General features: G+C 60.7%; 46 protein-coding genes and 1 tRNA gene (2 of these 47 cut by a window edge). 16 read left to right on the plus strand and 31 right to left on the minus strand.

Going from position 1 to position 57,671, the window contains the following annotated elements:
- Positions 1-860: the 3' portion of an aminotransferase class I/II-fold pyridoxal phosphate-dependent enzyme gene (locus AAAX32_RS04380; protein ID WP_349100096.1), read on the plus strand. 322 nt of this gene lie to the left of the window's left edge; 860 of the gene's 1,182 nt are visible here — the last part of the coding sequence; the start codon falls outside the window, past its left edge; the stop codon is at positions 858-860.
- 141 nt (positions 861-1,001) lie between these two features.
- On the plus strand, positions 1,002-1,892 hold the full coding sequence (locus AAAX32_RS04385; RefSeq protein ID WP_271731010.1) for an ROK family protein: 891 nt from the start codon (positions 1,002-1,004) through the stop codon (positions 1,890-1,892).
- 113 nt (positions 1,893-2,005) lie between these two features.
- Here the strand turns inward: AAAX32_RS04385 and AAAX32_RS04390 are convergent, their stop codons facing one another.
- From AAAX32_RS04390 to argS, 4 genes are all read right to left on the minus strand, one after another.
- On the minus strand, positions 2,006-2,455 hold the full coding sequence (locus AAAX32_RS04390) for a VanZ family protein (protein WP_346978810.1): 450 nt from the start codon (positions 2,453-2,455) through the stop codon (positions 2,006-2,008).
- A 7-nt stretch (positions 2,456-2,462) separates the two neighbouring features.
- Positions 2,463-3,863 carry a hypothetical protein gene (locus AAAX32_RS04395; RefSeq protein ID WP_148332256.1) on the minus strand — a complete coding sequence of 467 codons (1,401 nt, stop codon included), beginning with the start codon at positions 3,861-3,863 and terminating at the stop codon, positions 2,463-2,465.
- Positions 3,864-4,173: 310 nt separating this feature from the next.
- Positions 4,174-6,756 (minus strand): transcription termination factor Rho, encoded by a 2,583-nt coding sequence (rho, locus tag AAAX32_RS04400; protein WP_349100097.1) that lies wholly within the window; start codon positions 6,754-6,756, stop codon positions 4,174-4,176.
- Positions 6,757-7,288: 532 nt separating this feature from the next.
- A complete protein-coding gene (argS, locus tag AAAX32_RS04405; protein ID WP_055286535.1) occupies positions 7,289-9,142 on the minus strand; it encodes an arginine--tRNA ligase in 1,854 nt (617 codons plus the stop codon).
- A 342-nt stretch (positions 9,143-9,484) separates the two neighbouring features.
- On the opposite strand from argS, the gene AAAX32_RS04410 reads away from it, so the two are divergent.
- Both AAAX32_RS04410 and AAAX32_RS04415 read left to right on the plus strand, forming a co-directional pair.
- Complete coding sequence (locus AAAX32_RS04410) at positions 9,485-9,970, plus strand: CarD family transcriptional regulator (protein WP_138112805.1); 486 nt, start codon at positions 9,485-9,487, stop codon at positions 9,968-9,970.
- Positions 9,971-10,077: 107 nt separating this feature from the next.
- Complete coding sequence (locus AAAX32_RS04415) at positions 10,078-10,599, plus strand: HD domain-containing protein (protein WP_349100098.1); 522 nt, start codon at positions 10,078-10,080, stop codon at positions 10,597-10,599.
- 148 nt (positions 10,600-10,747) lie between these two features.
- Here AAAX32_RS04415 and AAAX32_RS04420 read toward each other — a convergent pair whose 3' ends face one another.
- Positions 10,748-12,034 (minus strand): glutamate-5-semialdehyde dehydrogenase, encoded by a 1,287-nt coding sequence (locus tag AAAX32_RS04420; protein WP_349100099.1) that lies wholly within the window; start codon positions 12,032-12,034, stop codon positions 10,748-10,750.
- Between the two features lie 112 nt (positions 12,035-12,146).
- On the opposite strand from AAAX32_RS04420, the gene AAAX32_RS04425 reads away from it, so the two are divergent.
- Positions 12,147-13,565, plus strand: a complete 1,419-nt coding sequence (locus tag AAAX32_RS04425) for an alpha/beta fold hydrolase (RefSeq protein ID WP_349100100.1) — start codon at positions 12,147-12,149, stop codon at positions 13,563-13,565.
- A 99-nt stretch (positions 13,566-13,664) separates the two neighbouring features.
- Here AAAX32_RS04425 and proB read toward each other — a convergent pair whose 3' ends face one another.
- From proB to AAAX32_RS04450, 5 genes are all read right to left on the minus strand, one after another.
- Positions 13,665-14,792 carry a glutamate 5-kinase gene (proB, locus tag AAAX32_RS04430; protein ID WP_349100101.1) on the minus strand — a complete coding sequence of 376 codons (1,128 nt, stop codon included), beginning with the start codon at positions 14,790-14,792 and terminating at the stop codon, positions 13,665-13,667.
- A gap of 79 nt (positions 14,793-14,871) precedes the next feature.
- Positions 14,872-16,377, minus strand: coding sequence for a nicotinate phosphoribosyltransferase (locus tag AAAX32_RS04435; protein WP_117583751.1), 1,506 nt, complete (start codon positions 16,375-16,377; stop codon positions 14,872-14,874).
- 84 nt (positions 16,378-16,461) lie between these two features.
- The gene (locus AAAX32_RS04440) at positions 16,462-16,920 is read right to left on the minus strand and encodes a hypothetical protein (RefSeq protein ID WP_349100102.1); all 459 of its coding nucleotides are present in this window, start codon (positions 16,918-16,920) and stop codon (positions 16,462-16,464) included.
- Between the two features lie 64 nt (positions 16,921-16,984).
- Positions 16,985-17,057 (minus strand) — tRNA-Ala (locus AAAX32_RS04445).
- Positions 17,058-17,207: 150 nt separating this feature from the next.
- Positions 17,208-18,146 carry a radical SAM protein gene (locus tag AAAX32_RS04450; RefSeq protein ID WP_006235472.1) on the minus strand — a complete coding sequence of 313 codons (939 nt, stop codon included), beginning with the start codon at positions 18,144-18,146 and terminating at the stop codon, positions 17,208-17,210.
- A gap of 525 nt (positions 18,147-18,671) precedes the next feature.
- Here AAAX32_RS04450 and AAAX32_RS04455 point away from each other — a divergent pair.
- Both AAAX32_RS04455 and trpS read left to right on the plus strand, forming a co-directional pair.
- Positions 18,672-19,871 carry an MraY family glycosyltransferase gene (locus tag AAAX32_RS04455; RefSeq protein WP_022094798.1) on the plus strand — a complete coding sequence of 400 codons (1,200 nt, stop codon included), beginning with the start codon at positions 18,672-18,674 and terminating at the stop codon, positions 19,869-19,871.
- 159 nt (positions 19,872-20,030) lie between these two features.
- Positions 20,031-21,080, plus strand: a complete 1,050-nt coding sequence (gene trpS, locus AAAX32_RS04460) for a tryptophan--tRNA ligase (protein WP_148332236.1) — start codon at positions 20,031-20,033, stop codon at positions 21,078-21,080.
- A 393-nt stretch (positions 21,081-21,473) separates the two neighbouring features.
- On the opposite strand, the gene AAAX32_RS04465 is transcribed toward trpS, so the two are convergent.
- From AAAX32_RS04465 to pckA, 5 genes are all read right to left on the minus strand, one after another.
- On the minus strand, positions 21,474-21,794 hold the full coding sequence (locus tag AAAX32_RS04465; RefSeq protein ID WP_118065061.1) for an MGMT family protein: 321 nt from the start codon (positions 21,792-21,794) through the stop codon (positions 21,474-21,476).
- An 80-nt stretch (positions 21,795-21,874) separates the two neighbouring features.
- Positions 21,875-22,729, minus strand: a complete 855-nt coding sequence (locus AAAX32_RS04470) for a DegV family protein (protein WP_349100103.1) — start codon at positions 22,727-22,729, stop codon at positions 21,875-21,877.
- Between the two features lie 120 nt (positions 22,730-22,849).
- Positions 22,850-23,299 (minus strand): MarR family transcriptional regulator, encoded by a 450-nt coding sequence (locus AAAX32_RS04475; protein WP_117820503.1) that lies wholly within the window; start codon positions 23,297-23,299, stop codon positions 22,850-22,852.
- Positions 23,300-23,469: 170 nt separating this feature from the next.
- Entirely contained in the window at positions 23,470-24,189 is a 720-nt protein-coding gene (locus tag AAAX32_RS04480; protein WP_138374922.1) for a phenylalanine--tRNA ligase beta subunit-related protein, read from the minus strand.
- Positions 24,190-24,416: 227 nt separating this feature from the next.
- Entirely contained in the window at positions 24,417-26,087 is a 1,671-nt protein-coding gene (pckA, locus tag AAAX32_RS04485) for a phosphoenolpyruvate carboxykinase (ATP) (RefSeq protein ID WP_343000601.1), read from the minus strand.
- A 379-nt stretch (positions 26,088-26,466) separates the two neighbouring features.
- On the opposite strand from pckA, the gene AAAX32_RS04490 reads away from it, so the two are divergent.
- The gene (locus AAAX32_RS04490) at positions 26,467-28,047 is read left to right on the plus strand and encodes a lipopolysaccharide biosynthesis protein (RefSeq protein WP_349100104.1); all 1,581 of its coding nucleotides are present in this window, start codon (positions 26,467-26,469) and stop codon (positions 28,045-28,047) included.
- Positions 28,048-28,363: 316 nt separating this feature from the next.
- On the opposite strand, the gene AAAX32_RS04495 is transcribed toward AAAX32_RS04490, so the two are convergent.
- The gene (locus AAAX32_RS04495; protein ID WP_349100105.1) at positions 28,364-29,203 is read right to left on the minus strand and encodes a metallophosphoesterase; all 840 of its coding nucleotides are present in this window, start codon (positions 29,201-29,203) and stop codon (positions 28,364-28,366) included.
- 321 nt (positions 29,204-29,524) lie between these two features.
- Here AAAX32_RS04495 and AAAX32_RS04500 point away from each other — a divergent pair, with 321 nt between their 5' ends.
- A complete protein-coding gene (locus tag AAAX32_RS04500) occupies positions 29,525-31,126 on the plus strand; it encodes a potassium/proton antiporter (RefSeq protein ID WP_349100106.1) in 1,602 nt (533 codons plus the stop codon).
- A gap of 328 nt (positions 31,127-31,454) precedes the next feature.
- On the opposite strand, the gene AAAX32_RS04505 is transcribed toward AAAX32_RS04500, so the two are convergent.
- From AAAX32_RS04505 to AAAX32_RS04555, 11 genes are all read right to left on the minus strand, one after another.
- Positions 31,455-31,646, minus strand: coding sequence for a hypothetical protein (locus AAAX32_RS04505; RefSeq protein ID WP_349100107.1), 192 nt, complete (start codon positions 31,644-31,646; stop codon positions 31,455-31,457).
- A gap of 27 nt (positions 31,647-31,673) precedes the next feature.
- On the minus strand, positions 31,674-33,038 hold the full coding sequence (locus tag AAAX32_RS04510) for a hypothetical protein (RefSeq protein ID WP_349100108.1): 1,365 nt from the start codon (positions 33,036-33,038) through the stop codon (positions 31,674-31,676).
- Between the two features lie 77 nt (positions 33,039-33,115).
- Positions 33,116-35,464 carry a protease Lon-related BREX system protein BrxL gene (gene brxL, locus AAAX32_RS04515; RefSeq protein ID WP_349100109.1) on the minus strand — a complete coding sequence of 783 codons (2,349 nt, stop codon included), beginning with the start codon at positions 35,462-35,464 and terminating at the stop codon, positions 33,116-33,118.
- Between the two features lie 11 nt (positions 35,465-35,475).
- Positions 35,476-38,184, minus strand: a complete 2,709-nt coding sequence (pglZ, locus tag AAAX32_RS04520) for a BREX-1 system phosphatase PglZ type A (RefSeq protein WP_349100110.1) — start codon at positions 38,182-38,184, stop codon at positions 35,476-35,478.
- 23 nt (positions 38,185-38,207) lie between these two features.
- Positions 38,208-39,176: a hypothetical protein gene (locus AAAX32_RS04525; RefSeq protein ID WP_349100111.1), complete on the minus strand. Its 969-nt coding sequence runs from the start codon at positions 39,174-39,176 to the stop codon at positions 38,208-38,210.
- Positions 39,177-39,329: 153 nt separating this feature from the next.
- Positions 39,330-39,788 (minus strand): hypothetical protein, encoded by a 459-nt coding sequence (locus tag AAAX32_RS04530; RefSeq protein WP_349100112.1) that lies wholly within the window; start codon positions 39,786-39,788, stop codon positions 39,330-39,332.
- A gap of 42 nt (positions 39,789-39,830) precedes the next feature.
- Positions 39,831-40,328 (minus strand): hypothetical protein, encoded by a 498-nt coding sequence (locus AAAX32_RS04535; protein ID WP_349100113.1) that lies wholly within the window; start codon positions 40,326-40,328, stop codon positions 39,831-39,833.
- A gap of 9 nt (positions 40,329-40,337) precedes the next feature.
- Positions 40,338-42,824: a BREX-1 system adenine-specific DNA-methyltransferase PglX gene (gene pglX, locus AAAX32_RS04540; RefSeq protein ID WP_349100114.1), complete on the minus strand. Its 2,487-nt coding sequence runs from the start codon at positions 42,822-42,824 to the stop codon at positions 40,338-40,340.
- 66 nt (positions 42,825-42,890) lie between these two features.
- Positions 42,891-46,553 (minus strand): BREX system P-loop protein BrxC, encoded by a 3,663-nt coding sequence (brxC, locus tag AAAX32_RS04545; protein WP_349100115.1) that lies wholly within the window; start codon positions 46,551-46,553, stop codon positions 42,891-42,893.
- Positions 46,554-46,631: 78 nt separating this feature from the next.
- Positions 46,632-47,234, minus strand: a complete 603-nt coding sequence (locus AAAX32_RS04550) for a DUF1788 domain-containing protein (protein ID WP_349100116.1) — start codon at positions 47,232-47,234, stop codon at positions 46,632-46,634.
- Between the two features lie 91 nt (positions 47,235-47,325).
- Positions 47,326-47,976 carry a DUF1819 family protein gene (locus tag AAAX32_RS04555; protein ID WP_349071419.1) on the minus strand — a complete coding sequence of 217 codons (651 nt, stop codon included), beginning with the start codon at positions 47,974-47,976 and terminating at the stop codon, positions 47,326-47,328.
- A gap of 340 nt (positions 47,977-48,316) precedes the next feature.
- Here AAAX32_RS04555 and AAAX32_RS04560 point away from each other — a divergent pair, with 340 nt between their 5' ends.
- The 3 genes from AAAX32_RS04560 (at position 48,317) to AAAX32_RS04570 (ending at position 50,981) form a co-directional block, all read left to right on the plus strand.
- The gene (locus AAAX32_RS04560) at positions 48,317-48,490 is read left to right on the plus strand and encodes a hypothetical protein (RefSeq protein ID WP_349100117.1); all 174 of its coding nucleotides are present in this window, start codon (positions 48,317-48,319) and stop codon (positions 48,488-48,490) included.
- Positions 48,491-48,620: 130 nt separating this feature from the next.
- The gene (gene serC / locus AAAX32_RS04565; protein WP_349100118.1) at positions 48,621-49,745 is read left to right on the plus strand and encodes a 3-phosphoserine/phosphohydroxythreonine transaminase; all 1,125 of its coding nucleotides are present in this window, start codon (positions 48,621-48,623) and stop codon (positions 49,743-49,745) included.
- A gap of 72 nt (positions 49,746-49,817) precedes the next feature.
- Positions 49,818-50,981, plus strand: coding sequence for a phosphoglycerate dehydrogenase (locus tag AAAX32_RS04570; RefSeq protein ID WP_349100119.1), 1,164 nt, complete (start codon positions 49,818-49,820; stop codon positions 50,979-50,981).
- A 347-nt stretch (positions 50,982-51,328) separates the two neighbouring features.
- On the opposite strand, the gene AAAX32_RS04575 is transcribed toward AAAX32_RS04570, so the two are convergent.
- The gene (locus tag AAAX32_RS04575; protein WP_349100121.1) at positions 51,329-52,309 is read right to left on the minus strand and encodes a hypothetical protein; all 981 of its coding nucleotides are present in this window, start codon (positions 52,307-52,309) and stop codon (positions 51,329-51,331) included.
- Positions 52,310-52,532: 223 nt separating this feature from the next.
- Between AAAX32_RS04575 and AAAX32_RS04580 the strand changes: the two genes are divergently transcribed.
- Together AAAX32_RS04580 and AAAX32_RS04585 are read left to right on the plus strand one after the other, a co-directional pair.
- Positions 52,533-53,753, plus strand: coding sequence for a M20 family metallopeptidase (locus tag AAAX32_RS04580; protein WP_349100122.1), 1,221 nt, complete (start codon positions 52,533-52,535; stop codon positions 53,751-53,753).
- A 39-nt stretch (positions 53,754-53,792) separates the two neighbouring features.
- Positions 53,793-54,476: a DUF1015 family protein gene (locus AAAX32_RS04585; protein ID WP_349100123.1), complete on the plus strand. Its 684-nt coding sequence runs from the start codon at positions 53,793-53,795 to the stop codon at positions 54,474-54,476.
- A 129-nt stretch (positions 54,477-54,605) separates the two neighbouring features.
- Here the strand turns inward: AAAX32_RS04585 and AAAX32_RS04590 are convergent, their stop codons facing one another.
- From AAAX32_RS04590 to AAAX32_RS04600, 3 genes are all read right to left on the minus strand, one after another.
- Entirely contained in the window at positions 54,606-55,241 is a 636-nt protein-coding gene (locus AAAX32_RS04590) for a histidine phosphatase family protein (RefSeq protein WP_349100124.1), read from the minus strand.
- Between the two features lie 17 nt (positions 55,242-55,258).
- A complete protein-coding gene (locus AAAX32_RS04595; protein ID WP_349100125.1) occupies positions 55,259-55,801 on the minus strand; it encodes a histidine phosphatase family protein in 543 nt (180 codons plus the stop codon).
- An 83-nt stretch (positions 55,802-55,884) separates the two neighbouring features.
- Complete coding sequence (locus tag AAAX32_RS04600; protein ID WP_349100126.1) at positions 55,885-56,556, minus strand: nitroreductase family protein; 672 nt, start codon at positions 56,554-56,556, stop codon at positions 55,885-55,887.
- Between the two features lie 264 nt (positions 56,557-56,820).
- Between AAAX32_RS04600 and AAAX32_RS04605 the strand changes: the two genes are divergently transcribed.
- Entirely contained in the window at positions 56,821-57,423 is a 603-nt protein-coding gene (locus tag AAAX32_RS04605; protein WP_349100127.1) for a DUF308 domain-containing protein, read from the plus strand.
- Positions 57,424-57,671: the 5' portion of a DUF188 domain-containing protein gene (locus AAAX32_RS04610; RefSeq protein WP_349100128.1), read on the plus strand. Its footprint extends 235 nt past the window's final position; only the first 248 of its 483 coding nucleotides appear in the window; the start codon lies at positions 57,424-57,426; the stop codon falls past the right edge of the window. It begins immediately after the preceding gene.

Here is a 57,671-nt window from a genome sequence, read left to right on the forward strand (position 1 = left end):
TGACGGTTACGAACCCCGGAGACAAGGTCGTCATCTTCTCGCCGTTCTACGAGAACTACGGCGCTGACACCATTCTCTCGGGTGCCGAGCCCATCTATGCGCCGCTCAACCCGCCCACATTCGACTTTGACCGCGAGACGCTCGAGGCAGCCTTCCGCGACAACGACCCCAAGGCCATCGTCCTGTGCAACCCTTCCAACCCCTGCGGCAAGGTCTTTACGCGCGAGGAACTCACCTTTATCGCCGACCTCTGCAAAAAGTACGACGCCTACTGCATCACCGACGAAGTATACGAGCACATCGTCTACGCACCCCATGAGCACGTCTACATGGCCACGCTGCCTGGCATGTTCGAGCGCACCATCAGCTGCAGCTCGCTGTCTAAGACCTACTCCATTACTGGCTGGCGCCTGGGCTACACCATTGCCCCGGCCCAGATCACCGAGCGCATCAAGAAGGTCCACGACTTTCTCACCGTAGGTGCCGCCGCTCCCCTGCAGGAAGCCGTTGTCACCGCCCTCAACTTCGACGACAGCTATTACGATGAGGTCCTCGACCTCTACACCGCCAAACGCGACCTGTTCTGCCAGGGGCTCGATAGCATCGGTCTTGAGCATAACGTGCCGCAGGGCGCCTACTACGTCATGATGGACATCTCTGAGTTTGGCTATGACAGCGACCTCGAATTCTGCGAGGACCTCGCATCCAAGGTGGGCGTGGGCGCCGTGCCCGGCTCGAGCTTCTTCCGCGAGCCCGTCAACCATCTGATTCGTTTCCACTTTGCCAAGCGGGACGAGACGCTTAACGCGGCACTGGAGAACCTCAAGTCGCTACGTGATAAAATCAAGCCGCGCGGGTAAGAACGGCCCGGCAACTAAAGTAACTAAAGAAGCCCCGCACCGCCCGCCACGTTGCGAGGCTTCTTTTTATAGCGCTTTCTTAAATGTTTTAGAGCCCTATACTTTAGTCACGGAGCAACTCGTCCCAGAGAGAGGAATACTATGGCAGAACAGCAGCTTATCGGAGCGCTCGAGGCCGGCGGCACCAAGATGGTCTGCGCCACGGGCTATGCAGACGGTACGGTCCTGGAGCGTGAGCAGATCGCGACCACGACCCCGCAGGAGACCGTTGAGGCCGTCAATGCATGGTTTGCCGACAAGGGCATCGCCGCGCTGGGCATCGGCGCCTTTGGCCCCACCGCAGTCAACCCTGCCTCGCCCCAATACGGCAAGATCCTGGAGACGCCCAAAACGGCATGGCGCTACTTTGACCTGCTGGGCACTATCCAAAACGAGCTCAATATCCCCTGCGGCTACGACACCGACGTCAACGTCGCCTGCCTGGGCGAGGTCACCTTTGGTTGCGCCCAGGGCCTCACTGACGTTGTGTATCTGACCATCGGCACCGGCGTGGGCGCCGGCGTGCTCTCGGGCGGTAAGCTCGTACACGGCATGATGCATCCCGAGGCCGGCCACATCCTGGTCACGCGCGACCCGCGCGACACCATTGGCGAGCACAGCGCCTGCCCCTTCCACGACAACTGCCTAGAGGGCCTCATCGCCGGCCCCGGCGTTAAAAAGCGCTGGGATGGCAAGAGCGCTGGAGACATGGCCGATGACCCGGAGGCCATGGACCTGCTCGCCGGCTATCTGGCACAGGCGCTCATGACCTACACGCTGTGCTACGCGCCGCAAAAGATCATCATCGGCGGCGGCGTGGCCGACCACACCCCCATCGTGCCGCTCGCGCGCAAGAAGTGCGCCGAAATGCTCAACGGCTATATCGTCACGCCCGAGGTCAACGACATCGATAACTACATCGTCAACAACAGCCTCGAGGGCAAGCAGGGCATTATGGGTTGCCTGGCCCTGGGCGCACAGGCGCTTCAGTAGCAGACGCACCCACAGGGCGTGGCGCGCCCGGCAAATCCGACCTACGGAACGACGCCACCACGCCCCATATAAGCCCTCTAATAAAAAAGGCCGCCTAGGACCAAACATACGTCCTAGGCGGCCTTTTTGGCACATATGAGCGATCGTAGTAGATATCGGAGCACAACGCCCGTTGCCGCTCCACAGCAGTCGATCATCACATCGGTGATCATGCCAGCGCGTCCCGGCACAAAGAGCTGAATCGTCTCGTCGATCGAGGGAATCAGCAGCAGGAACACCGCCGTGGGCAGCAGCACGTCAAAGGTGCGCCGGCCCTCAAAATCAAAGGCGTGCGTTGCCAGGATGCCGAGCACCATATACTCGGTAAAATGCGCGCACTTGCGAACAACAAAGTTGGTCACCCATTCATATGGAAGTCCCACGCCGTGCAGGAAACCGCGGATAGCTTCCATGACCGTTAGGCTCAGCGAGCCCGACCCCGAGCCGGGAACCAGCGAATTGCCCCAGATCAAGAGCGCCATCAGGCAGGTCACGACCGCCCATTTTCGATTGATCTTAACCATGCAGAAGTTATGCCTCCGCGCGGAGCGGCGCGAAGCTGGCGGTACCGCCCTCGATAACGCTCAGGTAGGCACGGCCCGTACGCTTGGCGGTAGAGGACTGCAGGCGCTCGATCTCCTCCTCGAGGATCTGATTGACGCGCTCGTGACGACGGTTTTCCATAATGCCGGCGGCAATAGCCTCGGCCCGCTCGATGCTCTCGCGCGAGATACGGGCAGTATCCTCGGGGAACACAGCGCTGTGACGGCCGACATAGGCGGGGGCAGCAGGCTGAGGGGCAGCGACGGGAGCGGGGGCTGCAACAGGAGCAGGCTCGTCAATCTCATCCAGAATCGCGGTGGCGGCGGCCCACATGTCCTCGTGGCCCGAGTAATCAGCCATGGGGACATCAACCTCGAGTGAGGCATCCGGAAGGTCGCCGGTGTCGATGCGATCTTGGGCATCAATCGATGCGGTGATGGCTGCAGGCTCATCGAGGTCATCGAAATCGATATCCGCGGCACCGGAGATGATAGGCATGCTGGCGAGGTTTACATTGTACGGCGCAGCCTCAGCCGCCTGCTGCTGGGCAGGAGCGCCCCACAGCGAGCTTTCGGCGGCACGGCGGGCGGCAACGGCCTCCTCGTCCGCGGCCATGGCTTCATCAACGTACGAATTGTCGGCAGAAGCGTTCGCGTCCGCCGAGGTAGCGCTGTAGGCGTTATTGGCTGCCGCGTTGGCGACGAGTGCCACGAAAGCCGCCGTGCTGCCCGCAGGGGCGGCCTGGGAGCCAGACACGGCGCGTGCCGCGGCGGCGATGTCGTCGCGATTGAAGGAGCCGGTCTGCCCGCCGTTGGTGAGCTCGTCGATGGCGACTTGATAGACGTCGCGCGAGTGTGCAGGGTCGCAGCTCACCGGCGAATCGTCGTCAAGCATACTGTCGATCATGGACCAAGCCTCGTCCTCGTCCATAGCATCTGCGGCTCGAGCGATGGTAGGGACACCATCATCGGCATGACGGCGCTGGAACGCACCAGTCAGGCCGGAAAGGAATGCCGAGGTAGACTGCTCCGCCTGAGCCTGAGAATCAGAAGCCGCAGCGTAAGGAGTCGCATCCTGCTGCTGAGCTGGAATCGAGGCGGTCTTGAACTCGCTTTGATGCTGATTGAGATTGGCGGCACCGCCCATGGCATCGGGCTGGAACAGACGCTCTTCACGCTGCGCACGATACTCGGAGATACCCAGCGAGGCGGCATAGATGCCCACGCCCGCCACCGCGCCCACGGCGAAGGGAACCGCACCCGCCACGACCGTCTCGTTCACAGACGAAAACGGCAGCGTCGCGGCATACATAACCACGGGAGCGGCAAGGCCGATCCCGCACGAAAGTCCGGCAAGGACTGCTCGTTGTGTTGCATCAGAAGAAGCCATGAGCTCTCCCCATCTTCCAGCACCCAAATCGCATCATTCAGTTGGCTGCGCGAGAGAAGATGAAGCGGGGCTATGCCCCAAAGCAACGGTATATGGTTCGTTTCATCTGCGTTTTCCGTCGCGAAGCTTAAAAGCTATTATGCGAAACCGCCCTGTCGATTGCAAGCGACGATGTCGGATTGAAACGGGAAACCTGCTGCTTGCCAGTCTTATGGTCGATAACTGGCGCCGAGTGGCGATATAAAAAGGGCCGAGGCGCAAGCCCCGACCCTTCATCGCGCCGGCAATAACGCCGCGTGCGGTTGACGACTTAGAACGTCTGCTCGTAGTCGCTGTGCTTTTTGGCCGAACGCACCAGGAACTCCTGGTTGGTGTTGGTGCCCTTAAGACCCTTGATAAACGACGCAGCTGCGCGCTCGGTGTTGTTCATGCCGGCAAGAATGCGACGCAGGCCAAAGACAAACGGACGCATCTGCTCGTCAACCAACAGGTCCTCGTTACGCGTACCGGAGGCAACGGGGTCGATAGCCGGGAAGATGCGGCGGTCGGCCAGGTCGCGGTCGAGCTTGAGCTCCATGTTGCCGGTGCCCTTGAACTCCTCAAAGATGACCTCGTCCATCTTGGAGCCGGTGTCGATGAGGGCAGAGGCCAGGATGGTGAGCGAGCCACCGTTCTCGATATTGCGGGCTGCGCCCAGGAAGCGCTTGGGCGGATACAGTGCCGCCGAATCGACGCCGCCCGAAAGGATGCGGCCTGAGGCGGGCGCCGCCAAGTTGTAGGCGCGGGCAAGACGCGTGATGGAGTCGAGCACCACCACGACATCGCCGCCCAGCTCCACGATGCGCTTGGCGCGCTCGATGACGAGCTCTGCCACACGAGTGTGGTTGTCGGCGGGCATATCGAAGGTCGACGCCACAACCTCGCCCTTGATGGAACGCTGCATATCGGTAACCTCTTCGGGGCGCTCGTCGACGAGCAGGCAGATGAGGTGCACCTCGGGGTTGTTAATCGAGATAGACTGGCAGATCTTCTTGAGGATTGTGGTCTTGCCGGCCTTGGGCGGGGACACGATCAAGCCACGCTGACCCTTGCCGATCGGCGACACGATGTCGATGGCGCGACCGGTAATGGAATCCTTGCCATGCTCCATGCGCAGCGGCTCGTTGGGATAGACCGGGGTGAGGTCACCGAACTTGGGGCGGTTGCGAATCTGCTCGGGGTCTAGACCGTTGACGGTCGTGATTTTGGCGAGGCCGGCGCGCTTGTCGCCGCCGCGCGAAGGACGAAGCGAGCCCTCGATGACGTCGCCCGTGCGCAGACGCGCGGAGCGGATGAGGTAGGCGGGCACGAAGGCGTCGTCGTTGGACTTCATGTAGCCATGGGCATGGATGATACCGGAGCTGTCCGGACGAATCTGCAGGATGCCCTTGATGTCGCGGAAGCCCTCGGCCTTCGCGGCGGTGACGTAGATCTCCTCGACGAGCTCGGCTTTCTTCTTGCCGGTCGTCTCAATCTCGAACTCCTTGGCCTTCTCGCGCAGCTCGGCGACCTTCATGGCCGCGAGCTCCTCGCGCGAAAGCGTGGGCTCGGTGGGAGCGGCATTGCGCTCCTTATTGCGCTGCTTGCGGTCGCGCTGACGGTTGCGGCGATCGTTGTTACGCTCGTCCTTGCGCTCGTTGCGGTCATTACGCTCGTCGTTGCGCTTGTGCTGACGGCGGTTGGGGCGAGCGCTCTCTTCGGTCTCGACGGGGGCGGTGCCATCGGTTGCGGAGGCGTCTTCGTTAGCCGAAGCATCATCGCTGGCCTCGGCATTGGAATCGCCCTGCGGCTCGGCCTCGGCATGCTGCTCGACGGCCTTGGCCTTAGCGGACTTCTTGCGACCGCGCTTGGGCTTCTCGGACGCAGACTGTTCGACGTCTTGGGGCTCGGCGGCATCAGTCGATGCATCGGCGGTCGTCTCGGCGGAAACCTCGGACGCACCCTTCTTGGCAGCCTTGGCCTTGGACGTGCGCTTAGCAGCAGTACGATGGCTGCGACCAGGACGGACGTCGGCGGGCTCGACATCGGCAGAAACGGCCTCGGAAGTCGTAGCATCCTGGACGGGCGCGTCGGCAGCGGTTGCAGGCTCGGCGGTCGCCGCAGCATCCCGAGCGGCGGCGGCTGCGGCTGCGGCCTTCTCGGCCTCGACGAAAGCCTTGGGCTTGCGACCGCGACGGTGCGGGCGCAAAGCCGGATCGACAACGGGAACTTCGCTGGCCTCGACAGGCGCAGCGGGCTCAACAGGCGATGTGCCCTCCCCTGCCGCGGAACGGACCGAAGCCTCAGCGAGCTCGGGGGTTACCTGATCGGCAACCTGCTCGGCCTTAGCAGCCGTGCGACGGCGTGTGCGCGGTACCGGCTTCTCGGTTGGCTGGTCGGCGACAGGGGTCTCGGTGGCGGCAGGCGTCTCGGGCACAAACGGAGCTGCAAGCTCGGTCAGAGCCGCGGCCTCACGCTCGGCAGCACGACGGCGGGCGCGCACCACCTGAGCCTCGCTAATCTGCGCCAACGCACGTGCCTGCGCGACCTCATCGGAAATCGGCGCCGAGGAGTCAGCTGCAACGGTACGCTTGGCGCGCGTCGTGCGCGTGCTACGGCGCTTGGGCTTGGTGACCTCCTCGCCGTCATCGGCAGGCTTGGCCGCGCGGCGCGTACGCTTGGGCTTTGCCGGAGCAGCCTCCTCACCAGTTGCAGACACGGCCTTCTCAGCCGCTACAGGCGTAGGCGTCGAAGCAGCCTTAGGCGTCTCAGGAGCCGAGGCTTGCGCGGGCGCCGCGACCTGGTCCGACGCAACCGGTGCAGCGGGAGCGGCTTGCGTCGTCGTTATTTCGTTTTCTTGCTGTTGATCAGACACAGTGTTTGCTCAACTTTCTTTTCAAGCCCTGTGATCACATGCTCCCTGCATAAACCTTCAGGGCGGCTAAACAGTCTAGCTCCGTCAAATACCGACGGACATCATTGATCTGTATCGAGATATTTGCGTCATATACGCAGCGTTAGTGTAACACAACCGCAACCACCTGCAACTTAGTCATTGAGGACGTTCTTAAACGACTAGTCAAAAGGGACAATCTTTGGTTTACCGCCCACAAACCTGAATGCCTCCGCCAAAACTATGACGGTTTACTACGACGAATCGCTCAACCGCGACCACTCCGAAATTTGTTGAACTAAAACCGCAGGTAGATGCCTTGCACTTTTTTGCGAAAAGCCGGCGTGGTTGGAATTTCTCAATTCATCGTAGTAAACCGGCATAGTTTCGTATTTCCAGCAGTCCCAAATTCGTCAATACGACGGCGTTTGTGCAAAAAGCCCGACCTCCATATGGGAGATCGGGCTTTCAAGGCTCAGTTAAACCAAACTTGCGCGGTCAAATGACCCGTAGCTTACATCTGCTCGGGAGCGGAGACACCAACAAGGGTGAGCACCAGGGCGAGCGTCACGCGGACGGCGTCGCAAGCGGCCAGACGGGCACGCGAAAGCTCGGGGTCGACGGGACGGCCCTCGCTCGGCAGAACCTGGCAGGCAGCGTAGAAGCTGTGGAAGTCGCCGGCGAGTTCCTCAGCAAAGTGCGTCAGACGGAACGGGGCGCGGTCGCGAGCGCAGCTGGCGATGAGGTCGGTGAGCTCGTTGAGCTTACGCGAAAGGGCGAGCTCGGTCGGGTCGGTCAGCAGCGAGTAATCAACGTTCTCACCGATGGCCTTGGCGGCGACGGCCTTCATGCCCATCTCGTCAGCCTGCTCGGGCGTAACGTCGGCGGCACGGCGCAGGATGGAGCACACGCGGGCGTGAGCATACTGCACGTAATAGACCGGGTTGGAGTTGTCGCGCTTCTTAACGGCCTCAATATCGAAGTCGACCATCTGGTTGGAGCTCTTGGAGATGAGCGTGTAGCGGGCGGCGTCGGAACCGACCTCGTCGACGAGCTCCTGCAGGGTCACCATGGTGCCCTTGCGCTTGGACATACGGACGGGCTTGCCGTTGCGCAGCAGGTTGACGAGCTGGCCCAGCAGAACCTCAAACTTGCCGGGATAGCCAAGAGCGTCGCAGACGCAGCGGACGCGCTCGATGTAGCCGTGGTGGTCGGCACCCCAGATGTCGATGACGTGGTCGACGCGCTGGAACTTATCCCAGTGATAGGCAACGTCGGAGGCGAAGTAGGTGTACTCGCCGTCGGACTTGATCAGGACGCGGTCCTTGTCATCGCCCAGGTCGGTGGAGCGGAACCACAGGGCGCCGTCCTTGGTGTAGAGGTAGCCCATCTTGTCGAGCTTCTCAAAAGCGCGGTCGACGGCGGAGGTGCCGGCGGTCTCGCCCTCGGTGTCCTTCACATACAGTGAGCGCTCGGAGAACCAACGATCGAAGTCGCAGTTAACGGCATGGCAAAGGTCGCGCATGTTGTCGACCATCTTTACATAGCCGCGCTCGCGGAAGCTCTCCATACGCTCCTGAGGATCGGCGTTGACCCACTTATCGCCGTCAGTGCGCCAGAACTCGGCGGCCTCGTCGATGATGTAGTCGCCGCCATAGGAGTCCTTGCCAAGGGTCTCGGCAAAGTTATCCTGGTACGGATGAGTCTCGGGATGCTCGTCATTCTCGTCGGCAACGAAGGCGTCGCGGTCGGCAATCAGCAGCTTGTGAGCCTCGTCGATATCCACGCCCTGCTTGGCGATGATGTCGGCAAGCTGCATATAGCGCGTGCTGATGGAGTTGCCGAAGGTGTTCATCTGAGAGCCGTGGTCGTTGATGTAGAACTCACGCTGGATGTCGTAACCGGCGTGGTCCATAACACGGCAGAGTGAGTCGCCCAGCGCGGCCCAGCGGCCGTGGCCGATGTGCATGGGGCCGACGGGGTTAGCGGAAACGAACTCGACCTGGGTCTTCAGGCCACCACCGACGTTGGACTTAGCGAAGTCCATGCCCTTCTCGCGAGCCTCGCCAAAGATGGCATTCTTGACGGCAACGGAGAGGTAGAAGTTGATGAAGCCGGGGCCTGCGATCTCGACCTTCTCGATCGCGGGGTCCTCGGGCATATGGGCAACGATGGCCTCGGCGATCTTGCGCGGGGCGCAGTGGGCCAGCTTGGCGGACTTCAGGGCCATGGTAGAGGTCCACTCGCCATGAGAAGTGTCAGCCGGTCGCTCGATAGCGCAATCGTCAAGTTCAAATGCGGAAAGGTCGCCGGCCTCCTGGGCCGCAGCAAGCGCAGCGCGTACCAGCTCTTCAATCTTCTCGGGCATAGATCCTCCTTGTGTTAAAGCCCCCGAGCTCTTGGTCACTCGTAGGGCAAAAGCCAGAGTTTGTAGCACTCTATCACAAGCGACGGGCACTGTCGCAGGGTAAAGCTAATAGATATTGCATATGCACAAAAATGACTACAGCTTGTATGGAGTCACTCAAAGATGCCAGTCTGCCTGCAGATTATGCAGGCGTTGAAAATGCATAAAGGTGTGAATGAGCTGCGTCTGTTATCGAATACTCTTACCTATCAGAGTTGTGTGCTTTTCCTGCATAAAGTAAGGGTTTGCGCACGTCAGCGTGTTATTCTAGACATACGTAAATTCGTATAAGTTGGAGGTAGCATGTTCTCAATCGGTCAACACGTCATTCATCCGGGCCAGGGAGTCTGCACCGTCGTCGGTTTTAGGGACGACACACCGCAGCCCATGCTGCTGCTCGAGACCAAGCAGGGACATGCGCAGACGATCCTCATGTACCCCGTGGCGCAGGCCGACCGTTTGCACGCCGCCATCTCGCAGCAAGATGCCGAGCACCTGCTGAGCCACTATGACGAGCTGGAGTGCGACACCTTTACCGAGCGCAACAGCTCGCTTGAGGAGACGCACTTTAAGCAGCAGCTCAAGCTGGGCGCGCCCGAGACGGTCCGCGTGGCAAAGACCATGATGTACCGCATTCGCCAGGCCGAGGAAGCTGATAAAAAGCCCAGCTCCTACTACATGCGCGTACTCAAGGAAGCCAAGCGCCGCTCCATCGAGGAGTTCGCCGTGGCCTTGGGCGTCACCGAGGAGGCCGCCGAAGCCCGCCTAGCCCAAGCCGCCCTCAACTAACCCAACCGCGCCAAAACCACCACAAAGGGGACAGGCACCTTTGTGGTGGTTTTCTTGTTCTAGTAGTATTCATTCTTATCGATACCCACGAGCACAAGGAGTCTCCTATGGCAGAGCCGCTTACCGCCGGAATCACCCGCGACCGCGCGTTCGAACTGCTCAACGAGCACAACAAGGACCCGTTCCATATCACCCATGGCGAGACGGTCGAGGGCACTATGCGCTACTTTGCGCGCGAGTTCGACCCCGAGAACGAGGAGTTTTGGGGCATCGTCGGTCTGCTGCACGACCTGGATTGGGAGGAGCATGAGGACGACCCCATGAACCACACCATCTATGCTGCCGAGATTCTTAAGGGCGAAGGTGCGTCTCCAGAGCTCATTCGCGCCATCCAGACGCACACGTCCGACTTCAACACCTCGCTGCCCAAGCCCGAGCTGCAGATGGAAAAGATCCTGTTTGCCTGCGATGAGCTCACCGGCCTGATCGGCGCTGCAGTCATCATGCGCCCGAGCAAGAGCGTTATGGACTTTACGACCAAGTCGCTCAAGAAGAAGTTCAAGGACAAGCGCTTTGCCGCCGGCTGCTCGCGCGACGTGATTTCGCAGGGCGCCGAGATGTTGGGCTGAGAGCTCCCCGAGCTCTTTGACCGCACCATCGCGGCCATGCAGTCCTTCGCCCCCGACCGCGATACCTTCCAGGCCTAACCGCCCACGCCACCTAAAACCACCACGAAGGGGACAGGCACCTTTGTGGTGGTTTTCGTTTACGAGGGGTTTAGGGGCGGACCTGGCCGGTGCCGCGGAGCTTGTATTTGTAGGTGGTGAGGGCCTCGGCGGCGAAGGGGCCACGGGCGTGGAGTTTTTGGGTCGAGATGCCGATCTCGGCGCCCAGGCCAAACTCGCCGCCGTCAGTGAAGCGCGTGCTGGCGTTGGCGTACACGGCCGAGGCATCGACCGCATCCAGGAAGCGCTCGCAAGCATCCGTGTCCTCGGCAACGATGGCCTCGGAGTGCATCGTGCCGTAGCGGTTGATGTGTGCGATGGCCTCGTCCTCGCTCGCCACGACCTTCACGCTCATCTCGAGAGCCAGGTACTCGCGACCCCAGTCCTCCTCAGTCGCGGCGACGTAGTTGTCGCCCTCGGCAAGCCCAGCGTCGGCGCATGCGGCGCACGTGGCCTCGTCGCCGTGAATCAGTACGCCGTGGTCGCGCAGCACGGCAACGACCGCCGGCAAAAACGAATCTGCCACAGCACGGTCGACCAGCAGCGACTCGGCGGCATTGCACACGCCTACGCGCTGGGTCTTGGCATTGACGATAATGTTGAGCGCCTTATCAAAGTCGGCGGATTCATGCACGTAGATGTGGCAGTTGCCCGTGCCCGTCTCGATCACCGGCACAAGCGACTCGCGCACGCAGCGCTGGATCAAGCCTGCACCGCCGCGCGGAATGAGTACGTCGACGATACCGCGGAGCTTCATGAGCTCGCCGGTGGCCTCGCGGTCGGTGGACTCGATCATCGACACGGCCTCGCGCGGGAAGCCCTTGGCCTCGAGCGCATCGGCCAGCAGCTCGGCGATCATGGCACACGAGTGATAGGCCAGCGAGCCGCCGCGCAGAATGCAGGCGTTGCCGGTGCGGATGCAGATGCCCGCGGCGTCGGCCGTCACATTGGGGCGCGCCTCGTAGACCATGGCAACCAGACCCAACGGCACGCTCACGCGGGTCAGGTCCACACCGCTCGCAAGCACGCGGTGGTCGAGCACGCGGCCGACGGGATCGGGCAGCTCGGCGAGCTTTTCCAGGCCGGCGGCCATGCCCTCGACGCGCTCGGGCGTCAGCAGCAGACGGTCGAGCAGACCGGCCGAAGTGCCCGCATCGCGTGCGGCGGACATATCGAGCTCGTTAGCGGCGACGATGGAGTCGACACCGTTGCGCAGTGCTGCGGCCATGGCGCGCACGGCCTCCTGACGCTGCTCATCGCTCGCCGTGGCAAGCGAGGCCGACGCTGCCTTGGCGGCAACGGCAAGATCGTGGACATACGTGGCTATATCGACCGACATGGGCGGCCCTTTCTCCTAGAAGTTTGCAACCATGGTAGCCGATTTGCGCATGGCCTCGCCCGCGGCGGTAGAATTGGTCAACCCGAAACACCGCAACGAACGGAAGACTCACATGGCCCTCATCACTTCGTACCACGTCCCCGGCCTTTACGTCGAGGACCACAGCATCGACGTACCCCTTGACTGGCGCGGCCTGGAGCCGATGCTCCTGGCCGTCGGCAGCACCATGCGCCGCGGCGCTATGCCGGCACCAATCGCCGGCGCGCCCGAGAGCATCAAGCTCTTCTACCGCGTGGTTTGCGCGCCCGACCGCATCAACGACGATCTGCCGCTGCTCCTGTTTTTGCAGGGCGGCCCCGGCGGCGAGAGCCCGCGTCCGCTGTCGCCCACAAGCGACGGCTGGATCGAGGAGGCCGTCAAGCACTTCCGCGTGGTCCTTCCCGACCAGCGCGGCACCGGACGCAGTAGCTGCGTGGACGGGCGCACGATCGCGGCTCTGGGCGAGCGCGCGACGGTGGCCGGCTCCGATGCCGCGCGCTCGCAGGCGGACTTCCTCAAGCGCCACCTCGCCAGCTCCATCGTGCGCGATTTTGAGTACCTGCGCCTGGTGGGCTTTGGCGGCAAGCCGTGGGTCACGCTCGGCCAGAGCTACGGCGGCTTTTTGACGCTGAGCTATCTGTCGCTCTTCCCCGAGGGCGTGGCGGCGAGCTTTACCTGCGGCGGCATCCCCCACGTGCCGGCGAGCGCCAGCGAGGTCTACGCGCACACCTTCCCTCGCATGGCCGCCAAGACGCAGCAGTATTACGACCGCTACCCCGCCGACGTCGAGCGCGTGGCAGCCCTGGCCGATGCGCTCGAGGCACAGAAGCCCGTGCTGCCCGACGGCTCGCCGATGACGGTCGAGCGCCTGCAGCTCATGGGCAGCGACTTTGGCATGAAGCCGAGCTTTGAGCGCATGCATTGGATTATCGATCACGCTTTTGTTGACGGCGACGGCACGCTGACCTGCGGCGCCTCGGTATCTGACAGCTTTTTGATGCGCGCCTTCGAGCGCACCAACACGCGTACAAACCCGCTGTACTGGACACTGCAGGAGTTCATCTACGCCGACGGCGACACCATGCCCATTCGCTGGGCCGCAGCAGAGGAGAAGGCCCATCGTGCCGAGTTCGACACCCTCGCGCGCCCGCTCATGTTTACCGGCGAGGCCATGTTCCCGTGGATGTTTGAGCAGATGCCCGAGCTCAAGCCCTTCAAACCCGCCATGGACCTGCTGATGGAAGACACCAGCTGGGACAAAATCTACGACCCGCAGCGCCTGGCCTGCAACGAAGTGCCGCTCCAGGCCGCGGTGTATTTCGACGACATGTACGTGGACTCGGGTATGCAGCTCGATACGCTCAGCCGCGTAGGCAACTCGCACGCCTGGGTGACCAACGAGTTTGAGCACGATGGCCTGCACGGCAGCGTGGTGTTCAAGCACCTCTTCGACGAAGCCCTCAACCGCGGAGACCTACGCCAGATCTTCTAGCATAGGAGTGTCCCCACCTGCCAGCACAAAAAGAACGTCCCCAGGTGCCGGCACGAGAAAGACAGCGCTGCGGGAAACGATCCGCAGCGCTGTCTTTCTTTATGCAAATACAATCAAGTTGTCTCGATGGATCGCAGGCTTCTCGGCCAGGTTAGCGAGCAGGCGGTTGCTGGCGATCTGGTCCTGGCGGCGGCCGGCGGCAAGTTCCAGCACGTCCGAATCGGCCTCGGCGATACCGCGGGCGACGACCATACCGCTCGAATCGCACACGTCGAGCACATCGCCCTCGGCAAACGCGCCATCGACCTCGCGAATACCCACCGCAAGCAAGGAAGAACCACGGCTGACCAGCGCCTTCGCGGCGCCGTCATCGACCGTCACCGAGCCATGCGCCTTGTCGCCCAGTGCAATCCACAGCTTGCGGGGCGCAATGTCCAAGCGCTCCGCCGGCGGATCGAACAGCGTGCCCACGCTCTCGCCGCGGGCGAGGCGCACGAGCGCATCGGGCTCCTCGCCCGAGCAAATCACGCTCTGAATGCCCGCCGTCATCAGAATGCGGCTCGCGCGAATCTTGGTGATCATGCCGCCCGTGCCCACCGATGTGGAAGAATCGCCCGCCGAGGCGATAATCATGGCATCGATCTTATGCACGACAGGAACAAACTCGGCCGTGGGGTCCTCATGCGGATTGGCAGTATAGAGACCATCGATGTCCGAGAGCGTCACGCACAGATCGGCAGAAACCAGGCAGCTCACAAGCGCCGCCAGTGTGTCGTTGTCGCCAAACTTGATCTCGTCGACGGTGACGGTATCGTTCTCGTTGACGACCGGCACCACGCCAAGCTCCACGAGGCGCAGCAGGGCGTCGCGCGCGTGTAGGTAGGACGTGCGGCGGGCCGTATCGTGGCGCGTGAGCAGCACGAGCGAGGTGAGCAGGTCGCGCGCATGGAACTCCTCGTCGTAGGCCGACGAGATGATGCACTGACCGGCCGAGGCGCAGGCCTGCAGGCTCGGTAGGTCGCCGACCGGCTTGCGGTCGAAGCCCAACACGGGATAGCCACAGGCGATAGCGCCCGAGCTCACCACGACCAGACGCCAGCCGAGCTTGCGCAGCGCTGCGGCCTGATCGGCAAGTCCGCCGATAAAGGCGCGGTTGACCTTGCCATCGGCACCCACCACCGTGGACGAACCGATCTTTACCACCATCGTTTTATAAGAAGTCGTCATACGTCAAACCAATCAACTGTTCAGCGAACGGCCGAGCTGGCGCCCAAGGGAGCGTGACTCGCCCCTACCGCCCAAGGAATTAATGAGCCCAGGGAAAGGCAGAGGCCGCGGCCATGTTCTTGCGCACGAGCTCGTCGCGCACCTGAGCCAGGCCCTGCTCCATGCCCACCACATAGGTCTGCGGGTACAGGAAGCGCTTGAAAGCTGCGTCCAGATGATCGAGCGCCCAAGCACAGCGCTCGCGCGCGTCCTGGATGCTCTCACGCGGAGCCACCGCACTGCCGTCGCGCACGATCGGCACCAGCAGCTCACGATACTCAAGTTCGGACACGTCAGTCACCAGGGCGGCATCATTCACGGCCACGAGGGTATTGCCGCGCGCGGCGCCCTCCCCCGCCAGATGGTCCTCGTCGTAGATCATGTCGCAGACCGGGCCGCCAAAGCCGTCGTAATAACGGCGCACGCGTTGCACACCCGGGATCGTGCGCTTGTAGGGCTGCTCGGAGAGCTTGACCACCGGCGTCCATGGATCTGCCTCGCTCGCACGGCGGGCGGAAAGCTTGTACACGCCGCCCAGCGCCGGCTGATCGTAGCAGGTCGCGAGCTTGGTGCCCACGCCAAAGCTGTCGATGGGCGCGCCCTGGTCGAGCAGCGACTGAATCGTGTACTCATCCAGATCGTTGGAAACCGAGATCCCCACATAGGGCAGGCCCTCGGCATCAAAACGGCCGCGAACATACTTGGAGAGCTTGGCGAGGTCGCCGGAGTCGATGCGAATAGCCGACAGACGCTCGCCCACCGCCTCCATCTCCTTGGCAACCGTAATGGCATGCTCGCAGCCCTCGCGCACGTCATAGGTGTCGATGAGCAGCGTACAGTTCTTGGGGCTCGACTTGGCAAAGGCGCGGAAGGCCTCGAGCTCGGAATCGAAGCTCATCACCCAGCTGTGCGCATGCGTGCCAAAGACGGGAATACCGTAGCGGCGGCCGGCGAGCACATTGGACGTAGAGGAGCAGCCGGCAACGTAGCTCGCGCGCGCAACGGCCAGGCCGCCATCGGGACCCTGGGCTCGGCGCAGGCCAAACTCCGCCACAGGGCGACCGTCGGCGGCGAGCACCACGCGCGCCGTCTTGGTGGCGACAAGCGTCTGGAACCCGACGATGTTGAGCAGCGCCGTCTCGAGCAGTTGGCACTCCAGCGCGGGGCCGGTGACACGCACCATGGGCTCGCGCGGAAAGACGAGCTCGCCCTCGGGCACGGCGTCGATGTTTACATGCGCACGAAAATCGCGCAGGTAGTCGAGGAATCCAGGCTTGAACATCGCGCCGCCGGCAGGGGCCTGGAGCGAGGCGAGGTAGTCGATGTCCTCGGGCGTAAAGCGCAGATTCTCGACCAGCTCGGGCAGTTCGGCGGTGCCGCACATGACGGCATAGGCGCTACCAAAGGGATGGTCGCGGTAAAACGCGGTAAAACAACCCTGCTCATTGGCCTTGCCGCTCTCCCACAGGCCCTGGGCCATAGTGAGCTCGTACAGATCGGTGAGCATTGCAATGTCGGTGGGATGCGAGATGTCGGTCAAAGCCATGGGGCGACCTTTCGGATGTGTGGTGCAGAATTTGAGGGTTGGACAAGAGCAGAGCATGCGGACATGACGCCCGATGCAAATCGGTTAGAGCAGGCCCATGCTGGTCAGGATCGTGTAGCCCATAAAGATGACGAACGCGATGAGGGCAAGGACAATAATGATTTTTTGAGCCGGCGCCATGCCAGGGATCTCGTTCTCGCCCGTAGGTTCCTTGGAAGTAACCATGCGCTGGGCAAAGGTCATCTCGTCACGGCTCGGCTTGGGCTCGACGGACTTGGGACGAGCGGCCTTTTTAGGCTGAGGTTTGGGCGCGGCAGGTGCAGGCTTCGCAGCAGCGGGCTTGGGTGCGGGCGCGGGCGCCGATGCGGATGCGGCGTTCACGGCGGCCTCCTCGGCCTTCGTGCGCTCGGCACGAAGGGCAGCCAGCTCCTCACGCTCGCGACGGGCCTCTTCCCGAGCCTCGCGGCGGGCCTTCTCGGCGCGGAGCTCTTCCAACTCAGCGCGCTCCTCGTCGGACAATGGTTGGGACTCAAGCTCGGCCATGGTATAGCCCTTTCTTTTAAAAAAAGCCGCCGACACAATGTCAGCGGCTTATCAAATCCAAGGGTGGAGACGAAGGGAGTCGAACCCTCGGCCTCTGCCATGCGACGGCAGCGCTCTCCCAACTGAGCTACGTCCCCAGGACAAGTCGATATTTTACCTACGGCTCGCCAACTGTCAACGCCCAATAACCAGTCTTTTTGGGGCGCGGCTATTTTGGCAACTTTTCGAACAGGCGATCCTCTCGATGATTTTTTATCCCCGTCCCAGAAAAATCATCGACGAACGCGCTACTTTGCGCTGGTAAGAACACCGGTGGTGTCGAAGGCCGGGGTGAAGCTCTCGTCTACCGCGCCGCCCTCTTGCCAGAACATCGTCGTAAAACCCAGGTCGTCGGCATGGTCGAGCACCTGCTCGTACTCTTCACGCGTCACGGCGCGTGCCAGGTCGCCGCCCTGCTCGCGCATGAGCGCATTGGGCGTGTACTGGTTCATAACCGAGATCGGCACGTCGCCCACCGTCTGCCACACCAGGTCCAGCACGCGACACGAATCGTCTGCATGCCCCGGAAGCACCAGGTGACGCACGATCATGCCACGCTTCATAAGCCCGTCCTCGTCCACCAACTCTCCCCCGCGGCGCTCGATCTCGCGCGCCATCTGGGCCAGACCCGACACGGCCACACGCGGGTAATCCTTTATATGGGAGAGCGACTGCGCAAGCCCGGCATCGGCATATTTAAAGTCGGTGAGCCACACATCGACCAGGTCGCCCAGCGCCGCCACGGCACTCGCGCGCTCGTAACCACTCGTGTTGTAGACGATTGGGATAACCAGTCCGCGCGCCCGTGCCGCGGCAATCGCGGCAGGCAACAGGTGCGCATAGTGCGTCGCCGTCACCAAATTGATGTTGTTGGCACCCTGGTCCTGCAGTTCCAGCATAATCTCGACCAGGCGCTCAGGCGAAATCTCAAGGCCAAAATTGCCGGTCGAGATCTCGTGGTTCTGGCAGTAGATACATTTGAGCGAGCAGCCGCTAAAGAAGATCGTGCCCGAACCGGCCTCGCCCGAGATAGGCGGCTCCTCCCACATATGAAGCGCGGCGCGGGCCACCTTGAGCGTGTCGTTAGCACCGCAGACGCCGTGCGCGCCCTCATCGCGCGCCGCACCGCAACGGCGCGGACACAAATGGCAGGCGGGCGAAAAAAGTTCGGTCAACGACGTCGGCATAAAACCATGCTCCAAAACAACGATTCAGCAGCTCAAACGTAAAGGGATCAACCCCACAGACGGCTCGAGCCCAAGGCGCCGTAATCGTCCGACACGATTTTTGTAATGTCAAGACTGGAATCAATAAAGTGCCGCTTTATGATGTAGGTATTCCGCCCCCCGCGGAGCAACTGGGTGAACCGTCGCGTTTATTTAGGGAGCCCACACAGTCGTACCTAGTACAGGTATCCTTCGTTGTTAAGGACGCTGGAACAGTCGATGAGGGCACCCACCTGTTTTAGGTGGGTTCATTTTCGTAACGTGGGGGGTGGTTTTCTTTTGCCGAAAATCACCATTACAGTCCATATGGATCCCCGCCGGCATCCCGACAAGCCATCGACAACATCCCAATATCTGGTAAGCGCGTGATTATCGCTGCGTGCAATTCCATGCACCCCCCTTGGTCGAGTATTATGGTTCGGCTATGCCCTTTGCGCATGGCGTTCTTCTGACCTTTTCCTTCGACGCTTGGCGGTTTTTAGATTCATGGCTTCATCCCCGAGCTACATACCGTACCTATGCGTGGCAGCGGCGGCCTTTATCACGACCTTCCTCACGGTACCCCTGGTCAAGCGCCTGGCAATCAAGCTCGACGCCGTCGACTATCCTTCTAAGCGCCGCATCAACACCAAGCCCATCCCGCGTTTGGGCGGAACGGCGGTGTTTTTGGGCCTGGTCGTCGCCTGCACTGTGCAAATCCTAGGCACCTGGTACCTGGGTTGGCCGCCCGTTTTGGTGCCCCACCCCCGTCTGCACATCAGCTACCCCATACTTGCGCTTTCTTTTACCGTTATCTTTGCGACCGGCGCTATCGACGACGTCTTCCAGCTCACGCCCAAGCAAAAGCTGGCCGGACAGGTCCTCGCCGCGCTTATCGCCTGCATGGGCGGCCTGCGGATCGGCGTCATCGTCAACCCGTTTGCTCCCGGCGAGATCATGCTCGGATGGCTCGCCTACCCCATTACCGTGATCTATCTGGTGGCATTCACCAACATCATTAACCTCATCGACGGCCTCGACGGCTTGGCCACGGGCATCTGCGGCATCGCGTCGTTCACCATGTTTTCGATGGCCGTTCTCTCGGGCCGCATCGACGCCGCCGCGCTCTCCATTGCGCTCTTTGGCGCCTGTCTGGCCTTTTTGCGCTACAACTTCAACCCCGCAAGCATCTTCTTGGGCGACTCGGGGTCGCTGCTTCTGGGCTTTGCGCTGGGCTCCATCTCGCTGCTCAACGTGAGCCGCACCGCCGCACTCACCTCGCTTATCATCCCGCTCATCGTTGCCGGCGTGCCTATCATCGACACGTTTAGCGCCATCGTGCGCCGCAAGCGCGCCCACATTAGCATCGGGCAGGCCGACAAGGGCCACATCCACCACCGCCTGATCCAAGAAGGCTACAACCAAAAACAGGCTGTGCTGCTCATCTATGCCTGGTGCATCATGCTTTCGGCCGGCGCCGCCGCGATTAACCAGGTCGAGGTGCCCATGCGCGTGCTCATCTTTACCGTGCTCGCCATTGGCTCGGCGGCCTTCGCCAAGCACCTGCACCTGTTTGAGCCCGTGCTGCGCCACCATTACAACAAGCGCACGCACGAGGACGAGCTCGTCACCCCCGACGACCCCGCCTTTAAGCAGGAGGAGCAGGCAGCCGAGGAGCGCAAAGAAGAGCGCCACCACAAGCTCTAGGGCAAGCTGCCGAGGATGTGCCAAGGCGTTGGCAGCCGTTCGCGCGAACGCCGCGGCGGACTTGAAAGCCGGCCCCTGGCAGTCCCTCACCCACTCACGCCCACCCCTCTCAATAAACACGCTATCATCAAAACCTGCGAACGAACGTTAGGAGCAATCATGCCAAACGAGAACAGCTACGAAGTCGCGCTGCAAAAGAGCAACGCCATTCGCGAGGGCCTGGCCAATACGCCCGAGAAGTTCACCATGCTTACCGGCGACCGCCCCACCGGCCGTCTGCACCTGGGTCACTACTTTGGCACCCTCAAGGGCCGCGTGGAGCTGCAGAACATGGGCGCCAGGACCAACGTACTCATCGCCGACTACCAGGTCATCACCGACCGCGACACCACCGAGCACATCCAGGACAACGTGTACAACATGGTCATGGACTACCTTGCCTGCGGTATCGACCCCGACAAGACCATGATCTACGCTCACTCCGCCGTGCCCGCCGCCAACCAGCTCATGCTGCCGTTCCTGTCGCTGGTCTCCGAGGCCGAGCTGGCGCGCAATCCCACGGTCAAGGCCGAGATGGAGGCCTCGGGCCACGAGCTTACCGGCCTTCTGCTCACCTACCCGGTGCACCAGGCCTGCGACATTCTGTTCTGCAAGGGCAACGTCGTGCCGGTCGGTCGCGACCAGCTGCCGCACATCGAGCTCACCCGCACCATCGCCCGCCGCTTTAACAACCGCTACGGCAAGGTGTTCCCCGAGGTCGAGGCGCTGCTGTCCGAGACCCCGCTACTGCCCGGACTTGACGGTCGCAAGATGAGCAAGAGCTACGGCAACGCCATCAACATCTCGATGACCGCTGAGGAGACGGCCAAGCGCATCAAGAAGAGCCAGACCGACTCTGAGCGCATGATCACGTTCGATCCCGAGAACCGCCCCGGCGTGTCCGGTTTGCTTTCGACGGCCGCCATCTGCACCGGTCGCTCCGAGGTCGAAATTGCCGAGGAGATTGGCATGGGCGGCTCCGGCCAGCTCAAGAAGTACGTGACCGAGGCCGTCAACGAGTACTTCGCACCTATCCGCGAGCGTCGCCAGCGCTACGAGAACGATCTGGATTACGTGAAGGACGTGCTGCACGAGGGCAACCGTCGCGCCAACGAGATCGCCGATCAGACCCTGGCAGAGGTTCAGGACGCCATGGGCATGGTGTACTAGACCGATCTGCTGGCTTGAGCTTTCGATTGCTTTAGGGCGGGCGCTACGGCGTCCGCCTTTTTTGGAGCCGGACCGCTTCGGCTCCGTCCATCGCACCCCCTCGACAAACAGGAACAGGCCCGCCGGCAGCTAGTTGCCAGCGGGCCTGTTCCCGAAGTACACCGTTGAATCGCACAGAGGGGAGGAATGCGAATCAAACTCAACAGGGCAGGCTTTTTCATCGCCTATTGCCTGCTCCGTTGCTGAAACCAATATAGTTCACCGTGGTTTACTTTCTGACGGCAAAGTACGCCAACACACCTTCTCCATAAGTTAGCTCTGGTAAACCTACAGCGTAAAACCACCACAAAGGGGACAGGCGCCTTTGTGGTGGTTTTCGCCACGGCAGAACCGCTAGAGCCCGGCAGGCCAGCGACAGGCGGCCAAGTCGACGTGCATGTCGTCCTTAAACGCCACACCCTCCCCTAGCAAAAGCTCACGTTGAGCATCGGGACCGCCAAAAGCGAAGCCCTCGCAAATGCGACCGTCGGCAAACACCACACGATGGCAGGGAATCTGGCCGGGGCGCGGATTACTATGCAGGGCATACCCCACGTACCGCGCACTTCGTGGACGACCGGCAAGCAGCGCCACCTGGCCATACGTGGCGACCATCCCCTCGGGGATCTGCTCGACCACCTCGTACACCCGTTCAAAAAAGCCCTCAGACGCCATTGCTCGCTCCCTTCCACCCGGAAAAGCATAAACCACCACAAAGGTGCCTGTCCCCTTTGTGGTGGTTTATGGCAGGTCGGTTAGTTGGCGGGCTGGAAGAAGGCTACGGCGACGGCGCCGGGGCCTACGTGGGTGCCGATGGTGGCGCCGATGGTGTGAACGGGCAACTCGCCCTCGGTGTGGCCAGCCCACAGTGCCGCGCTGTCCTCGACATACTTCTTGAGCACCGCATCCGAAAGGCCCGTATAGCCCAGCGCCAGCGGCATGGAAAAGTCGATGCCGCCTGACTTTTCGACCTTTTGGTTCAGCAGGTTGCGGCCGTTCTTGGAACCGCGCGCCTTGCCCAGCTGCACGATAAGGCCGTCCTCGACAGCCACCACGGGCTTCACGTTGAGCAGCGTGCCCACGGCGCCGGCCGCAGCAGATAGACGACCGCCGCGAACCAGGTACTCCAGCGTCTCGAGCAGGCCGATGACGGCCACGCGGTCACGCACGGCCTCGACGGCCGCCGCGATCTGGGCCGCACTACGGCCCTCGTCCACCAAGCGCAGCGCGTACTCGACCAGGACGCGCTCGCCGAGGGTGACATTGTTGCTGTCTACCACGAACACGTCGCCACCTGGTGCCTCGGCAAGTGCGGTACGGGCACTCTGGTTGGTGCCTGATAGCTTAGCGCCCACGGTAATAATCACAGCCTCATCGCCGGCCTCACGCGCCTCGGCAATAGCCTGCGAAAACGCGTACGGGTTGACCTGGCCGGTCTTGGGCAGCTCATCGCGCTCCGCGAGCATCTCGTAAAAGCGCTGGTGATCGATGTCGACGCCATCCATGTACACATCGGTGCCAAAGGTGACGGACAGCGGCAAAACAGCCAGCGCCGGGTGTTCCGCCGGAGACAAATCGCTTGCGGAATCGGTAATAATGCGGACGGACATAACGAATCCTTTCTTGCGCAGGTCCCGCGCAGGGAATTTTGACAACAATGCCCCGGCACGGTATACGCGCTTAAAACGGGACGATGCAGTTGTTAATGGGTAGCAAATGCCTTGGCGGCCTTAGATCTCGCGCAGGGTGTTGAGAATCGTGCGCAGCGACGCATACATCTGCTCGCGCTGCTCCACACCCATAGCCTTACCGGTGGTATCGAGCACCTCGCGAATGATGCGGTCCGCCTCGCTCATGCTCTCGCCGCCCAGAGCGGTCAGGCGCACCGGAGCACGATACTTAACGGCGGCATCGCCCGAATCATCGACCTCGACGTAGCCACCCTCCTCCAGATGCGCGAGCGTACGCGAGACGGCGGCGCGGGTCACGCCTGCCATGCGAGCCAGGTCGGCGCCAGTCAGGCCATCCTTGCTGCGCTCAAGATAGTACAGGCACATAACGTCGGAGCCCTTGAGACCCAGCCTAGCGCCCTCAGACGTCTTAATGCGCTGGATCTCCTTGTAGAGTCCGCTGATCAGTCCGACAAAGTCCTCGAAACGTGTCTCGTCGCTCTGCTGCATGGGAGACGACCGCCTTTCGCTTGCATAATGCTAACGGGTAAACATCTTAGTCGCATAAGGCGACACCCGTACCCAAATACCCCATTTGTTAACCCATCAACATAAAAACCACCACAAAGGGGACAGGCACCTTTGTGGTGGTTTGGGGCATCAATAGGTTCTAGGCGCCGCTACAGTTCCACGCAAGGATTGTCGCGGGTCACAAGCGTCTTAATGACAACCGTCGCTCCCAGATAGCGCTCAAGCAGCTCGGCTAAGCGATCGATCGCAGCCTGGCAATCCCCCATCCGCTCGGGCTCCACGCACTCAATCGCCAGGAACGCATCGGCCGAATCATCGGACAGCGCCGTGCGAACGCCGTCGCGCCAGTTCCAGCAGCGGCACACAGCGCCCGCATCGTCGATGTAGGCGAGCTCGCCGGGCAGCGTCGGATCGTCCGCCTCCTCGCCAAGCGGCAAGAACGCATCGCCACCGTCGGTCACCTTCAGGCGAAGGTCCCCCTCGATCGCATGCAGATCCTCGCCTCCCACGGGCAGCGCGTAGGTCAGCGACACCGTGTTGTAAATATCCACCGCGGGCGTAATGTGGCCCACCGGCTTGCCTTTGAGCACGCGTTTGAGCAAGTTCTCGATCGAGCAGCGCGCGCCTTTCTTGGTCTTGAACAGACGATAGGCCTCGCGCCATGCCTTGACCGGTGCGTTCTCGCTGATAGTGTCGCTGGTCAGATGACGCTCCGCATCGATATTGGCGCGGTCGAGCAACGCCGCAATCGCATCCACGTCCTCTTGAGGAATCTGAGCCGTGGGCTTCATGCCCTCCACGACCACAACACCGACCGCTGCCTGCGGAAACAGCTCCCAGAATGAATCCTCGGCAATAAAGCTCTTCATACGCTCTCCCTTCATTGTGCGCGCCCGAGTGAGGGCGCCTAAACAAAAAGCGCCCTTACAACGGCCACCTTCAAAGTCCTACGGTGCCGTCACAAGAACGCTTGCGCTGTCCCCATCCGGAGAAGGGGACGATATGTCAGGCGTATTGTAACCCGAGTCATCCACGCGAGCAAAACCACCACAAAGGTGCCTGTCCCCTTTGTGGTGGATATGGACTCACGGCGAAGCTAGTGGCGGAGTCCCAGCAGGCCGCGGCCGCGATGACGGGCGTCGGCGTGTACTTGAGCGTGCGGACCGGCGGCTTTGACGGACTCGGGCAGGTGCGAGTACTTCTTCTCGAAGTTCTCCTCGAACATCACCGCCAGGTTGTGCGCGGCCTCGTCATAGCGCGCGGTGCTCTGCCAGTATTGGCGCGGCACCAGGATGCCATCGGGCACGCCGTGGCACGTCGTGGGAATGTCGACGTTAAAGATGTCGTCGTGCACGAACTCGCTGTCCTCGATGGTGCCGTCGAGGGCGCGCGCGACCAGCGAGCGCGTGTAGGCCAGCTCGATGCGATGGCCCACGCCGTAGCCGCCGCCAATCCAGCCGGTGTTGACCAGGTACACGCGCGTGCGGCCGTCGGCAATGCGCTCGCCAAGCATCTTGGCGTAAACCATGGGGTCGAGCGGCATAAACGGCTCGCCGAACAGCGAAGAGAACGTGGGCGTGGGCTCGGTGACGCCGACCTCGGTGCCGGGAATCTTAGCCGTAAAGCCCGTCACAAAGTGGTACATGGCGGCATCGGCCGTCAGGCGTGAGATGGGCGGCAGCACGCCAAAAGCGTCGCAAGTCAGGAACAGCACGACACTCGGAGTGGTGCCCATGCCCTTAGTCCACGCGTTAGGAATGTGCTCCACGGGATAGGCCACGCGCGTGTTGTGCGTGATCGAGATGTCGTCATAGTTGGGCTTGCGGTTCTCGTCGAGCACCACGTTTTCGCAAATGGCGCCAAAACGGACGGCGTTGAAGATCTCGGGCTCGTGGAAGGCGTCCAGGCCCTCGCATTTTGCGTAGCAGCCACCCTCAATGTTGAAGATACCCATGTCGGACCAACCGTGCTCGTCGTCGCCGATCAGCAGGCGCATGGGATTGGCCGAAAGCGTGGTCTTGCCGGTGCCGGACAGGCCAAAGAACACGGCGGTCTCGTGCGTGACGGGATCCATGCTGGCCGAGCAGTGCATGGGCAGCACGTCGTCCTCGACGGGCAGCAGGTAATTCATAACGCTGAAGATGGACTTTTTGATCTCGCCGGAGTAGCCGGTACCCGCGACCAAAATCACGCGCTCCTGGAAGTTGATGACCACGGCGGCGCTGGAGTTGAGGCCCTTGATGGCAGGGTCGCATTGGTAGCCCGGCGCGGCGAGCACGCAGAAGTCCGGCTCGCCGGTGCGCGCGATTTCGCGGGCGAGCGGGCGGGCGAGCATCTGCTTAATGAAGAGCGCCTGGCTGGCACGCTCGCAGGCGACGAGCAGGCGGCGCGTATGGTTGCGGTCGGCGCCGGCCATGCCGCGGGTGACGAACACATCGCGCTCGTTGAGATAGTCGACGATGCCGGCTTTGATGACCTCATAGCTTTCGACGGACAGCGGGCGGTTGACGGCGCCCCAGGCAATCTTGTCGTGGACATCGGGGGTGTCAACGATAAAGCGGTCGTTGGGCGAACGTCCGGTACGCTCCCCCGTCTCGATCACCAGCGCGCCGTTGGATGCCATGCGGCCTTCGTTGCGGCGGATGGCATGCTCGACGAGCTCGGCTGCCGGCAGGTCAACCAGCAGGCGGGGCTGGTTCTCAGCGGGGTCTTCGACCAGCGTAATGCCAAAATTGGACAGAACTTCTGCAGGGGTAACACCAGGCATGGGGCCTCCTTTAAAAACGCGGCACGTGGACGCGGCGCGCACTTTACTCACGTAAAGCCCGTTGTACCCGATATGCAAAAACGTTTTTGCGGCAAGGGCGGCAAGCCCGCCCAACGGTCAAAAATCGCAGGCAAGCGGCCCAGTCATTGGGGACGTTCTTAAACGACTAGTCATTGGGGACACTCTTGAACAGGCAACATTCAAGGAGCGTCCCCGGATGCCGGCACTTAGGGACGTTCCCAAAGTGCCGGCACATAAGGAACGTCCCTAAGTGCCGACTACTGAATGGCGCCGCCGAAATTATTGAACAACCTGTTCAAAAACACGAATGGATACCACCGCGACTATACTAGAGCGCAGCAATAGAAAGGACCCCGCTTTGAGCATCACGCCCCTCGATAGCATTCGCCGCGCCATCGCCCGCCGCAACGGCATCTCCAACCCCGCTGCATTGAAAGACGGCGCCGCGAAGGCCCAGGGCGGCCGCATCGAGAACGGCCTCTTCCCTGCCTCCCACACGGCCGAAGAGCTCGCACGCATCCAGGAGCTGAGTCAGCGCAACGCCGGCGGACCCGATAGCAGCCAAGCCACACGTCGCCGGCGCGAACGCGATCAGGAGCCCGGCCCCGTCCGCCGCATGGTCAACGCTTGGTGGAACCGCCTGCTCGGCGCCATCTACGGCGGCGGCTTCTCCATGCAGGAAGCGGAATACGAGGAGCACGCCACCCGCCGCGACTATCTCTGGAATACCCTGGGCACCGCCGTGTGGGGCATGGCGTTTCCTCTGCTCACCATCGTGTCCACACAGCTCGTGGGCGCCGAAGAAGCAGGCAAATTCTCCATCGCCTTCGTCACCGGCACGCTCATCATGATCGCGTGCAACTACGGCGTGCGCAATTTCCAGGTCTCAGACATCGACGAAAAGACGTCCTTTGCCTCCTACCAGCTCAACCGCTGGCTTTGCGGAGCGCTCGCCCTAGGCTGCGGCCTCATGTACAGCAGCGCCCGCGGCTATGACGCGCATATGGCGACGATCGGCCTGGGCGTCTACCTCTACAAGGTGATCGACGGCGTCGCCGACGTGTACGAAGGCCGCCTGCAGCAGGCCGACAAGCTCTACTTGGCTGGCATGAGTCAAACGCTACGCTCCGTCGGCGTCATCGCGGTCTTCAGCGTGGCGCTGTTCCTCACGCGTAGCATGCCCATCGCGGCCATGGCCATGGGCATCGCCGCGATCGCCTCGCTCGTGCTGGTCACCGCGCCGCTCGCCCTGCTCGAGACCGAAAAATCGCGCCGCGTAAGCCTGCGTGAGGTCGGCCACCTGTTTGTCCAGTGCGCCCCACTCTTTGGCGCGCTATTCCTGTTCAACCTAATTGAGAGCATGCCCAAGTTTGTGATGGAAGGCAAGCTGGCATACAAATATCAGCTGTACTTTAATGCCCTGTTCTTTCCGGCGCAGGCTATTCTGTTGAGCATTGGATTTGTCTATAAACCGCAGCTCCTGCGCTTGTCGAGCATTTGGGCTAATCCTCGCAAGCGTCGTCGCTTTGACCTGATTATTGTTGCCGTTATGGCGCTGATCGTGGTCATCACCGGCGTGTGCGCCGCATTTATGGCAGGTCCCGGTATTCCCCTCATGAGCTTTATGTACGGTCTCAGCTTTGAGCGCTACCGTACGCTGGCGCTGCTAATGGTCCTCGCCGGCGGCGTCACCGCGGCCATCGACTTTATCTACGCCATCATCACGGTGCTGCGCCATGCCGGCGACGTCACCAAGGTCTACCTGATTTGTTTTGCCGTGAGCGTGGTACTCCCGGTGATCCTGATCAACCTGCTGGGCCTGATGGGTGCCGTCGTAAGCTACCTGGCTATCATGGCCCTACTGCTGGTGCTGCTGATTGTCGAGTACGCCCACATCCGCCAACGCATAGAACGAGCCCGCAACCCATACGGCGCCTAATTAGCTGCCCGGTCACCGGAATTTGCGATGGAATCACCCCGGCTGGGGTCTCGTTGCGGACAATATTCATCACGCAAAACTAAGTGAGTAGACTTTTACCGAATCCCCGACCACACCAACAGAGCACAAGTCTGTGACCTGCGGTTTTATTGAGGCAAATATGTTGGGTGCTCGGCATTTCCAAAAAAGTCTACTCACTTAGCCGGCGGGCAGCCAAATGATTATTTAATCCCCGTCCCAGAGAAATCAATTAGCGGGCAGAAGGGCAAAAGTAGTCAAATAAGCCCCGTCCCAAATTAGCTACCCCTTGCACCGATTATTCGCCCGGGTTGATGTTCGCGTAGAACTCCGCCCCGTCGTCCAGGCGCAGGATGCCCACGCGACCGAACTCGGAGCCGGTGGCGGCAGCGCAGTCGATGTCGATGCGATCGGGCACACCGGCGGCATCCTCGCCGCCCAGGCGCACAATCTGCCCGCGGCCCGACTCCTCGTCGAGCCCCGCAAGACCACCGACCTCGCAATAACGCCCGAGCGACACCGTTGGCGTGTGACCGCTCACCACGACCGGACCCTTGCCCTCGGCAGAAAGCAACCCAGTCGGCGCATCCCAATAGCCATGGCGAATCCACAGCAAGTCGTCAGACGACTGCACGGCGAGCATTTGCTGCAGCAGCTCGGTATCGGCATCGACCGCTCCCCTACCGTCGGCGCAATCGACACCATGCTCAAGCAAAAACGCACGCGCTGCCTCGGCCTGAATGCCGGCGTGCACCAGCAGATACGGCCGCTCGGCAGTCTCGACCACCGCATAGAGCGGCAGGGCGGCAGCCCAGCGCACAAGCTCCTCGTATGCCTCAAACTCCATTTCGTTGAGCTGCTGGCGCGTGGTCCAACCGCCGTTGATATCCCAGGTCTCGGCATCGAGCGGGTCCTGCCCAATGATCGCGTCGAGCATAATCTGCTCGTGGTTGCCCTTAAGCACGCGAGCGTTGGGCAGCGACCGCACCAAGTTGATGACGCCGACGGGATCGGGACCGCGGTCAATCATGTCGCCCAGCACATACAGCGTGTCGTCGGACGTCAGCGAGATCTTGGAAAGGGCCTCGTCCAGCGCGCGCACGTGCCCGTGAGCATCAGATGTCACATAGATCGCCATGGAACGCCTTTCCCTGCATTACGGCCGAAGCCCGATGCCACGACTAAAACTTCAAGTTGAACTTAAACGTTACCCATTGTACTCCGTTGCGATAAAGCTGGAAAGTACCGCAAGCCGCCAACGCTCATTAGCGGCCGCCCGCACGCCCCGGAAATACAGCCTCACCAGCATCAACACCCCACCCAGTGCCTCCCGCGCCCCGGCCTCGTGTCGATAATGCGCATGTCCGCAATCCGCCCCCATAAACCCACCATCTTTGGGTACAAATAACCGCAGACAATCGACCGTGCCACGCCAACCACCCAGGAGCGGACACTATCCATGAACCAGATCCTTCTTTTTATCGGCCTCGTCATCATTTTGTGCCTGACCATCAAGCCCGTCGGCAAAAAGCTCCCCTTCCCCACCCTGCTCATCTTTATCGCGCTCGGCATGCTGCTGGGCGTCAACGGCCCCGCGCACATCGACTTTAGCGACTACGCGCTCACCGAAACCGTCTGCAGCACGGCGCTGCTGTTCATCATGTTCTACGGTGGCTTTAACACCAACATCGACCGTGCCAAACCTGTCGCCGCGCCCGCGGTGCTGCTGAGCACGCTCGGCGTCGTCATCACCGCTGGCATCACCGGCGCGTTTGCGCACTTCATGCTGGGCTTCGACTGGATCGGCGGCCTGCTGCTAGGCTCGGTCGTGGCGTCGACCGATGCGGCGAGCGTCTTTAGCGTGCTGCGCGAGCACAACCTGTCGCTGAGGGGCGGCACCGACTCGCTGCTCGAGGTCGAATCGGGCTCCAACGACCCCGTCGCCTACATGCTCACCGCGGTGCTCGCGACCCTCGCGGCGGGCGGCAATATCGACATTCCTGCGCTGCTGGCCAAGCAGATCATCCTGGGTGTGGGCCTGGGCCTTGCCATCGGCTGGATATCCAGCCGCCTGATTGAGCGCGCGCACGCAACGGCCGAGGGCGCGCAGACTATCTTTTTGTTCGCCGTGGCGATCGTTGCCTACGCGCTGCCGAGCTACCTGGGCGGCAACGGCTTTTTGGCCGTATACCTGGCAGGCATTGTGCTGGGTGCGAGCGACATCACCGGCAAGGTCGAGATGGCGCACTTTTTTGACACCCTTACCGAGATGGCCGAGATGACCATCTTCTTCTTGCTTGGCCTGCTCGTGATACCCGCACGCCTGCCGCAAATGCTGCTACCGGGCCTAGCACTCATGGCGTTTATGCTCTTTGTGAGCCGCCCCATCGCCGTGGGCATGCTGCTGGCGTCCTTTAAGACCAATCCTCGCCAGGTCGCACTCGTAAGCTGGGCGGGCCTGCGCGGCGCAGCTTCGGTCGTATTTAGCCTCTTTGCCGTGGTGGCCGACGTTCCCGGCGGTCACGACCTGTTTGACCTGGTATTTGTGATTGCTGTGTCGAGCATTGTGGTGCAGGGCTCGCTGCTGCCGGCAGTGGCGAAGAAGCTCGACATGATTGACGCAGAAGGCGATGTGCGCCGCACGTTTAACGATTACCGCGACGAGGACGGCATGTCGTTCGTTAAGCTCAAGGTGGGCGCGGGCCATCCGTTTGCCGGTCGCTCGCTCGCCGATATTGGCAGCGCGACGGACATGCTGGTGGTCTTGGTGCTGCGCGACGGTGCGCACCCGGTGCTGCCCAACGGCGATACCGTAATTGAAGAAGGCGACCTTCTGGTTATGGCCGCGCCGACGTTTGAAGAGCGTGCCGAGGTTACGCTGCGCGAGGTCACCGTAACGCCCCACGGGCGTCTGGCAGGGCAGCGCCTGCGCGACGTGCCACAGGGCAAGCACCCCTTTATCGTAGTGATGCTCAAACGCGACGGCCAAACCATCATCCCCGACGGCAACACCCTTATATACGCCGACGACGAAGCCGTCATCGCAACGCTGGCGTCGTAGTGGCCAGGGGGTTGCCGTCCCGAATTGGCTACATTTGAGCATCAATCGCCCCGGCTGGGGTCTCGTTGCGGACAATTAGCGTCTCTCAAAACTAAGTGAGTAGACTTTTGCCAAATCGCCGACCACGCCACCAAAGCACAAGTCTGTGCCCTGCGGGTTTGTTGAAGCAAATTTGTCGAGTGCTCAGGATTTCCAATAAAGCCTACTCACTTAGCCAGCGAGCAGTCAAAAAAAGAACGGTCGCGAGCTCATTAGGCTCCATTGCGACGGCTTATCGTGCATTTTCGCGCAGCTGCGGGTGCAGACGCCCCTTCCCAAATTAGCTACCCTAGTCGTCGTCGACGGCAAAGCCGCGGAGGTCGAGGCCTTCGCGCTCGGCTCGGGCCAGGAGCTCTTGGGGTGACTCGTCCTCGATATCCACTACGTCGAGCATGGCGGCGGGAAAGCCCACGCCAGCCGCACTCCCCGCGCGGTCGAGCAGGCTCTCGCGCAGCTGGTCTACATCAACTTCGATCTTCATGGTAAAACCTCCCGCCAAACCAGGCCCTTACTCGTCAGCGCCAAGCACTTCCACGGCAGCAACAAAAGCCGCAACCTGCTTGTCGTCCATCTGCGTGACCAGGCGCCCCACGGGTTCATCGTAGGCGAACTGTACCTTATCGATAAAGCAATCCCAAGCACGCTCGTCCACACGCACGGCTGCCTCGCAATACTGGCCGAGCTTTTTGAGTCCATACCAGAACGCATTTACATGGCGCGCGGGATCCTCATCCAGCACACCATCGTAGTGACGCCCGTTAAACTCACGCATGCGTGCCACGGCAACCTCGAGCGAGTCGCCGCCCTCGGCCGAAGCCTCATCCACAAGCTCGGGAATCGCGAGCTCCCGCCGAACATCATGCCTGGTAGCGCCATCGTACTCGCCCACCAGCACGTCTTCGTCAAGCCGAGAATCGCAGTCTAAATAGCTCGAGCCCCGGCAAATCCCATGCGGCGAGCCAGAGCCAAACGCACAGAACAACCCGCCGTCGGCAACAACACGACGGTAGGTCTCAAACGACTTCTTAACCTGAACGAGCAACTCGGAAAGCTCTCCGGCATCGCACGCCGTCTCGCACGCAACGCACGCAGACTCGGGCAACGATACCGGCTCCACCATGCTCCCCGCAACGCGGGCGGCACGCTCGGCCCGATACGCCTGCGCCGCCAAGCGTGCCCGCTGCGCAGCACCGCGCACGTTGGTAAGCTCACGCTCCAACGCCACGTCACCAGCAACATCGCCAGCCAAATCACCCGTAAACCCATCTGCGTGCTGCGGCCCAGTCGAACTCAGCTCGGACTCAAACGTCGCCGTGATCATACCCGCAAGGTCCGTTGCGTCGGCGGCACAACGAAGTTGCTCCAGCTGCGTGCACAGCAGGTCGGCATCCAGGGGCACAGCATCCACAACGCGCACGTCACTCAGGCGCGCCACGTCCTGCAGCACTAAAGCGCCGGCAGCATCGTACGCTGCGCGCACCCTGTCCGCCGTATTCGCACGCAGCTTTACCTCGATAAACGCAAGCGTCTGCTCCAGGCGCGTCAGCAGCTCGGCATTGTCCTCCATGCGCAAAAAGGCAGCGTAGCGGCGCTCCATCTGCAGCGAGCCCACGACACCCGCCTGCTTGCGAGCGCGCGCAAGGGCCGCGCCCTCAACACGGCGCACGTACGTATCAACAGCCCGCACGGCAGATTCGCGCGCAGTGTGCTCGGCAGTCTCGACATCCCTAAGCACACCCAGCAGCTCGCGGGAGCGCGCCTTGCGCACCAACTCCCCGCGATCGTACTGCTCAAGCGCCGTTTGACGCTTGGCTACCGACTCAAAGCCAAACAGCTCGTCGAGCAGTTCACCAACAGAACGCTCGTCTGCCATGGCAGGCCTCCTCACGCACTACGCACCAACATGTACGCGGGGCACCCGAACACCGGACGCCCCGCACGCCTGCACCCCTACAGATCCAGTGCCTTCTTCGCGGCGTCGACCGGGTCGCCATCCATGTAGAACACCGGGCTCAGTCCCGAAATAATCTCGGACGAAACACTCTGCAGGCCCGCGATGGCACTCAGCGGCAAAATCACGCGCTTGGCGCCGGCGTTTTTGGCCACGCGCATAATGTCCTCGAGCCCGCGGATCTCGTCCATAGAGCCCGACATGCGCAAGATTCCCGGAATCGCCAGCGCAGGCATCACCGGGCGGTTGCACGCAGCAGAGCAAAGTCCCACAAACTCGGCGAGCGAAACTTCCTCGGACAGGCCCTTGCTCTGCAGGTCGTTGTAGAACAGCAGGTAATCCTTGGAGCCAATGTGCATGCCCGGCGCCACGCGGTTCGCCAGGTTCACAAAATTGTCGAACGCGGCCTCAAGCGTATCGCGCACCGGCTTGTTAAAGGCCACGCCCTCGTACTTAAACTTGCACTCGCCGGCAACGGCCTTGTTCTCCAGCTTGTATACGGCAACCTCGCCGCCCTGCGACCTGCCCACGCCAAATACGTGGCCGGACAGCAGCGGCCCGTCGGGAATCAGCGTGTCCTCGGTCTGCTCGGGCACGCGCACCACGTGCACGTCCTGCGGGTTGTCGGCATCCATATAGCCCAGGTTGACGTCGATAAACTCGACGCCCGCCATAATCTTGAGCTGCTCCTTTACACGGCGACGGCCTTCGATGGCGTAGTCCAGCAGCCAGCGCACGTCGTCCTTGTCCATAGCCTCGTCGGGGAACAGCAGCTTGGCCAGGCCGCTAAAGGTCTTGCGCACGGCGATCTCGTCACGCTTGTTAAAGTCGCTGTTAAAGCGGAAATACCGGTCGATATGGTGCGTAAAGTCCTTGCGACGCATCTCCTTGCAAAACTCCGACAGGCAGTCGGTGATCAGGCCGTAATGCCCGGTCAGCAAGCTCGAGCGCATCTTGGGAATCTCCCAGCCCGGCAGGTAATAGTGGATACGGTCGAAGAAGGCCGAATCGTTGTTAAACTCCGGCGGGAACGGATCAAACAGGTGCGTGGTCTTAAGGACGTTTTGCACGGTGTCGTTGATGTTGCCCTCGAAGACCATGGAGGCATCGGCGTTAATCTGGTCTCGGCCGCGCGCGTAGCTGCCGCTCGCCATGTAGTCCTTCATGATCTGCACGGCGTTGGTGTCCTTAAAGCGCATGCCGGCGACCTCGTCGAACGTCACGCAGTCCCAGTGGCCCACCAAGCCCACGCGGTCGGCGCGCATGGAGTTCATGCGGCCGAACAGGTTGGCCGTGGTGGTCTGACCGCCCGAAAGCAAAATGGCGTAGGGCGAGACCTCTTTGTAGATATGGCTCTTGCCGGTGCCGCGGGGACCCAACTCGCACAGGTTGTAGTTGCGCTCGATGAGCGGCACCATGCGCTCGATAAAGTGCAGGCGCTCTTTCTCGGAAAGCTCACTGGGCTCATAGCCAGCGGAGCGCAGCAGCATGTTGAGCCACTCGTCGCGCGTAAAGTACTGGCGCTCTTCGACCATGGCATCCAGGTCCAGGTTGGGCATCTGAATGGGCGTGAGCGACGCCACGCTGAACGGAGAGTCCTCGGGCCCACGCTTCTTACGCTTGGCCTTGGCGCGGCGCGGCGCATCGTCGCCAAAGACCTCCATGCCAAACTCGTCTTCCTCATCCAAGGGGTGACGATACTCGATACTCATGATGCACCAAATACCACCCTGCAGAATCTTGGAATAGTCGCGCACGTACTCGGCCGGCATCACAAACGGCTCGATGGTCAGATTGGCAAACGATGCCACGTAGATGTCTTTGTACTCGTCGAGCTTGGCCGTCACCTTGTCGATAATGGTAAAGCGGCCCAGTTCGCGAATCTTGGACTTAATGCGCTCGGACTCGTCGGGACGCACGTAGTTATCAGTGAGGATCCTGCGGATGCGATCCAGGCCCTCTGCCACGGCTTCCTCGTCATCGGTCGAGCAGTACATGCCCAGCAGGTACTCCAGCACAAAGGTGGGCACGTTGGCGCCGCGCTTCATAAAGGCCGTCAGGTCCTTGCGCACGATCTTGCCGCCAAAGTGCTCGAGCAGCTTACCGTCCAACCCGTCCATGTCGTAGCCCTCATCCTCGGGAGCCTCGGCCGCAGCCTGGTCATAGCCATCGGTCGAGGATTCATCCCCAGCGGGCGCGGCAGCCTCAACGGGCGCAGCAGCCACCGACTCCGGGGCAGGCGCAACAACCTCAGCCGCCGGCGCCTCCACGGGCACCACGCCTTCCACCGGCACATCCACATCAATCGAGGGGACTTCCCACAGATCGTCGTCACGGCTATCAAACATAGGGCACACTCCTAAAAACCAAAATCAGCAACGGGGGCAAATGAAACAGCGATGGTGTACGTCTCGCGCCAAACGATCTTGCCCGTCTCGCGCTCGCGGCAGACCAGATAGTACGGACCCTTGGCCGAGAATCCATCCGCTGCATGCAACGCAAACTTGGCATGCACCACGCGCTCCTGCGAGTTAACAGAAGTCTTGTTGGCATGCGCCTTGACCGTATCGCTCACCTCGTTGCCACTTGCATCGGTAAACACCAGCTCGTACTCGCACGGCAAGACCTTACCTTGGGCAGGTTCTTCCTGGATCAAGTTGACCGAGAAGAGCGAGTTGGTCACTCGGCGTCCCTCACTTAGTACGCGCAGCGTCGCCGCGCGCGTGTCGACAAAGTCCTTGGAACCCGAGCGCGCACGCCAAAAACCGATAACGGGCACGCAGAGCTCCTGCAGGCTCATGCCGCCGTGGACGTAGTTGTTAGTGCCGCCGGGACGCTTGAAGTGCACGTTCTCGCGCGGGGCAAACCCCTCAAAACCGGCGCCCAAACGTCTCATGTTAACATTAACAAACACCCCACGCACCTCGTCCGAAAGCTCGCCCACGGCCTCGTTGGGCACCACCAGATGACGCTTGCCGTACATGACGGGAGCGTCAAGGAAGGGAAGGTCTGGCTTGCCGAGCATCTGGCACTCGTTGAGCTCACGACGCGTGTAGATGAAGCCGTGATCCGCCGTCATAACAACACGCGCGCCCGGGGCGTCGGTGCACACGCGGCGCGCCAACGCGGCAAGTTCCTCCACGGTGTCCGCGCAGGCATCGAAAACGTCATCCTGCGTAGCTGCCTTCTCGCCCGTGGCATCGATCTTGTTGTGGTAGAGATAAACGAGCCTGGAGTCTTTGAGCAGCGCTTTGCGCTCGGTTCCCGCCATGTTGAGGTATGCGCTCGAGCGCAAAGCGCGGGCCGTGGGCTCAACGTGGGTAAGTACGGCCTCGCGCTGCGGAGTCGTCGCAGTGGGCATGCCGTCAGCCAACACAAACGCGCCATCCTCTGCAAGCTCAAGCACCTGGTGCGGCAGCAGCGCAGGCATGCCCACCTCGGTAATGGAGGGAAAGACCGCCTGCATGCTAGAGACCTTGACGTTGCCGCCGCGTTCGCGCTCGAGCAGCGCCGCAACGTCGCGAGCAACCTCATAGCGCAGCGCATCGCTCACGATAACGACCGTTGTTTTGGCAGAACCCACAAAGGCGGGCAGCACATGCCAGTAAAACTCATCCTGCCGTGCGGGACCATCGATGTAGCCGCAATCGGCCCACTCCCCTTGCGCAGCAGCCGCCCAGCAGGCATTGGCATCCGCCAAGAACCAGTTGCTGTAGAGATTCTCCGCCCAGTCCGCCACGGCGCGGGCAGGTTCCTCGAGCGCATCGCACTCGACGGAGCGTGCCCGCAGATACGCGGTGCACATATGGCGATAGGCAGCGTCCATGGCATACCAATCGGACGTATAGGCATCCCACACCTGCTGGGACTGCGCCAGATGGAACCCACCCGCGTGCGTCTGCCTAAACGCGCACATATCGGCCACAGCGACAAGCAGGTCAAAGTAGCTCTCAACGCGACGGTACCAGCTTAGGTCGCAACGGCGCGCAGCAAATGCGCGCGCATCCTCAACACGGTCCGCACCCTGGGCAAACGAGCTGAACAACTGCGAGAGTACAGCCTCGTTGACGCACGGGAACACGTCAAGCGAGGCCAACGCATCGATTGGCAGGGCCTCGAACCGCGCAAAGAGTCCACGGGCATCCTCTACCAAACGGCAGATCTCAAATAGGTCCTCGCTCGATGCCTGGGTATCGGCGGTCTGGTCCCACGTACGCACCGCTTCAAGACAATAGGGGCCGTAAGCGAGAGCCACATAACTTTCGAGTCCCTTGAGCACTCCCTCGGGAAGCGCAGTTGATGCTGCCGTAAGGAGCACATGGGATGCAAGCATAAGCAGCGAGTCACGCTCGTACAGCGGTCCATCAAACCCATAGCAGCGCAGCATAAAGGCAGAGAGAACATCGCGCACGCTGTACTTATCCACCAGCGCGGCCAGCGCCTCGGGGCCCTCGTGCAGCAGTGTGGTCATGCAGCCGCGCAGCACAAACGCGGGCCGCGCGTCGCCCGGCTCCTTGCCGCCAAAGATAACCGTAAGGATTCCAAGCTCGATATCGGATGTGCCCGAGGCATGCGGAACGCACACGACAAACTTAGCACAGCGGGTCTTGGCATCAAAGAACGTCTTGTGCTCGCGCAGGCTCTCGCGCACGGCTTCGATATTCTCGATACCCAGCTGATCGGCCAAAAGCGAAAGATAGTCAGCCTGGAACCAATCGGCATACAGCTCAACATCGGCAAGCCAATCGCCCTCAAGCCTGCCACGCGGGCAACGGCGATACAGCAAGACATCGCTTGCAAGGTCATCGCGGTTGATAAGTTTCTTGACGGCAAACATGCGGCCCTCGCAGGCCTCAACAAACCGAACCGGGCGCTCAAAGTCACCGTGAGCGGGCATAACGCCGCCATCGGCCCCCGCGCCGTCGAAACCCACGGCAGCCAATCGCTCAAACTCAGGGGCAAACTCGCCGTCTGCATCGTGCCAAACCACCACACGACGCGGCACGCATGAGGGCAACGGCTGCAAAAACCGCAGCTTGAGCTGTTCTTCTACATCGATCTTGGGCATGAATATCCTTACCGTATCTGCAGTTACTTAATCTTTGCCAGCACATCCTGAAACTTGGCGTAGTTGACCTTGACGCCGTCATCCAGGTCGATCTTAATCATCTGGTCTGCCAAGTGGTGCAGTTTCTCCTCGTAGGCAATGGTCTCTTTGAGCTGGTCGTTGAGCTTTTTGATGCGCTTATCCAAGCGCACGCGCTCGCCGCGCTCGGCACTGACAAGGGCATCGTTGGCATACCCGATCTGGGCACGGTAGCGCTCCTGCTGCTCATGCACATAGTCGGTGCGGATGCGAGCCAACAGGTCAGGCTGGTAGCGATGCATGTAAACAAGGCACTTGAAGCCGTTCTTCTTGCCGCTGTCGAACAGCCAGTAGATAGGGCGCTTCTTATAGGTCTGGCAGTGGTCCTTAAAGAAGTCCTTCAAAAAGTAGGTGCGGATGACCTCGCGCGAGGTGCCCTTGCCGCCGAGCGCCTCGGCAATAAAGGCCAGGTTCTGCTCGAGCGTCTCCTCGCCATACACGGTGCGCACAAAGTCGATAAAGTAACGCACGATGTCGTCGTCAAAGTATTCGTCATCGGTGATAGGCAGCACGTTGTCGCTATCTGGCATAAAGGTCACATTCTCGGGATCGGGCATCTTGGCCAGATAGTCAGAGACCGTGGCACCCTGGTCGGCCAGAACCAGACCGTCCACGTCCAGCGAATAGCGGCCGAACATGCAGCCCACGGCATAGCTTATGAGCGAGGTGATCTCATCGCGCTTGGTACGCACGTATTTGTTACCCTTATAGCTCTCGGGAATCTCGTCGGCGGTGTCGAAGATGCGCGCCACCGAGACGTACTTATCCTCGACCTCGATGGGCACCTCGCCCTCCATGTTGTAGATCTTGGCAAAGATTCGGTTGAGCTCTTCCTCGTTAGCGCGAAGCTGCTCAAAGCGAGCATTGACCTCGGCCTTGCGAGCCTCGTATTTATCGGCCAAAAGCGTTGTCATTGTGCCGCCTTCCGTTTCCCATGGTCTTTCAATTAATCGGTCGCCGTGAAGGAATCAGGCTCGAAGCTCAGCCCCATGCACCGCGCGATGCCGGTGCATCTCTCGCTCGAAAGCAGCTGATTCGTCTTAGTTGCGCGATATGAAATCGCTCGCCTATCCAATGGAAGCTTGCAAATCGAGTTCCTGCCACACGTATTTGCCAAACACTCCCGATGCTGGACTAAACTCAAATGCGCATTCTCGAGATTCGCTCCCTTCCGAAATCACAAGGAGCAATCGAGAGCCCCCCAACAGATGGTGAGCGGCCCCACAGCGACAAATCGCATGGTAATCTTGCGAACCGACTGTCTTCTCGGTAATCAAAAATGAAAGCTTCGCTAAACCAGATGGATCAAAATAAGGGGTATTATGAGCGGGAACGTCGCACATGTGTGGCTCCCTACACTTTATTAAATCGAGCTGCAAAACCGCATCCGTAATCGCAAAGTCCTCTGACTTTTCCTGCTCAACGCACTTCAGCTCAATGCATATTTCTCTAGTCTCACCACGGAGAAAACGATCGACCGCCTGTGGGTCGTAATTTTGAGGTTCATAAATACAACAATCAGACATGGTTATTACCTTTCGAAACTACAGCGTCCTTGCGGAAGCAGCTTATCTTTGGATAATTTGATCTATTGCACTTCCGGCAATAATACCCACGGCATCGGCAGTCCACTTCAGTGCCGTAGGCGTCTCATTCATAGCCTTGTCATACTGACCGCGGCCAATCAAAGCAAGGCCCTTTTTCGTTATTTGTAAGCCAACACCTTCTTGTGAAAACGCCAAATAATCGGCATCCTTCAACGACTGAATGCACCCAGCAACATCGACTGCAGGAATACCCCAAACAGAAACGTCGATTTCGGAAATACGCTCGTTTTCAAGCTCGATAATCTGCCACAGCAGTTCCCTAATGATGCATGCATCTATGGGACGCTTCGCATCACAGGGAATGATCCACCTGAATGGGAAAGAGGTTTCTTTTACCGCACCATAAATCAAATCAGCCCTACACCAGGCGGAAACATCTCGTTTATCGGCGTTCCACTTTTCAGCACACTCCGCTGTAGTTCGTTTCGTCTCTTCGACAAGTTTGTAGGATTTAGCCACAATGCTCACCTACAACAGCGGATGACGTTTGAAATCCCAAGAGGTTTCAAACGAGTCGCAATCTAGCCTTGAAATGTCCAGACAATAATCCACCAAACCATCAACCGCCCCATGCTCAGCAGGCTCAATAGCGATGGGAAGCTTGGCGATATCACCGGGTTGGGCATTTAGCGTGGGAACAAGGAAGGACGTTGCCGTTGCAACAACGGATGAGTTAAGCAACCCAAGCAAGTACTTCATATCGCAGACAGGAGGAAACATAGCCACGGCCGCAGAGTCAAACAAAGACCCGGTAGGCTGCATTCTAAATGCAATCTGCCCAGACGTAATTCTTGAATACGTGATGCACGATAAGAAGGCAATTGAATCCTTTATCCTGGATGCGCCAGGTGCCGCGGAAAGAGAGCGGCCATTCTTGGCATATTCAATAACGTGATCCCTGTTGCCATACCATTTCCTAAAGGAACCACCCTTATTGTGCGGATACCATTTTGCATCTAGGCTCAAACTGGATTCGGCAGAGTTACAAGCGACGCTCATGTCCCCAAGAGAGCATTCAAACCAATAGCGCAAAAAACGATCGTTATCACTTGTCTGCAAACCGACCTGCGGCTTGGCAAACAAGCCAAGCTTTTCCTTATTCGTAAACGCATCCAGAAGGGCATCGCTGGCCCAGTAGGCTATGGGAGTGCCGGGGATCTTCTTGAAGGTGTCGGCGTCGCGACGGTAGAACCAGCCGCAGTTAGGATTATGGATGGCCTCCAGCGCCTTGGGAGCCTGAACCGCGGGACCAGGAAAATCGGCAAGACGAACGTATCCGCCCTTATAGTCATCGATATGCGAATTGTGATAGGTAAATGTGCAGATAGGCACAGTTGCCCCTGCAAAGCCAGAATACTCGAGCTGAATGAGCGTGGTTAGAGTCTTGTCATCGATAAGCCTATTTCGAAGCTTCTCGTAGCTACCGATAAACATCCAAACGAACGGGGTCATCATTCCAACTTCGCCGTGCTCGCCGGCAAAGTCCATAATACGCACGATGAACGAAGAGAACAGGTCGCTCTTCACGTCAGGATAGTTCTTCTTGATCCACTTGCTCATGAAGGGGTTAAAGCTACTGCTGCCCATATACGGAGGATTCGCAACGGTGCAGGTAAAACGACGGGACAGCTTCTCGCAGATGGCGGCAGCGCTTTCGAGCTTAGTTTTGGCCGTAGCGGCAAAAAGGTCATCGGAACAACTCGCGGCGGCAGCCTTGAGCTCGTCGATCTCGTCCTCTGAAGGATTGAGCAGCGAACCGATCTCGCCCAAATGACTCAGCTCCTCGGCGAGCTTCTTGTTACCCGGCAGCTCGTCCTCCCCTAGCGGGATGCTCGAGAGCACGGTAATGTCGGCGCGAACGTCACGCCTAAAGAAGCGACGGTCGTGCTCGCGGGCGCACATGGCAAGCGCCAGCTCCGCGATCTGTGCCGCGCGGGAATCGATCTCCATACCTGCAAGGTTTTTAGTAAGAATGAGCTCGGGAATCTCGCGCTCACGATAGCCGCGCTCTTCGTACATATGGAAGAGCAGCTCAAACGCATAGACCAAGATATGGCCCGAGCCGCATGCGGGGTCGCAGAGGGTTATCTCCTCGGGACTCGAAATGCGGATGAAGTCCTCGTGCTCAGCATCGGGCTCGATGTAATACTCCATGCGCTCGCGTAGCGAACTCCCCGGATTGTTGAGCATCCACAGACGGCCGAGCGAGTTCTCGACCATATAGCGCACGATCCACTCGGGGGTGAAGAGCTGCGTGGCGGGCGCGATGTCCGCCGCCGCTGCCTTGCGCTTGGACTTGAAGAACTCGTCTTTAACGTCGGCATTGTAGTACTGATACATCCAGCCCAGAACGGTCACGCCCTCGCGCCAGTCCTCGTCATCGAGGACGGCATTGAGTTTGCCCACCACACTGTCAGCCATCATGAGGCCCTGGGGCAACAGCAGCTCCATGGCTCCGCCCACGCGTTCAAAGACGCCCGCCAGGCAATCGGCAAGCTCCTCGCACTGAGCAACAAACAGGTAGCGCCACAACGGTTCATCCAAGCCCGCCATCTTGAGCTCGGCTATGCGATCGGTATCGGCCGTCGTTATTTCCACGTCCAGCGCGTTCTCCACGGCCTCGCTGCCATGGCTGCCGTCCGCACGACTTAGCATGCGCATACGGCTGGGAAGCCATCCGCGTGCATCCATAAAGCGAATGGCCACGATGCGGTTGAACCAGGTGTAGGCCGCTCGGTCGCAGAGCGCCTCGTGACCCACCTCTGCCTGCATGCGCAGCAGTTCATCGCGTTGCTCAACCTCAGCCGGGCTTAGGGGCAGGCTGTTGACGGTCTCGGACCCAGCGGGCGCAGGTGCAGGTTCAGTGATGCCGTAGCGCACCATCTGCGCCTCAACGCCTTTGATGAGCTCCGTGCGGGCCCAGGTGCAGAAGCTCTTAAGAGCAGAATCGTTCATGGTTGATGAGCCTTTCTAAACGCCATAAGCAACCGGCGCACGTTTTGGCGCCGGTTGCCCCGCGGGTTAGTTGATACGGATCTCGTCGTTTGCAGCGAGTGCCTGCATAAGGCGGGAGCGCAAGTCATCCACATAGCGCTCCACGTCCTCTGCGGACAAGAGACGACTCGGCTTGGCCAGATCGGCGCGGCGCACGGTCTTGATCTTGCGCTGGGGCTTGGGCGCGGGCACGGGAGCAGACGATGCGGCGCCCTTGTTGGAGACCTTCTTGACCACCTCACCCGTACTCGTGACCTCAGTGGTGCGGCGCTCGTTGTCCATGCGCATGCGGGCCGCATCCACGGCGTCGTATATCTTGTTGGTTGCAGCAACGATCCAGTTGCCCCAGTTAGTCGCGGCAACACTCAGCTCGTTGAGGCTTTGAGCACTGTGGGCACGGTTTTTGAACGACTCGTATTTGGCGGCGGCTTCTGCTATGGCATCCTTGGCTTGATTGACAAAGCCCTTTTGACTCTCAGCCTGTGCCTGCAGGTCTTGCAGATCGCTCTCGATGCGGCACAAAAACTCATTGCGGCGGATGCCCAGCAGCTTTTTTATGTCGTCCTCAACGGGATCCATAAGCGGCTGCAGGTCTTTAATGCGGCCATAGGGCTTGGGATCTTTGAGGATCTCGCGCACCTTTGCCACGTTCTCCACCGCGCTGGGAATGTCATCGGAGGCATACTCGATACCCTCGGTGCGGCTCAAGAAATCCCTAGCGTGGTCAAACGCTGTTCGTTGGTTGGACTCTAAGAATTCAACCACCTTGTCAAAGTCTTCCTTGGCATCGAGCAAGCGCTCCTCATGCTTGGTGAACGTGGTCAAGAACGCCTCGGACTCGTTCTGGTCCTTAAGGACGTCGGCCACCTCCGAGCGCATCTTCTCACACTCGCTCTCGCCAGGATACGGATAGAGCGGTTTGATACCCGTATAGTAGTCGCGTGCTATGGCGAGGCACGACTCGCGCAAGTCCTCAAGGCGCTCCTTGAGCTCGACCACGAGCCTATCCTCGTTGGAGGGCACGGTCTTGAGATCAAACAGGTCACACATGAGTTCGCCCGTGGCGCGCAGCAACCGGTCGCTCATGCGCATGCGCAAGCGCACCTGGGCCTTATCGGCATCCTTGCGAAGGAGTGCCACCATGCGGCTGTCGTTAGTTTGAACCGTCTGACCGCCAAACAGCACCTGCGCGCGCTGCTCTACCACAAGCTGCGCCACCACATTTGCGATGTCGACCTCGCGCCAGCCAAAGGGCCTTTGCTGGTACTGGCGCTGGATATCGCCCATAGCGGTATCCAGGTGGCGCTGGCGCTGAACTTTGAGGTAGTCCTCGACCTCCTTGAGCGCACGCGTGTTACCCGCGTCCATGCCAGCGAGCCCCGCTTGAACGTTGCCCGCCAGAGTGGAGCGGATATCGGAATCGCTCATGACCGGCGAGCCGATATAGTCGGCCTTTTCAAAGACCACATCGCACAGCTGCGCCAGCACCTGGTCGAAGACCTGGGCAGGTTTGGCCGCGCGGACCTCAATCATGCGCCCGTTGACGGCGCATCGCGCATGGAGCACGGCCTCGCTCAAAAGGGCATCGGCCTCTTTCTCGTTATAGGCCGCCTCGCGCATCTTGGACTCGACGATCTGGCGCGTACTTGGCTGAAGCTCCTGGAGATTTCGCGTCTTGGCGTACTTGCGGATCTTGGCGGCGTTGACGAGCGTCTCCCAATAATCCGCCTCATCGCTCAAGGCCACGATGGCTTTGCCCGAAGAAGCCAAGGCCAGCTCGGTATCGTCCGCACGGCCCAGGTCGCTCGCCATAGTCGCCACGCAAAGCTCCATGCCGCCCATGCTGGTACCGTGGATTGAGCCGTCCACATAGCGGTCAAACGGGAAGTCATTGGCCCCACGGTTGAGTTTGCGCGCGGTATAGATGCTGTCGAACAGGCGCTTTTTGATAGACTCGATCACCTGCGCGTTATCGATCGGGGTGCGTGCGATCTCCTGCGCTATCTCCTGCTCCTCGTCGGTGAGGAAGCTATAAGTATCGCCCTGGCGTGCCACGTAGTTCTCGCGCTCCAGGCGGGCAAGGGACTCCTTGACGCGGTCCTTGAGGGCGCGCATGTCCACGTCGAGGCCGTCGATCATGAAGATGGAGATGTTCTCGACCGTAGCCTTAACGTAGCCGATGTAGCGGATCAAGTACAGGAGCTTGAGCACCTGAACGTCGTAGGGTTCAAGGCCCTTTGCGTCCTCGGCCGCGCGGACCGCGCGGTCGACCACCTGGACGATGCCGTGCTCAAGGTCTTTGGAGATAGTGTCGAAGAAACGCCAGAAAGGCACGAGTGCACCGGTCTGGTCATGCTGGATGGCCTGAGCGCTCTCCTGAAACGCGCTCAGCATGGAGCGCTCGCCCGTGGACATGTGCTTGGCCTTGACACCGTGTTTGCGCACCTCGGTCATGACGTCGGGCAGAAGCTTAAACTGGTAGCCCACAAACGGGTAGCTAGCCACAAAATCCTTGGAGTTGGCGTAGCCGGCAAGGTCGGAGCGCGAGCCACCCTCAAAGGTAAAGTTGTTTTTAAGCACGGCGGCGTCTTGCTCGTAGACCTGTGCAAGCATATCAGCCACCGGCGCGGTCTTCTCGAGCACACGGCGCTGGATGACCTCGTCCACGCTGGAGCTGGAGAGCGAAAGGCGGGTATTGAAGCGGCCCTGGATCTTTGAAAAGTCGTTGCCCACGGGCAGGCTCAGGTTGTCGATGGCCTCCTGGCTCGTGACCATCACCCACACGCGGCCACCGCAGGCGGCACCCAGCTCCTCGACGATGGTCTGAAGGCTCAGCATAAGGCTTGGGTCCTTGTCGTTTGTAATAAACTGACCCACCTCGTCGACCATAAAGAGCAAACGGAAGTTGCCGCCGCGGGCCGCCGCCTGAGCGTCTACGTAGTCCTTGACCTTTTTGGCAAAGACATCGGGGGCCAAAACCTCGTCCTCAGAACCCTCGAGCCAGTTCCATGCGGCCTTTTCACTCATGCCGAGCACGCTCTGCAGCACCTCGACGACGTCGTCCTCAAAGTAGCTGTAGGTGTCGCGGGTCTGGAGCCAGGACTCGCCGTTCACGCGCTCAAAGGCCTCGCGGAACTCCTGGGTCTTGCCCAGGGAATCGATGTAGTCCTCGAGCTTTGCAAGCTTGAGGTCCTCGCCGTAGAAGCCGCGCGCCTCGTAGAACATGCGCTCAAAGCCGCGAAGCAGCGCCGTGGGAGCCGTATCGCCCTGCTTCCACTGGCCCGCCTTGCTATCGATGTTAAAGAGGATGGCCTGCGTGGGCACCGAGCAGGCGCGCTCCATGGCAGCCGCGACCATGGGGTCGACGATCTTGCCGTCAAAGTAGCGGATGGCGCTCTTACCGCCGATCTGGCGATTCTCGAGCAGGTAGCTCAGCATCTTGAGGAAGTGCGATTTACCGGAACCGAAGAAACCACTGATCCACACGCCGATCTTGTCGGTGCGCGCATCGATGGCATCGCCGTAGGCCTTGAAGAACGTAGCAAAGTGCCTCTGCAACTCGCGCGTCACCACGTACTCGTCAAGCTCCTGGCGGATGGACCCATCTTTTGAATCCTGGACCTTGACCACGCCGTTGATGGAGCGGTTGATGTCTTTTGCAAAGAGGTCGCGAATGATCGTGTTGTCCATGGGTGCTCCTTTGGGTTTGGGAACGTTATGGCAAAGGGTTGTTACCGGCGGCAGGGACTTGCCTGCGGGGAGCCGTGCTTACGAGATATCGATGGCGCGGTAGTAGTTGTCGGCCGGCAGACGGTTAAAGAGCTGGAAAGAAGAGCCGTTGAAACTGCCCGGATAGGCGGCGACCAGAGGCACCTCATCAAAATCCGCAAGCATGCAATGGAGAAGCGTGTGCATGCGAAAGAATGGGAAGACCTCGCCCGCGCCGGTGAGGAGAACGACGTCTCCAGGCGCGTGCGGCTCGGTCTGCTCAAGGATGTACGCGGCGACTTTCTCGGGCGAGGCGAACTTGGCCACGTCCTCGAGCACGCGCTGGGTACCGCGGCGCTCCTCTTGGCGTGGGATGGCCTTAAGGACACGGCGCTTTTCGAGAATTGCCAGCACGGCGTCGTAGAGGTTCACGACCTTGAGCGTGCACGGAAGCTTGTCGGCCTCGGCATCGCGTGAAAGGGTGTCAAATAATGCACGCGCCTCAAACTCCAGCGCGGGGTCATAGCAAAAGGTGTGGAAGCCGATCTCATTGCCTATGCCCTTGTTAGCCAAAAAGTCCTCGCTGCACAGGCATTCGCGCAGAAGCTGCGCGCGGCGCTCAAATTCCTGACAGGCGTGCTGAGAGCGGACATGCGCCGCCACGACGCTCTTACGGGAATGGATGCCGATATTGGTGGTGAAATCGGTCGCCGGGGTGATAGCAGGTTCGGCGGCGCTGTTGACGGGAGCCGCGCTACATCACCACCCTGCCGGTAAGGGCCGCGATAAGCGACTGCTCGCCCAGCAGAACCAAGGCTCGCTCGACATCGGAATCGAGGAAGAGTGGTGACAGACGCTCGGACTCCGGGCCCTGGCCCTCGCCGATAAGGCCGGCATGGCGGAGCGTCTGGCGGAGCGAGCCCTTAATGCGCTTGACCGTGGCCTCAGTCCAGCGGGCCGCGTCCGGATACTCCGTGGTAAAGCGTGTCATAAAGGCATTGAGGTCAACCGCCGTAAAGGCATAATCGAAGTTTTGTAGGCGCTCCCCTACCTCGACGAGCACGAGCTCGCGCACGATATCGTAGCGGCAGATCATGCTGTAGAAGATGGCCTGGTCCGCCTGCGTGGGAGTGCCGGATGCCATGAGCCTGGTTAGGGATGACACAGCCTCGACGGCGATATTGGAGTCGATGCCACGCACGGCGCATGCGGCGTCCGTGGGCACCATGGCGTCGAGGCGTCGAAGGCACACGGTTGCGCGGTTGGCGACCATGCGCTCCGTGGGATATTGAAAGAGGTTCTCGCTCTTTACGCGTACAATGACCTGCTCGTCGCTTGCGCCCTGCATACGAAGGGCAGCGACGATGCGCATCTCATGCGGGAGGAATTGCTCGCGGGTGAGCACCCCCCCCCCGAACGCTTTTTGTGGTTACATCCACAGTACACGCTCCAAGGGTGTCAAAGGCTGTCACAAGTGCGCCGCAACCCGGCGGGCAGGCGCGGCGCACATGACAATAATCATACCTGTTGGTAAAAAAGTTACCACGCCCAGAGTGTCAAATGTTGAGCAACAAAATTAAATCCGGTTAACGGTCATTTTCGCAGCTTAGAAACTTTAACGAGGTCGCCCCAAATCACACTTGCCAGACAACCGCGCTTACGAATGCAGGCACGCACACGCCCAACGCCACCCTCCGCTACACTCAACATAGAGTTCTACATATGATTCTAGTAAGGAGTTTCATATGCCTGTCGTAAAGCCTATTTCTGATCAGACGCGCGCGCTAACTACCATTCAGGAACGCGAAGATTACATTCAACGTACCATCACTCATGGTTATGACGACCTCACCAACGGTCGTGTGCGCCCCTGGAAACAAGCGAAGGCCGAGGCGGATCGGATGCGAGCCTCGAGATAAGCCCTCCCCCATGTAACCATCCTGTAAATCATAGCGGCGCACTCGAGTTTTACCGTGATGCGGTCGCACCCGGCGCTGCACTGTGCTAAAGTATCCCGAACGTTCAAACGACTACGAGGGGACCTAGAAGATGGCACGTGTGCACAACTTCTCAGCTGGCCCGGCCGCGCTGCCCACCAGCGTGCTCGCCGAGATCGCCGACGAGATGATGGACTACCGCGGTTGCGGCATGTCCGTGCTCGAGATGAGTCATCGATCTAGCATGTACCAGCAGATCATCGACGACGCCGAGGCAACCCTGCGTCGCCTGCTGAACATCCCGGACAACTACCACGTCCTGTTTTTGCAGGGCGGCGCCACGCTGCAGTTTGCAGGCATCCCCATGAACCTTATGCGCCGCGGCCGCGCCGGCTACGTCGTGACCGGCAACTTTGCCAACAAGGCGTACAAGGAGGCCGCCAAGTACGGCGAGGCCGTGCTGCTCGCGAGCTCCGAGGACACCAATTTCGACCGCATACCCACCATAGTCGACATCAACGCGCGCATTGCCGCCGAGGCCGCGGGCGGCGGGCTCGACTACGTCTACATCTGCCAGAACAACACCATCTTTGGCACCATGTACCACGAGCTGCCCGCTTGCGGCGACGTGCCGCTGGTCGCCGATGTCTCGAGCTGCTTTCTGTCGCAGCCGCTCGACGTTGAGCGCTACGGGCTCATCTACGCCGGCGCGCAGAAAAACGCCGGCGCCGCGGGCGTCACCGTGGTTATCGTGCGCGACGACCTGATTGCCGACGGTCCGGCCTTTGCGCAGACGCCGCAGTACCTGGACCTTAAGACCCAGGCCGCCAAGGGCTCCATGCTCAACACGCCCAACACCTTTGGCATCTACGTGTGCGGCAAGGTGTTCCGTTGGGTTGAACAGACCGGCGGGCTCGCAGCCATGGCCGAGCACAACTGGGCCAAGGCCAACCTGCTCTACGACCTGCTCGAGAACAGCGAGCTGTTCCATGGCACCACGCAGGCCGACAGCCGTTCCATCGCCAACGTCACCTTCCGCACCGGCGACGCCGACCTCGACGCCGCCTTTGTTGCGGGCGCGGCAGAGCACCAGATTCAAAACGTCAAGGGCCATCGCCTGGTGGGCGGCATGCGCGCGAGCGTCTACAACGCCGTGACCATGGAAGACGTGCAGGCGCTGGCCACGTACATGAAGGACTTCGAGGCGCAGCAGAGTTTGAGCCCGCGATCTAACTAGCCCGCAGCACGCGGGCCGACCAGCCATCTCAAACCACCCTGTTTAGATCAAAACCTGCTAAGGAGTTTTTCCATGCGCAAGATTAAGACCATCGACGACATCACTAAAGACGGCAAAGTCGAATTTGGCGAGGGCTACGAGTTTGTGGGCACCGCCGAGGAGGCCGACGCTATTCTGATGCGCTCCACCGACCTGCACGGCTACGAGCTGCCCGAGGGCATCCGCGCCATCGCCCGCTGCGGCGCCGGCGTCAACAACATCCCCGTCGAGGAGTACGCCAAGAAGGGCGTCGTCGTCTTTAACTCCCCCGGCGCCAACAGCAACGCCGTCAAGGAGCTCGTCCTGGGCATGCTAGTACTCTCGAGCCGCGGCGTGGTACAGTCGATGAACTGGGTGCGTGACAACGCCGACGACCCCGAGATTCAGGTCGACGCCGAGAAGGCCAAAAAGGCCTTTGTGGGCCGCGAGCTCAAGGGCAAGCGCATCGGCGTCATCGGCCTGGGCAACGTAGGCTCCAAGGTCGCCAACGCCTGCGTCGACCTGGGCATGGACGTTTACGGCTACGATCCGTTCATTTCCGTCGAGCACGCGTGGGTGCTGAGCCGCGAGGTGCAGCGCGTGGGCACGCTCGAGGATCTGTGCCGCGGCTGCGACTACCTAACTGTCCACGTGCCCAGCAAGGCAGACACCATCGGCATGATCAGCACCGAGCAGATTAACCTGCTGGCACCGGGCGCAGTGCTCATCAACTACGCTCGCGAGACCATCATCGACGAAGACGCCGTCGATACCGCCCTGCGCGCGGGCAAGCTCAGCTGGTTTAGCTGTGACTTTGCCACGCCCAAGACCGTCAAGATGCCCAACACGTTTATCACCACGCACTCGGGCGCCGGCACCGGCGAGGCCGAGGCCAACTGCGCCGACATGGCCATCAGCGAGCTCAAGGATTACCTGGAAAACGGCAACATCGCGCACAGCGTCAACTATCCCGCCTGCAGCATGGGCAAGGCGCGCGCCGCAAGCCGCATTGCCTGCCTGCATGCCAACGTGCCCAACATGATCGGCCAGATCACAGCCATTCTCGCCAAGGACAACGCCAACGTGCAGCGTATGACCAACGAGTCCGCTGGCGAGAACGCCTACACCATGTTCGACACCGATGAGCACCTGGACGGCAGCACGATCGAGGCGCTCAAGCAGATTCCGTCGATGTATCGCGTGCGTGTGATCAAATAGCGCCGACGCCAAGCCTGTCAGACAGGCCACGAAGCCCATTCGGCCCCCGTTTTCACGAAACGGGGGCCGATTTTGTTGCTCCGGACGACTTTAAAATGATACCCAGAACAAGTTTTTTCAGATAATCGATAGTGAGGCTCAAGTCGCTAAGCACACTCGCTTTGATAAACAGCTTTATCAGGGACTTTAGTAGGTAAAAATCGATCTCTATGTGCCGAATGTAAGTTGACTGTCTATTTTCCGAAACAACTTATTCTAGATAGCATTTTTAGGGTCCCTCCAAGGCAAAATTGAAGCCTTTTTGCGACCAGAACTCTAGCTCGCGCTACCGTTTACCCACCGCGCGGCTACATTCCTGCCCAATCGATAAAAATCTCCTCACGAAGCCGCCGTTCGAGCTCCTGCTGCCGCTGCGTCTTGTCTTTCAGCGACACATCGAGATAGGACATGATGAGCTCCATCACCACGCGGAAGGCATCGGGGTCGACCAGCTGACCATAGGTCATCAAAACGACGGGATATCCCATCGCTTGCAGCGCCGTCGTTCGATCGGAGTCCGAGATCTTGGATTCAATGGATCCATGAATGGCTTTACCCTGGCATTCAACCAGACACTCTCGGCTGCCGTCCTTATTTGCCAGCAGAATATCGGCATAGCGCCTATCAAGCCCCGAAATCAGGCGGGCACTGCGCGTCATACGAATCTCAACGTTATTGGTAAGGCGCAGCCCTTCGCCGCCGCGCAACCTCGTAAGGCCAAACAGCATCGAAGCCTGGACCTCGAGCGGCGATGCCGCCACCCCCGTAATGCATTTCGCGGCACGCGTGAACGATTTAGCGCCACGGAGCCCCGGGATCTTATCGACATACTCGGTAAGTTCAGAGAGCTCAATCAGGGGAGGTCGTTTCCACAAGTCCGTTGGATTCCCCGAGGTATCCTTTACGTTTTCCCAGCCCGACCGTGCGTCGCCCCACCGGTCCCCATATGCCTGCACAAGTGCCAACTTTACCTGAGGCGCAATCTTGCACACGGCAAAGGTGCCGCACATCTCATACATGCACATGATCAGACGCTCGTTTGAGACCGAGGAAGCCAGGGTCAGCAGGGTAAAGAGCGGGGACGCGACATCGAGGCCAAACTCTGTCTGCCGCACGGAGTCAAACGGCCTCTCCCCGTTCCAAACATGCCTGACAATGCGATCGCCCTTACGTCCGCAGCCGCCCTGTGCCAACACGTGTAACGGGGTGCCCAGGAAATGCTTGACGAGCGGATGCTCACAAAGATGCTCCCTGCGCGGATCGTCCGCAGAATCGGGCAGGTCCGGCATTATCGCCAAAACCTGTGGAGGTATCCGGTGATACCGAAAGGCAGATATGTCACACAGCATGTCGTCCATAAAGGCTACGTACCCACCGCGCCGTTTGTAAACCCGCTCGGACGGCAAACGCGCTGGCTCGGCCTGCGAACGGTAAATGCTGCTGCGCGCGCGTCGCGAATCTCTCAGGAGGCTTACAATCGGTTTGGAAAGCAAACTGATTGTGAGGTTGCATATGGTTGATGAGGACTTTGCCTGGCGGCTTGCGCAGGAGCTCGTGCGGATCGACAGCTCAGACCCGGGCGCGTATGAGGATGAAATTGAGCGCTTCATTAAGAGGCTCATTGAGCAGCAGCTGGCACAACTTGATAGTTCTGCGCTCGATGCCGTGCAGATTGAGGAGCTCGAAGTGCTGCCCGGGCGCCGCAACCTTATAGTCACCGTGCCGGGCCAAAGCGACGAGCCGCGGCTGGTCTATATCTGCCACATGGATACCGTCACCTTGGGCGATGGCTGGGACGCAGACATCGCACCGCTTGGGGCGGTTGTGCGCGACGATAAACTCTATGGCCGTGGCGCCTGCGACATGAAGAGCGGCCTGGCCTGCGCCATTGCCGCACTGGTCCATACGCTCGAGCGCGTGGCGGCGGATGGCGCGTTGCCCCGCCGCGGCTTTTCGCTCATCTGCTCGGTCGACGAGGAAGACTTTATGCGCGGCTCAGAGGCCGCGATCGATGCCGGCTGGGTCGGCTCGCGTGAATGGGTGCTGGACACCGAACCCACCGACGGACAGATCCAGGTGGCGCACAAGGGGCGCACGTGGTTCGAGATTGAAATGGCTGGCGTAACGGCGCATGCGAGCCAGCCGTGGAAGGGCACGGATGCCGTCGCCGCCATGGCCGAGGTCGTGTGTTCGCTCCGTCGCGCGTTTGTGGCGCTGCCCGCGCACGATGAGCTGGGGTCTTCGACCATCACGTTTGGCCAAATCGAGGGCGGATATCGCCCCTATGTCGTGCCCGACCGCGCCAAAGTCTGGGTCGACATGCGTCTGACCCCGCCGACCGATACGGCCGCCGCGACGCGCATGGTAGAGCAGGCCATCGCCGTCGCCGAAGCCGCCGTTCCCGGTTGCCACGGCAGCCACACCGTGACGGGCGACCGCCCCGCCATCGAGCGCGACCCGAACTCTCCCCTTCTAGCAGCGCTCAAGCGTGCCGCCGATGACGTGACGGACGCGGACACGACCGTCGGCTTCTTTACCGGCTACACCGACACCGCCGTCATTGCCGGCAAGACAGGCAACCGCAATTGCATGAGCTACGGTCCCGGGTCGCTCGCACTCGCGCACAAGCCCAACGAATATGTGCCCCATGCCGATATCGTTCGTTGTCAGCAGGTGCTAATCGCGCTCGCCGATAACGTGCTCTGGGACGCGAGCGGCCAAGTTGGGGCATAATAAGCCGCGAACAAACCGACTCGTGCGTTAGGACCGCCCATGAAAGCACTTCCGTTTCCCTGCATCCGCCCGGCTCAGGACCGCGTGCTCGAGGCGCTGCCTGCAATGGGCAGCATCCTGAGCGGCAACGATGCTCTGCGCGGAGCCCTTGCCGATGGCCTGATGCTCAAGGACCCGGGTGCGGCGTATTACGTGTACGAATGCTCGGGTGAGCCGGGACGCGTGACGGGTGTCGTGGCGATCTGCCCGACGAGTGTACTTGCGGGCGACAAGGGCGATGCCAGCGCTGACGTGGCCGCCGCCGCGCGCGCGATCGCCGAGCTCAAGGTGCAGCCGCGCCCCGTGTCGCTCGCCTACGAGGCCTCGCCCGTCATGGATATCATCCTGGGCGCCGCCAAAGAGGGCGCGTCGCTCTACGCCGTCACCGACCCCGCGGGCATTACGCACCGCGCGTGGGAGGTCAAGCGCGAGGACGCCGTCGGGGCCATCCGCGCTATGCTCGACCAAGCACCGGAGCCGGCACTGGCCGACGACCCCGCCTACGCCGCTGCTCTGACCGGGGCGTCGCAGCTGCTGGCCGATGAGACCCGTGCCGCCGGAACGTACACCGGCAAGGAGCCGTTCAACTTTACCGTTGCCGTGCTCTTCCCCGCCGCGCAGGTCAGCGGCGCCGCACCGCAGGTTCCGACAGGTCTGTTCACGCACCAGGTCGCGCGGTTCTAGCAAGACCAGAGCGCCCAACACAAAAATCGGCAGCTCAACAAACAGGGGGCGGAGATGCAGCAGGTACATGCATCTCCGCCCCTTTTGCGTCGAGAAGCTATGCCGGCGACCCGCGCCGCCGCGCTCGCGTTATCCGCGCTGCGGACCTGCAGTAGCCACAAGCGGTTCAAGCCCCAGCTCGCGCGCGTAATCCTCCTGCGTAAAAATCTCAATCAGCTCAAACGTACCGGCCTCGTCGTCAAACACGAAATGTAGCACCGAGCAGTTGCCCGGCACACGATCGCGCTCGTCGGCCGCCGCACCCTTCACGTGGTCCATGAACTCCTTGATGGCCGAGCCGTGGCTCACCGCGAGCACGCACTCGTGGTCCGGGCGACGCATAAGATCGGTCAACGTCGCCACCATGCGCTCGCGCACCTGCATCTGGCCCTCGCCGCCAAACTGGCGATAGAAGTCGCGCCACGGGCGCTCGGGCATGAGCATCACGCGCTCGGCCTCAAAGTCGCCAAAGAACCACTCACGCAGGCCGTCCAGGCGCTCATACGCCAAGCCCGGCCACAGGTTGGCGATAGTCTGCTCGGTGCGATGAAGTGTGGAGGTGTAGGCATGATCGGGCTCAATGCCGCGCGCACGCAAGAACATGCCGGCACGCGCCGCCTGGTCGCATCCCAGCTGCGTGAGCGGCGAGTCACTCCAACCCTGAATAATGCGCTTAAGGTTGAATATTGTCTGCCCATGACGAACCAGATACAGGTCTTTATTCATAGGGGTCCTTTCGTTCGTTACCAATCAAGGAGCGAAAACGCCCCGTTGCAATAGCAAAAATGAAGCACGGCACCGTTGTCGGGTAGCTCTCCCCTGCCAGTCACATACTCAAGAAACTCCTGGCAGGCTGAGCCGTGGGAGACTGCCAGCACGCAGTTATGCTGGGGGCGGGCCATAATGCGCGACAGCACCGCGACCATACGCGACTGGAGCTGCACTTCCGACTCGCCGCCAAACGCGACCGGATAATCGCCCCAGGGCTGCGGCGGCATATCACGATTTGATGTGCCCTCCAGCGAGCCCAAATGCCACTCGCGTAGGTCATCGACCAGCTCAATGGAACGGCCCTCGCCAACGATAAGCTCGGCCGTATGCCGCGCCCGGCCCAACGGCGAGGAATACACATGATCAAAGGCCACGCCACGCGCCGCAAACGCCGTACGCGCCGTCAGCGCCTGCTCGCGCCCGCGCGCCGTAAGCGGCGAATCGTGCCAGCCCTGCAAAATGCTCTGCACATTGAGCTCAGTCTGCCCATGACGCACCAAATACAGATCTGCCACACACCCTCCCCTCGTACCACCACAAAGGGGACAGGAGCCTTTGTGGTGATTTTGCCGCCGGATTGCACCGCAACGACGCACAACTACAGCAGCACGTCGGCAAGCGGACGCTTGGGTACGTGGTGCAGCCGCGCCTCGTCGCGCCAATAATTGATGGAGCCGTCGGGGTTGGAATCGATCGCATCGATCACCTGTGTCTCGGCCGGAATGCCAAACGCCATGATCAGCTTGAGCTCATACTTGTCGTTATCGAGCCCCATGGCATCGATCGCATGGGGCGTAAAGGCCTTGAACATGCAGGCTGCCACCTCGGGCGTGGCGCTGCGGGCGGCGAGCATCATCGTCTGCGCGGCAATGCCTGTGTCGACCTCGGTAATGGGAGCGGCAGGCTTGCCCGGAACGGCGCGCTCAGCCAGAATCGCGATGTAGCCGGTCGGGCGCTCGCCCTCGGCAGGACCCGGCCAATCCTTAAGTGCGCCGGCCCATGCGAGCTCGTCAAATACACGCGCGCAGTCCTCTGCACCGCTTACCGCATGAAAACGCAGACGCTGAGCATTGGCACCACACGGGGTCAGGTGCGCCAGCTCCGCCAGCTCGAGCAAAAACTCACGCGGCACGCGCATGGACTCGTCAAAGCGACGGCACGTGCGGGCGCGGCGAACCAACGCATCAAACGCGTCCAAGCCGAGCTTTTCGCAACCTTGCTTTGCCATCGACTCAGCGCTTACCGGCGCCTCGGGAACTGCTTCGTTCATAGGGACCCCCAATACAAGCCAATTGTCCTTAGGAAAATCTAACCTAAAACGCAGGCAATTACATACAGCGGCGTAATGTTCTACAGCTGTTGATTAATCCTCACTGAAGCGGGAACAAAAGTAACAGTTCGGGAATGTGGGGCGGCAATTCGTCCTTCCCGCCCCATGCATCGGCGCCCTTGGGCGATACTTGTTGCAGCACTTTTGGCGTACGCCGCACGGAGAGCAATGGACGCGACGTGCACCACACGGAAAGGAGACGTTATGGGCATCTTTAAGAACGATGACCAAAAATCGAGCCAGTTTGGATTTGACGAGAAAAGCATGGCGGGCAAAGCCGTCAAGGCCGTGCGCTGGATCTACGCCATCACGGGCGTCGTGGCACTCATTGCTGGTATCGCGCTGCTTTTTGCACCCGCCAAGTCCCTCGTCTTTTTGACGACCATCCTGGGTTTTTACTTTGTAATCACCGCTGCCATCAGGCTGTTCACTGCCATTTTTGAGCCGCTGCTGCCCACCGGCTGGCGCGTGACGAGCATCATCTCCAACCTACTCATTATCTTGGGCGGCGTCATAATCCTGCGCAACCAGGCCTTCTCGACCGCGACGCTCACCACGATGGTGGTTATCGTGGCCGGCTTTGGCTGGATTGTCGAAGGTGTCATGTCCATTCTGGAGTCCGAGCTTTCGTCCAACCGCGCCCTCGCCATCCTGAGCGGCGCGCTCTCCATCATCGCCGGCATGTTCGTGTTTATCTATCCGCTGTGGTCGGCAAAGATGCTCGTCATCTTTAGCGGCGCCGCGCTGCTGGTGTTTGGCGTAACGCTCATTGTCCGCGCTATTCAATTTGGCAAACTGGTGCACTAGATGCCGCGAACGCTCTTTATCGATGCAGACGCCTGCCCGGTCACGCGCGAGTCGATTGACTGCGCGCGGCGGGCGGGCGTCGCCGTTGTTATCGCCGGCAACAGCACGCAAAACCTGGAACGGCACATTCGCCGCGACGACCCGCGCGATGCCGAGCACGCGCGACGCGGCTTTTGGGTCACGACGCTCGATGTGAGCGTGGGCGCCGACAGCGCCGACTTTGCCATTGTCGAACGCCTGCAGGCGGG

The sequence above is a fragment of the Collinsella sp. CLA-ER-H3 genome (genome assembly GCF_040092425.1).
Classification (GTDB): domain Bacteria; phylum Actinomycetota; class Coriobacteriia; order Coriobacteriales; family Coriobacteriaceae; genus Collinsella.

Excerpts from the sequence above, each read along its gene's own strand:
- AAAX32_RS04470 (WP_349100103.1), bottom strand. The coding sequence starts at position 22,729 with ATGTCCGTCCGCATTATTACCGATTCCGCAAGCGATTTGTCTCCGGCG.
- AAAX32_RS04425 (WP_349100100.1), top strand. The coding sequence starts at position 12,147 with ATGGCCCTCATCACTTCGTACCACGTCCCCGGCCTTTACGTCGAGGAC.
- serC (WP_349100118.1), top strand. The coding sequence starts at position 48,621 with ATGGCACGTGTGCACAACTTCTCAGCTGGCCCGGCCGCGCTGCCCACC.
- proB (WP_349100101.1), bottom strand. The coding sequence starts at position 14,792 with ATGACGACTTCTTATAAAACGATGGTGGTAAAGATCGGTTCGTCCACG.
- AAAX32_RS04570 (WP_349100119.1), top strand. The coding sequence starts at position 49,818 with ATGCGCAAGATTAAGACCATCGACGACATCACTAAAGACGGCAAAGTC.
- AAAX32_RS04525 (WP_349100111.1), bottom strand. The coding sequence starts at position 39,176 with ATGACAACGCTTTTGGCCGATAAATACGAGGCTCGCAAGGCCGAGGTC.
- AAAX32_RS04590 (WP_349100124.1), bottom strand. The coding sequence starts at position 55,241 with ATGAATAAAGACCTGTATCTGGTTCGTCATGGGCAGACAATATTCAAC.
- pckA (WP_343000601.1), bottom strand. The coding sequence starts at position 26,087 with ATGCCTGGTGTTACCCCTGCAGAAGTTCTGTCCAATTTTGGCATTACG.
- AAAX32_RS04440 (WP_349100102.1), bottom strand. The coding sequence starts at position 16,920 with ATGGCCGAGCTTGAGTCCCAACCATTGTCCGACGAGGAGCGCGCTGAG.
- AAAX32_RS04580 (WP_349100122.1), top strand. The coding sequence starts at position 52,533 with ATGGTTGATGAGGACTTTGCCTGGCGGCTTGCGCAGGAGCTCGTGCGG.
- AAAX32_RS04495 (WP_349100105.1), bottom strand. The coding sequence starts at position 29,203 with ATGGCGATCTATGTGACATCTGATGCTCACGGGCACGTGCGCGCGCTG.
- AAAX32_RS04450 (WP_006235472.1), bottom strand. The coding sequence starts at position 18,146 with ATGCCGACGTCGTTGACCGAACTTTTTTCGCCCGCCTGCCATTTGTGT.
- AAAX32_RS04480 (WP_138374922.1), bottom strand. The coding sequence starts at position 24,189 with ATGAAGAGCTTTATTGCCGAGGATTCATTCTGGGAGCTGTTTCCGCAG.
- trpS (WP_148332236.1), top strand. The coding sequence starts at position 20,031 with ATGCCAAACGAGAACAGCTACGAAGTCGCGCTGCAAAAGAGCAACGCC.
- AAAX32_RS04390 (WP_346978810.1), bottom strand. The coding sequence starts at position 2,455 with ATGGTTAAGATCAATCGAAAATGGGCGGTCGTGACCTGCCTGATGGCG.
- brxL (WP_349100109.1), bottom strand. The coding sequence starts at position 35,464 with ATGTTTGATAGCCGTGACGACGATCTGTGGGAAGTCCCCTCGATTGAT.
- pglZ (WP_349100110.1), bottom strand. The coding sequence starts at position 38,184 with ATGCCCAAGATCGATGTAGAAGAACAGCTCAAGCTGCGGTTTTTGCAG.
- AAAX32_RS04395 (WP_148332256.1), bottom strand. The coding sequence starts at position 3,863 with ATGGCTTCTTCTGATGCAACACAACGAGCAGTCCTTGCCGGACTTTCG.
- brxC (WP_349100115.1), bottom strand. The coding sequence starts at position 46,553 with ATGGACAACACGATCATTCGCGACCTCTTTGCAAAAGACATCAACCGC.
- AAAX32_RS04465 (WP_118065061.1), bottom strand. The coding sequence starts at position 21,794 with ATGGCGTCTGAGGGCTTTTTTGAACGGGTGTACGAGGTGGTCGAGCAG.
- AAAX32_RS04455 (WP_022094798.1), top strand. The coding sequence starts at position 18,672 with ATGGCTTCATCCCCGAGCTACATACCGTACCTATGCGTGGCAGCGGCG.
- AAAX32_RS04510 (WP_349100108.1), bottom strand. The coding sequence starts at position 33,038 with ATGGCAGACGAGCGTTCTGTTGGTGAACTGCTCGACGAGCTGTTTGGC.
- argS (WP_055286535.1), bottom strand. The coding sequence starts at position 9,142 with ATGCCCGAGAAGATTGAAGAGCTGGTACGCGCTGCGCTTGCTGCGGCC.
- AAAX32_RS04385 (WP_271731010.1), top strand. The coding sequence starts at position 1,002 with ATGGCAGAACAGCAGCTTATCGGAGCGCTCGAGGCCGGCGGCACCAAG.
- AAAX32_RS04575 (WP_349100121.1), bottom strand. The coding sequence starts at position 52,309 with ATGCCGGACCTGCCCGATTCTGCGGACGATCCGCGCAGGGAGCATCTT.
- AAAX32_RS04605 (WP_349100127.1), top strand. The coding sequence starts at position 56,821 with ATGGGCATCTTTAAGAACGATGACCAAAAATCGAGCCAGTTTGGATTT.
- AAAX32_RS04415 (WP_349100098.1), top strand. The coding sequence starts at position 10,078 with ATGGCAGAGCCGCTTACCGCCGGAATCACCCGCGACCGCGCGTTCGAA.
- AAAX32_RS04505 (WP_349100107.1), bottom strand. The coding sequence starts at position 31,646 with ATGAAGATCGAAGTTGATGTAGACCAGCTGCGCGAGAGCCTGCTCGAC.
- pglX (WP_349100114.1), bottom strand. The coding sequence starts at position 42,824 with ATGAACGATTCTGCTCTTAAGAGCTTCTGCACCTGGGCCCGCACGGAG.
- AAAX32_RS04585 (WP_349100123.1), top strand. The coding sequence starts at position 53,793 with ATGAAAGCACTTCCGTTTCCCTGCATCCGCCCGGCTCAGGACCGCGTG.
- AAAX32_RS04560 (WP_349100117.1), top strand. The coding sequence starts at position 48,317 with ATGCCTGTCGTAAAGCCTATTTCTGATCAGACGCGCGCGCTAACTACC.
- AAAX32_RS04410 (WP_138112805.1), top strand. The coding sequence starts at position 9,485 with ATGTTCTCAATCGGTCAACACGTCATTCATCCGGGCCAGGGAGTCTGC.
- AAAX32_RS04530 (WP_349100112.1), bottom strand. The coding sequence starts at position 39,788 with ATGTCTGATTGTTGTATTTATGAACCTCAAAATTACGACCCACAGGCG.
- AAAX32_RS04435 (WP_117583751.1), bottom strand. The coding sequence starts at position 16,377 with ATGGCTTTGACCGACATCTCGCATCCCACCGACATTGCAATGCTCACC.
- AAAX32_RS04600 (WP_349100126.1), bottom strand. The coding sequence starts at position 56,556 with ATGAACGAAGCAGTTCCCGAGGCGCCGGTAAGCGCTGAGTCGATGGCA.
- AAAX32_RS04420 (WP_349100099.1), bottom strand. The coding sequence starts at position 12,034 with ATGTCGGTCGATATAGCCACGTATGTCCACGATCTTGCCGTTGCCGCC.
- AAAX32_RS04500 (WP_349100106.1), top strand. The coding sequence starts at position 29,525 with ATGAACCAGATCCTTCTTTTTATCGGCCTCGTCATCATTTTGTGCCTG.
- AAAX32_RS04475 (WP_117820503.1), bottom strand. The coding sequence starts at position 23,299 with ATGCAGCAGAGCGACGAGACACGTTTCGAGGACTTTGTCGGACTGATC.